This is a genomic window from Arthrobacter sp. 01N442, assembly GCF_056399345.1.
In genome coordinates this window covers 111730-169400 of record NZ_JBFTRD010000003.1, presented here as the reverse complement: position 1 = coordinate 169400, position 57671 = coordinate 111730, and the positions used below count along the sequence as shown (strand labels likewise).

General features: G+C 69.3%; 41 protein-coding genes (2 of these 41 only partly in view). 30 read left to right on the top strand and 11 right to left on the bottom strand.

Annotated elements, in window-relative coordinates; all coding sequences use genetic code 11:
- The 3 genes in view from AC1DNC_RS06460 to AC1DNC_RS06450 are tightly spaced (at most 38 nt apart) and all read right to left on the bottom strand, a layout consistent with a single transcriptional unit that may run on beyond the window.
- Positions 1-2388, bottom strand: partial view of an MMPL family transporter gene (locus AC1DNC_RS06460; RefSeq protein WP_476861736.1) — the 5' portion only. 159 nt of this gene lie to the left of the window's left edge; only the first 2388 of its 2547 coding nucleotides appear in the window; its start codon is at positions 2386-2388; its stop codon lies off the left edge, out of view.
- Between the two features lies 1 nt (position 2389).
- The gene (locus tag AC1DNC_RS06455) at positions 2390-3094 is read right to left on the bottom strand and encodes a TetR/AcrR family transcriptional regulator (RefSeq protein ID WP_476861735.1); all 705 of its coding nucleotides are present in this window, start codon (positions 3092-3094) and stop codon (positions 2390-2392) included.
- A 38-nt stretch (positions 3095-3132) separates the two neighbouring features.
- Complete coding sequence (locus tag AC1DNC_RS06450) at positions 3133-3531, bottom strand: YbjQ family protein (RefSeq protein ID WP_476861734.1); 399 nt, start codon at positions 3529-3531, stop codon at positions 3133-3135.
- Between the two features lie 188 nt (positions 3532-3719).
- Between AC1DNC_RS06450 and AC1DNC_RS06445 the strand changes: the two genes are divergently transcribed.
- On the top strand, positions 3720-4298 hold the full coding sequence (locus AC1DNC_RS06445; RefSeq protein ID WP_476861733.1) for a hypothetical protein: 579 nt from the start codon (positions 3720-3722) through the stop codon (positions 4296-4298).
- Positions 4299-4376: 78 nt separating this feature from the next.
- Here AC1DNC_RS06445 and AC1DNC_RS06440 read toward each other — a convergent pair whose 3' ends face one another.
- The 4 genes from AC1DNC_RS06440 to AC1DNC_RS06425 all read right to left on the bottom strand — a co-directional run bounded on the left by AC1DNC_RS06440 (position 4377) and on the right by AC1DNC_RS06425 (position 9777).
- A complete protein-coding gene (locus tag AC1DNC_RS06440; RefSeq protein WP_476861732.1) occupies positions 4377-5843 on the bottom strand; it encodes a dicarboxylate/amino acid:cation symporter in 1467 nt (488 codons plus the stop codon).
- A gap of 366 nt (positions 5844-6209) precedes the next feature.
- Complete coding sequence (locus AC1DNC_RS06435) at positions 6210-7919, bottom strand: DUF885 domain-containing protein (RefSeq protein ID WP_476861731.1); 1710 nt, start codon at positions 7917-7919, stop codon at positions 6210-6212.
- Between the two features lie 53 nt (positions 7920-7972).
- Positions 7973-8197 (bottom strand): acyl-CoA carboxylase subunit epsilon, encoded by a 225-nt coding sequence (locus AC1DNC_RS06430; RefSeq protein WP_476861730.1) that lies wholly within the window; start codon positions 8195-8197, stop codon positions 7973-7975.
- Entirely contained in the window at positions 8194-9777 is a 1584-nt protein-coding gene (locus tag AC1DNC_RS06425) for an acyl-CoA carboxylase subunit beta (RefSeq protein ID WP_476861729.1), read from the bottom strand. The genes AC1DNC_RS06430 and AC1DNC_RS06425 overlap by 4 nt, the downstream gene beginning before the upstream one ends.
- Before the next feature lie 344 nt (positions 9778-10121).
- On the opposite strand from AC1DNC_RS06425, the gene AC1DNC_RS06420 reads away from it, so the two are divergent.
- The 18 genes from AC1DNC_RS06420 to AC1DNC_RS06335 all read left to right on the top strand — a co-directional run bounded on the left by AC1DNC_RS06420 (position 10122) and on the right by AC1DNC_RS06335 (position 40716).
- Positions 10122-11027, top strand: coding sequence for an SDR family oxidoreductase (locus AC1DNC_RS06420; protein ID WP_476861728.1), 906 nt, complete (start codon positions 10122-10124; stop codon positions 11025-11027).
- A gap of 184 nt (positions 11028-11211) precedes the next feature.
- Complete coding sequence (locus AC1DNC_RS06415; protein ID WP_476861727.1) at positions 11212-12129, top strand: biotin--[acetyl-CoA-carboxylase] ligase; 918 nt, start codon at positions 11212-11214, stop codon at positions 12127-12129.
- Positions 12122-12718, top strand: coding sequence for a PH domain-containing protein (locus tag AC1DNC_RS06410; protein WP_476861726.1), 597 nt, complete (start codon positions 12122-12124; stop codon positions 12716-12718). Before AC1DNC_RS06415 ends, AC1DNC_RS06410 begins: the two co-directional genes overlap by 8 nt.
- Positions 12708-14021: an adenylate/guanylate cyclase domain-containing protein gene (locus AC1DNC_RS06405; protein ID WP_476861725.1), complete on the top strand. Its 1314-nt coding sequence runs from the start codon at positions 12708-12710 to the stop codon at positions 14019-14021. The genes AC1DNC_RS06410 and AC1DNC_RS06405 overlap by 11 nt, the downstream gene beginning before the upstream one ends.
- Before the next feature lie 142 nt (positions 14022-14163).
- The gene (locus AC1DNC_RS06400) at positions 14164-20271 is read left to right on the top strand and encodes an Ig-like domain-containing protein (protein ID WP_476861724.1); all 6108 of its coding nucleotides are present in this window, start codon (positions 14164-14166) and stop codon (positions 20269-20271) included.
- Between the two features lie 91 nt (positions 20272-20362).
- A complete protein-coding gene (locus AC1DNC_RS06395; RefSeq protein WP_476861723.1) occupies positions 20363-21334 on the top strand; it encodes an AAA family ATPase in 972 nt (323 codons plus the stop codon).
- An 88-nt stretch (positions 21335-21422) separates the two neighbouring features.
- On the top strand, positions 21423-22754 hold the full coding sequence (locus tag AC1DNC_RS06390) for a DUF58 domain-containing protein (RefSeq protein WP_476861722.1): 1332 nt from the start codon (positions 21423-21425) through the stop codon (positions 22752-22754).
- Complete coding sequence (locus tag AC1DNC_RS06385; protein ID WP_476861721.1) at positions 22751-25318, top strand: transglutaminase-like domain-containing protein; 2568 nt, start codon at positions 22751-22753, stop codon at positions 25316-25318. Before AC1DNC_RS06390 ends, AC1DNC_RS06385 begins: the two co-directional genes overlap by 4 nt.
- The gene (locus AC1DNC_RS06380) at positions 25315-26817 is read left to right on the top strand and encodes an RDD family protein (protein WP_476861720.1); all 1503 of its coding nucleotides are present in this window, start codon (positions 25315-25317) and stop codon (positions 26815-26817) included. Before AC1DNC_RS06385 ends, AC1DNC_RS06380 begins: the two co-directional genes overlap by 4 nt.
- Complete coding sequence (locus tag AC1DNC_RS06375) at positions 26814-27758, top strand: PP2C family protein-serine/threonine phosphatase (protein ID WP_476861719.1); 945 nt, start codon at positions 26814-26816, stop codon at positions 27756-27758. Before AC1DNC_RS06380 ends, AC1DNC_RS06375 begins: the two co-directional genes overlap by 4 nt.
- On the top strand, positions 27745-29388 hold the full coding sequence (locus AC1DNC_RS06370; protein WP_476861718.1) for an FHA domain-containing protein: 1644 nt from the start codon (positions 27745-27747) through the stop codon (positions 29386-29388). The genes AC1DNC_RS06375 and AC1DNC_RS06370 overlap by 14 nt, the downstream gene beginning before the upstream one ends.
- On the top strand, positions 29385-31058 hold the full coding sequence (locus AC1DNC_RS06365; protein WP_476861717.1) for a serine/threonine-protein kinase: 1674 nt from the start codon (positions 29385-29387) through the stop codon (positions 31056-31058). The genes AC1DNC_RS06370 and AC1DNC_RS06365 overlap by 4 nt, the downstream gene beginning before the upstream one ends.
- Positions 31059-31127: 69 nt before the next feature.
- Positions 31128-31832, top strand: a complete 705-nt coding sequence (locus AC1DNC_RS06360; RefSeq protein ID WP_476861716.1) for a hypothetical protein — start codon at positions 31128-31130, stop codon at positions 31830-31832.
- On the top strand, positions 31829-36274 hold the full coding sequence (locus AC1DNC_RS06355; protein WP_476861715.1) for an FtsK/SpoIIIE domain-containing protein: 4446 nt from the start codon (positions 31829-31831) through the stop codon (positions 36272-36274). The genes AC1DNC_RS06360 and AC1DNC_RS06355 overlap by 4 nt, the downstream gene beginning before the upstream one ends.
- 100 nt (positions 36275-36374) lie before the next feature.
- Complete coding sequence (gene ligA / locus AC1DNC_RS06350) at positions 36375-38678, top strand: NAD-dependent DNA ligase LigA (RefSeq protein ID WP_476861714.1); 2304 nt, start codon at positions 36375-36377, stop codon at positions 38676-38678.
- Positions 38675-39505: an inositol monophosphatase family protein gene (locus AC1DNC_RS06345; protein WP_476861713.1), complete on the top strand. Its 831-nt coding sequence runs from the start codon at positions 38675-38677 to the stop codon at positions 39503-39505. The genes ligA and AC1DNC_RS06345 overlap by 4 nt, the downstream gene beginning before the upstream one ends.
- An 87-nt stretch (positions 39506-39592) precedes the next feature.
- A complete protein-coding gene (locus AC1DNC_RS06340; protein WP_476861712.1) occupies positions 39593-40096 on the top strand; it encodes a GNAT family N-acetyltransferase in 504 nt (167 codons plus the stop codon).
- A 98-nt stretch (positions 40097-40194) separates the two neighbouring features.
- Positions 40195-40716, top strand: coding sequence for a hypothetical protein (locus AC1DNC_RS06335; protein ID WP_476861711.1), 522 nt, complete (start codon positions 40195-40197; stop codon positions 40714-40716).
- A 92-nt stretch (positions 40717-40808) separates the two neighbouring features.
- Here the strand turns inward: AC1DNC_RS06335 and AC1DNC_RS06330 are convergent, their stop codons facing one another.
- Together AC1DNC_RS06330 and AC1DNC_RS06325 are read right to left on the bottom strand one after the other, a co-directional pair.
- A complete protein-coding gene (locus AC1DNC_RS06330; RefSeq protein WP_476861710.1) occupies positions 40809-41480 on the bottom strand; it encodes a response regulator in 672 nt (223 codons plus the stop codon).
- Positions 41473-43242 (bottom strand): sensor histidine kinase, encoded by a 1770-nt coding sequence (locus AC1DNC_RS06325; protein WP_476861709.1) that lies wholly within the window; start codon positions 43240-43242, stop codon positions 41473-41475. The genes AC1DNC_RS06330 and AC1DNC_RS06325 overlap by 8 nt, the downstream gene beginning before the upstream one ends.
- 180 nt (positions 43243-43422) lie before the next feature.
- Between AC1DNC_RS06325 and AC1DNC_RS06320 the strand changes: the two genes are divergently transcribed.
- The 4 genes from AC1DNC_RS06320 (at position 43423) to gatB (ending at position 48422) form a co-directional block, all read left to right on the top strand.
- Positions 43423-44913, top strand: coding sequence for a CitMHS family transporter (locus AC1DNC_RS06320; RefSeq protein WP_476861708.1), 1491 nt, complete (start codon positions 43423-43425; stop codon positions 44911-44913).
- A gap of 149 nt (positions 44914-45062) precedes the next feature.
- On the top strand, positions 45063-45359 hold the full coding sequence (gene gatC / locus AC1DNC_RS06315; RefSeq protein ID WP_138769869.1) for an Asp-tRNA(Asn)/Glu-tRNA(Gln) amidotransferase subunit GatC: 297 nt from the start codon (positions 45063-45065) through the stop codon (positions 45357-45359).
- A 4-nt stretch (positions 45360-45363) separates the two neighbouring features.
- Positions 45364-46917 carry an Asp-tRNA(Asn)/Glu-tRNA(Gln) amidotransferase subunit GatA gene (gene gatA, locus AC1DNC_RS06310; protein ID WP_476861707.1) on the top strand — a complete coding sequence of 518 codons (1554 nt, stop codon included), beginning with the start codon at positions 45364-45366 and terminating at the stop codon, positions 46915-46917.
- On the top strand, positions 46917-48422 hold the full coding sequence (gene gatB, locus AC1DNC_RS06305) for an Asp-tRNA(Asn)/Glu-tRNA(Gln) amidotransferase subunit GatB (protein ID WP_476861706.1): 1506 nt from the start codon (positions 46917-46919) through the stop codon (positions 48420-48422). Before gatA ends, gatB begins: the two co-directional genes overlap by 1 nt.
- Before the next feature lie 89 nt (positions 48423-48511).
- Here gatB and AC1DNC_RS06300 read toward each other — a convergent pair whose 3' ends face one another.
- The gene (locus tag AC1DNC_RS06300; RefSeq protein ID WP_476861705.1) at positions 48512-49417 is read right to left on the bottom strand and encodes a LysR family transcriptional regulator; all 906 of its coding nucleotides are present in this window, start codon (positions 49415-49417) and stop codon (positions 48512-48514) included.
- 147 nt (positions 49418-49564) lie between these two features.
- Between AC1DNC_RS06300 and tdh the strand changes: the two genes are divergently transcribed.
- The 5 genes from tdh (at position 49565) to AC1DNC_RS06275 (ending at position 55744) form a co-directional block, all read left to right on the top strand.
- On the top strand, positions 49565-50611 hold the full coding sequence (gene tdh / locus AC1DNC_RS06295; protein ID WP_476861704.1) for an L-threonine 3-dehydrogenase: 1047 nt from the start codon (positions 49565-49567) through the stop codon (positions 50609-50611).
- Positions 50612-50667: 56 nt separating this feature from the next.
- Complete coding sequence (locus AC1DNC_RS06290; protein ID WP_476861703.1) at positions 50668-51882, top strand: glycine C-acetyltransferase; 1215 nt, start codon at positions 50668-50670, stop codon at positions 51880-51882.
- A 71-nt stretch (positions 51883-51953) separates the two neighbouring features.
- Complete coding sequence (locus tag AC1DNC_RS06285) at positions 51954-53069, top strand: NAD(P)/FAD-dependent oxidoreductase (RefSeq protein WP_476861702.1); 1116 nt, start codon at positions 51954-51956, stop codon at positions 53067-53069.
- Positions 53070-53080: 11 nt separating this feature from the next.
- The gene (hutI, locus tag AC1DNC_RS06280; protein WP_476861701.1) at positions 53081-54292 is read left to right on the top strand and encodes an imidazolonepropionase; all 1212 of its coding nucleotides are present in this window, start codon (positions 53081-53083) and stop codon (positions 54290-54292) included.
- A 69-nt stretch (positions 54293-54361) separates the two neighbouring features.
- The gene (locus AC1DNC_RS06275) at positions 54362-55744 is read left to right on the top strand and encodes a phenylacetate--CoA ligase family protein (RefSeq protein WP_476861700.1); all 1383 of its coding nucleotides are present in this window, start codon (positions 54362-54364) and stop codon (positions 55742-55744) included.
- Positions 55745-55759: 15 nt separating this feature from the next.
- On the opposite strand, the gene AC1DNC_RS06270 is transcribed toward AC1DNC_RS06275, so the two are convergent.
- Positions 55760-56416 carry a histidine phosphatase family protein gene (locus tag AC1DNC_RS06270; protein WP_476861897.1) on the bottom strand — a complete coding sequence of 219 codons (657 nt, stop codon included), beginning with the start codon at positions 56414-56416 and terminating at the stop codon, positions 55760-55762.
- A gap of 80 nt (positions 56417-56496) precedes the next feature.
- Here AC1DNC_RS06270 and AC1DNC_RS06265 point away from each other — a divergent pair, with 80 nt between their 5' ends.
- Both AC1DNC_RS06265 and AC1DNC_RS06260 read left to right on the top strand, forming a co-directional pair.
- Positions 56497-57273, top strand: a complete 777-nt coding sequence (locus AC1DNC_RS06265) for a CPBP family intramembrane glutamic endopeptidase (protein ID WP_476861699.1) — start codon at positions 56497-56499, stop codon at positions 57271-57273.
- Between the two features lie 136 nt (positions 57274-57409).
- A protein-coding gene (locus tag AC1DNC_RS06260) for an isopenicillin N synthase family dioxygenase (RefSeq protein ID WP_476861698.1) crosses the window boundary here: on the top strand, positions 57410-57671 show its 5' portion. 752 nt of this gene lie beyond the right edge of the window; only the first 262 of its 1014 coding nucleotides appear in the window; it begins with the start codon at positions 57410-57412; its stop codon lies off the right edge, out of view.

Sequence of the window (57671 nt, the reverse complement as noted above, 5' to 3'; positions counted from 1 at the left end):
GGCCGGAACGATCGTCATGCGCACCACGAACGCGTCCACCAGCACGCCGAACGCCATGGCGAAGCCCATCGGCCGGACCATGTTCAGGTGCGAGAACACGAAGCCGGAGAACACGCTGACCATGATGATCGCGGCCGCGGTGACCACAGCCGCCGCGTGGCTGAAGCCGGAGCGGACCGCGTGCTTGGCCGTTTCGCCGTGCATGTACGCCTCGCGCATGCCGGAGGCGATGAAGACCTGGTAGTCCATGGCCAGGCCGAACAGCACACCGATCAGGATGATGGGCAGGAAGCTCAGCACGGCCCCGGGGTTCTCCACACCGAAGACGGTGCCCAGCCAGCCCCACTGGTACACCGCGACCACCCCGCCGAACGCGGCGGCGAGGGAGAGCAGGAAGCCGCCTGTCGCCAGCAGCGGAACCACGATCGAGCGGAAGACGAGCAGCAGCAGGATCAGGGAGAGTCCGACGACGATCGCCAGGTACGGCGGCAGGGCGTCGCCTAGCTTGGTGGATACGTCGACGTTGCCGGCGGTCTGGCCGGTGAGGCCGATCCCGACGCCGGTGGAGTCCTGGATCCGGCTCTTTTCGGCACGCAGATCGGAGACCACCTGGACGGTGCTGGCGCTGGCCGGCCCCTCCTTCGGGATGACCTGGAATACGGCGGTCCGGCGGTCGTCGCTGAGCGCCAGCGGCACGGCGGCCGCAACGTTGTCCGTCTTGCGCAGGATGTCCGCGACGTCCAGCTGCTTGGCCTGGGCGTCGGCGGTGCTGAGGCCGGCGGGGAAGTCGCCGACCACGATGATCGGGCCGGTCATGCCCTCGCCGAAGCTGCGCTTGGTGACGTCGTAGGCCTTGAAAGCCGTGGAGGCGACAGGCTCGGAACTGGCATCCGGCAGCGCAAGCCGGAGCTGGCTGGCGGGCAGGGCCACCACGCCCAGCAGCACCACGCCGGCCACCAGCGAGAGCCAGGGGTGCCGGGTGACGACGCCGCCCCAGCCGTGGCTGCTGCGGTATTCGTCCCGGGCACGGTCCTCGGCGTCGTGGCCGGGAGCGGCGTTGTGCCGCTCCGCCTTGGCCCAGGCCCGCTTCGACACCAGCTTGCGGCCCACCAGGGACAGCACGGCCGGCGTCAGGGTCAGGGCCACGACGACGGCGACGGCCACCGTGGCGGCGGCGGAGAGGCCCATCACGGCCAGGAAGGGCAGCCCCGGAACCACCAGGGCGGCGAGGGCAATGATCACCGTGAGGCCGGCGAAGAGCACCGCGTTGCCGGAGGTGCCCGTGGCGAGGGCCACGGATTCCTCGGGATCCATGCCGGCGAGCAGCTGGCCGCGGTGCCGGTTGACGATGAACAGGGAGTAGTCGATGCCGACGGCCAGGCCCAGCATGAGGGCCAGCATCGGGGAGATCGAGCTCATGTCGACGGCGCCGCTCAGCGCGAAGGTACCGCCGACGCCGACCGCCACGCCGACGATCGCCATCAGCAGCGGGAGCCCAGCGGCCACGAGGGTACCGAGCATGATGATCAGCACCAGCGCGGCGACGGCGATGCCGATGATCTCAGCGGTGCCGAAGATCTCGGAGATGTCTTCGCTGATTTCCTTGCTGGGCAGGGCCGTCACGTTGGCGGCGGAAACCTCTTTGACGATGTCCTGGACCTGCTGCCGCACCTCCGGCTTGAGGCCGTTGATCGAGGTCTTGAACTGCACCTGGGCGATGGCGGCCTTGCCGTCCTCGGAGACAAAGCGCAGCCCCTTCGAAGCATCGAGCTGGCGCTTGCCGAGGGCCAGCTTGGCATCGCCGGCCTTGAGTTCCTTTGTCCCGGCGTCGAGCTTTGCCTGCCCGGCAGCCAAAGCCGCCTTCTGCTGGCCCAACTGGGCCTCGATCGCCGCGGGGGGCAGGCCGGCGGCCGCCATCTGCTTCTCGGCATCGGCCAATTGGGCCTTGCCGTCGGCGAGCTGCGCCGCGGCCTTGTCCAGCTGGGCCTTGCCGGCGGCGGCCTTCTGCTCTCCGGCCGCCAGGTCGGTGACGGCCTTGTCCAGCTGCGCCTGGGTGGCGAAGGGGTCCACGGTGCCCTGCACGTCGGGGAGGGTCTTCAGCTTGGCCAGGGAAGCGGACACCGCGTCCTTGCCGGCCTGGCTGAACTGGGCATCGTTGGCTTCAAAGACGATGCTCGCGGAACCACCCGAGGAGGACGGGAGCTCCTGCTTGAGCTTGTCCGCCATCTGCTGGGTCTCGGTGCCCGGGATCTGGAAATTGTTGGACAGGGTGCCGTGGAATGCCGCTGCGGCACCGCCCACGGCCACCATCACGGCAAGCCAGAGCGAGATGACGAGCCAGCGGTGGCGGTAGGAGAACTTGCCGAGTCGATAGAGCAAAAGAGCCATGTCAGGACCGATCTGGGGAAGGGGCGGCGGTTGGGTTGGCGGCCGGGGCGGCTGCGGGAGTGGCAAATCCTGAGCCCAGCAGGCTCATGGAATCAATCAGTAGCTGGCGCAAAGTCGAAAGCGATTCCGCGGAGAGGGAGCCTGAGCATCGGGCAAACCAGACATCCATGGCTGCTTTGCCGCAGTAGATGACGGAGCCGGCAAGGGCACGCAGATACAGTTCGTCGATTTCGACGTCGGAGCCCCGGGCGAAGCGCTCGCGGGCGGCGTCGATGATCTCGATAGTGCAGTGGTCCCACGCTTCGAGCTCGGAGCGGTTGAGCTGCGGGTTCGACTGGCCAAGGCTGTAGAGCTCGGCCAGCGGCGCCACCGTCATCGGATCGGCGAGTTCGACCAGGGCGGCCCGGGCGGATTCCAGGATGGGCTCGCCGGCCGGGCGGAGGCGGAATTGCTGGAGCGCCTTGTCCAGGAAGCCGTGCGTTACCGAGGCGATGGCCGCTTCGGTGCTGCCGAAGTAGTTGAAGAAGGTCCTCCGTGAGATTCCGGCGGATTCGGCGATGTCCTCGACGGTGAAGTTGCCCGGCCCCTTGGCGCGGAGCAGGCCAAGCGCGGCGTCGGTGATCGCTTGCCGGGTGGCGGCCTTGTTCAGCTCGCGCCGCGAAGGCGCCGTGCCGCCGTCGTCGGGGCCGGTAAGTGGAGTGGGCATGGCCTTACACTATGTGCATCTTTGCACTCCGGGCAAGTTTATGGCCCTCCAGCGGCACCCTCCCTGCGCGTGCCCGTCAATTGGATCGATTGGCCCGTCGCGCCGGGTTCGCCGTCGCCCAGCGGGATCGCAAACACCGCCGTGCCGTAGGCGCAGATTTCCGTCCAGTTATTGGCCATGTGGGCCGTGTCGAACCGCATCGCGACGATCGCGTTGGCACCGCGCTGCGCTGCCTCGGCGACCATCCGCGCCATCACCTCCTGGCGGCTCTCGTAAAGCACCTCGGTGAGTTCGCGCAGCTCGCCTCCGGCTATGGAACGAAATCCGGCCACGAGCTGGGCGCCGACATCCCGCGACCGGACGGTCAGTCCCATGACCTCGCCGAAGACGGCGTCGATCCGATGGCCGGGAATGTCGTTCGACGTGACGATCAGCATGACCCGAGCCTAGCCACTTTGCGCCCGCGGACAACGGAAAATCGGCCCGGAATCTTTCACAGCAAGATGAAAGGTTGCGAACAGGCCCTGCCGAGCCTGTCGCTGCAGACTGAAGGCACGTCTTGAAAAGACAGCGCAGCAAGTACAGAACCGAGCCGTCGCCGCACGGCAGATCCAGGAGGCAACACATGTCACGTACCAAGAGAATCACGCTCGGCGTTTCCGCCACGGCCCTCGCCCTGGGCGCCGGCATCGGGCTGGCCGGCATGGCTTCCGCCACCACGACGCCGACCCCCACCCCCAGCGCCAGCTCCAGCGCTAGCGCCTCACCGGACGGCAGCAACGCACCGGGCGACGACATGGGCATGCGCGGCGGGCACGGCCACGGCGGCGAACGCGGCTTCGGCGGTGCGAGGGCCTCCGAGCTGGCCACCAAGCTGGGCGTCGACGAAGCCAAGCTCACCGAGGCACTCAAAGCCTTCCGCGACGCCCACAAGCCGACCACGCCGCCGGCGGAAGGCACCCGGCCGGACCGAACGGCCATGGAGGCGGAGCTGGCCAAGTCCCTCGCCTCATCGCTCGGCATCGACGAGGCCAAGGTCACCGCGGCCCTGACCGAGCTCCGCACGGCCGAACAGAGCGAACGCGCCGCGGCGCTGAAGACCAGGCTGGACAAGGCCGTCAGCGACGGCACCCTGACCCAAGCCGAGGCCGACGCGGTGACCAAGGCCGTTGAGAAGGGCGTCATCGGCGGAGGCGGCCGCTAGGGCGCGCAGCAGTACTAAGGCCAAAAAAGTAGTCCCCGGGAGGTGAATCCCGGGGACTACTTTTGCGACGCGTGGTGCTCAGGCCTTCGTGCCGGCCAGTTCGCGTCCGGCGGCAGCCGGGGCATCGTCGGCGTGAGCGCCGGCGTCGGCGTCGTGAGCGCCGGTCAGGGCGTCGTCGGCGGCTACGAGGTCGTCGCTGAACGGGTCACCGTTGCGCGGGGCGTTGTAGAGCGATTCGTCCAGGATGCCCTGGCGCTTGGCCACGATCGTGGGGACCAGGGCCTGCCCGGCCACGTTGACGGCGGTGCGGCCCATGTCGAGGATCGGGTCGATCGCCAGCAGGAGGCCGACGCCGGCCAGCGGCAGTCCCAGCGTGGAGAGCGTCAGGGTCAGCATCACGACGGCGCCGGTGGTGCCTGCGGTCGCGGCGGAACCCAGCACGGAGACGAGGGCGATCAGCAGGTACTGGCTGAAGTCCAGCTGGATGCCGAAGAACTGGGCCACGAAGATGGCGGACACGGCCGGGTAGATCGCTGCACAGCCGTCCATCTTGGTGGTGGCGCCCAGCGGCACCGCGAAGGAGGCGTAAGCGCGGGGCACGCCCAGGGAACGTTCGGTCACGCGCTGGGTCAGCGGCAGGGTGCCCACCGAGGAACGGGACACGAATGCCAGCTGCACCGCCGGCCAGACGCCGGAGAAGTACTGCTTGATGGACAGGCCGTGGGTGCGGACCAGGATCGGGTAGACGACGAACAGTACGAGGGCCAGGCCGACGTAGATGGCGACGGCGAACTTGCCGAGCGAGCCGATGGTGTCCCAGCCGTAGACGGCCACAGCGTTGCCGATCAGGCCCACGGTGCCCAGCGGGGCGATCCGGATGATCCACCAGAGGACCTTCTGGATCACGGCGAGGGCGGAGGCGTTGAGGGCCAGGAACGGCTCGGCGGCCTTGCCCACCTTCAGCGCGGCGATGCCGACGGCGATCGCGATCACGAGGATCTGCAGCACGTTGAAGCTCACGGCGGTGGTCGCTACGCCGTCGGTGACAGTGGTGCTGGCACCGAGGCCCAGGAAGTTCTTCGGGAAGAGGCCCACCAGGAAGGCCCACCAGTCACCGGACTTGCCGGTGTACTCGGCCTGCTTGGTGATGCCGGTGCCGGCTCCGGGCTGCAGCAGGACGCCCAGGCCGATGCCGATCAGCACCGCGATCAGCGAGGTGATCGCAAACCAGAGCAGCGTGTTCCAGGCCAGCCGGGCCGCGTTGGACACGGCGCGCAGGTTGGAGATGGAGCTGACGACGGCGGTGAAGATGAGGGGCACGACGGCGGTCTGCAGCAGCGAGACGTAGCTCGAGCCGATGGTCTGCAGCGTGGCGCCGAGGGCGTTGGGGTTCGCCTTGGTGCTGCCCGTGTACTTCGCGAGCAGGCCGAGGCCCAGGCCCACGATCAGGGCGGCGATGATCTGGAAGCCGAACGAGCCGGCCCATTTGGGCAGCTGGAAACCGGGCTTTCCTGCGGTTGCGGGGGTGCTTGTCTGAGTGGTCACCCGAATACGCTAGGACCGCCCCGGATATCACGGCGAACGAACATTGAGAAATGTTACGCGCTCGGGATTTACCGGCGCGCGCAAGAACCCCGCAAAGACGCCGAAAGACTGCCCGTTTGTGAAGTTATTCCAGCCCCAGATGTGGCGATTGTCTCGCCCGGGGCCTGGGGGAGCAGGCATCCTGCGCCGAGATGACAGTTCGCGGCAGTTTTTCCGAGGAACACTGCCGCGAACTGTCATTTCGCGAATGGCCCATGCAGTCAGCGGCGCGGCGGTCTTCCGGAAGCGTGCGTCTAAGCGAGGGACGAGCGAGCACGCGGAGGGAGGCGGCCGTGCCGCTGCACGGCCGCCCCCGCGTGTGGCCGCCTACCCCAGCAGCGCCCGCTTCAGGGTGTCCAACCCCACGGAGCCCATGTTGAGCGCCTTGGTGTGGAAGGCCTTGAGGTCGAAGCCCGGCCGGGTTTCGAGCTCGGCACGGATCTGCTCCCAGAGCCGCTGACCCACCTTGTACGACGGCGCCTGCCCCGGCCAGCCGAGGTAACGGGTAAACTCGAACTTCAGCTGGCCCTCGCTGATCGCAAGGTTCTGCTTCAGGAACTCGTACCCCAGGTCCGGAGTCCAGGTGCCCGACCCCCAACGCTCGGGCACCTCCAACTCCAGGTGCACGCCGATGTCGAACACCACCCGGGCCGCCCGCATGCGCTGCATGTCCAGCATGCCCATGTGGTCGCCCGGATCCTTCAAATAGCCGAGCTCCTGCATCAGCTTCTCGGCGTACAGCGCCCAGCCCTCGCCGTGGCCGGAGGTCCAGCAGACGTTGCGGCGCCACTTGTTCAGCAGCTCCCGGCGGTAGGTGGCGGTGGCGACCTGCAGGTGGTGGCCCGGCACACCCTCGTGGTAGACCGTGGTGGTCTCCGCCCAGGTGGTGAACGTGTCCTCGCCCGGCGGAACGGACCACCACATGCGGCCCGGCCGGCTGAAGTCGTCAGAGGGGCCGGTGTAGTAGATGCCGCCTTCCTGGGTAGGGGCGATCTTGCACTCGAGCGTCTTCATGGCCTCCGGGATGTCGAAGTGCACGCCGGCGAGGTCGGCCACAGCCTTGTCCGAGAGCTCCTGCATCCAAGCCCGGAGGGCGTCGGTGCCCTTGAGCTGGCGGGACGGGTCGTTGTTCAGGATTTCCTTGGCCTCTTCGATCGAGGCGCCGGGCTTGATCTCGTTGGCCACACGCTCCTGTTCGGCGATCAGGCGGTCGAGTTCCTGGACGCCCCAGGCGTAGGTCTCCTCAAGGTCCACGGTGGCGCCGAGGAAGGAGCGGGAGGCCAGGGCATAGCGCTCGCGGCCCACGGCGTCCTTCTCCGGGGCGGCCGGCAGCAGCTCGGACTCCAGGAAGCCGGCCAGCCGGGCGTAGGCCGCGCGGGCGGCGGCAGCCCCGGCGTCGAGCTTGGCCTGTACCTCTTCGGGCAGCGGACCCTCGGCGGTCTTGGCCTCGGCGGCCAGCTTGGCGAAGAAGCCGTCGTCCGCGGCGTGCTTGGTGGTCTGTTCGATCACGATCCGCACCTGGCGGGCGGCGGAGACCCGGCCGGCGTCCCGCGCGCTGCGCAGCGACTCGATGTAGCCGTCCAGGGCGGCCGGGACGTTGTGCGCGCGGCCCGCGATGTGGTCCCACTGGGCGGCGGTGTCGGACGGCATCAGGTCGAAGATCGCGCGGATCTCCTGGGCCGGGGAGGCGATGTTGTTCAGCTCCGCGAGGTCCCAGCCGGACTCGTGGATTTCCAGTTGCAGGCCGAGGCGTTCGCGCATCGCGTCGAGGGTGACGGCGTCGACGTCGTCGGCGGGCTCCAGTCCCTCCAGCGCGGCGAGGGCTTCGCGCGCCGCGGCGGCGAATTCCTCGTGTCCGGCGGGGGAGAAGTCCTGGTATTCCGTTTCGTGGCCGGGCAGGCCGAGTTCGGTGGCGAAGCTCGGGTTAAGCCGGATCAGGGTGTCCGTGAAGGCGTCGGCTACGGCGTCGATGGCGGTCTGCGGGCGCGCCGGAACCGGGGTGTCGGGCGTGCTGTTCTGAGTTGTTTCGGTAGTCACCCGAACGAGACTAGCCCGGCCGCGCCAGTTATGAAAGGGTTACTGAACTTTTCTTAGCCCCGGCTGCGTTTCCACGATCCAGGGCCCGGCTTCGGCGCGAGCTGCAGTTGCTGCCGCCGGATCCAGTGCCGCACGCCCGTCTTCTCCGGCGCCGCGGTCTCGCCGCTGCCGAGGGAGAGGACGACGGCGGTCAGCGCGGCGAGTTCCTCCGCCGTCGGTTCGCCCTTGACCACCGAGAGCAGCGGCTGCTCCGCCGGTGCCGGCTCCGAGCCGGTCACAGTGGGATGTTCCCGTGCTTCTTGGCGGGCAGGCTGGCGCGCTTGTCACGCAGGGCGCGCAGGCCCTTGACGATCTGCAGCCGCGTCTCGGACGGGGCAATGACAGCGTCCACGTAACCCAGTTGGGCGGCTTGGTACGGGTTCAGCAGCTCTTCCTCGTACTGCCGGATGACCTCGGCGCGCTTGGCCTCGACGTCGCCGCCAGCCTCCGCGACCGCGGCGAGTTCGCGGCGGTACAGGATGTTCACGGCGCCCTGGGCTCCCATCACGCCGATCTGCGCGGTGGGCCAGGCCAGGTTGAGGTCGGCGCCGAGCTTCTTGGAGCCCATCACGATGTAGGCGCCGCCGTAGGCCTTGCGGGTGATCACGGTCAGCTTCGGCACGGTGGCCTCGGCGTAGGCATAGAGCAGCTTGGCGCCGCGCCGGATGATGCCCTGGAACTCCTGGTCCTTGCCCGGCAGGAAGCCCGGCACGTCCACGAGGGTGATGATGGGGATGTTGAAGGCGTCGCAGTGCCGGACGAAGCGGGCGGCCTTTTCCGAGGCGGCGATGTCCAGGGTGCCGGCGAACTGCATCGGCTGGTTGGCCACGATGCCAACGGTGTGGCCCTCCACGCGGCCGTAGCCGATGATCACGTTCGGCGCGTAGAGCGACTGCATCTCGAGGAAGTGCGCGTCGTCGACGATCTGTTCGATCACTTTGCGCATGTCGTACGGCTGGTTGGCCGAGTCCGGGATGAGCACGTCGAGGGCGAGATCGTCCTCGTCGAGCTCGGGCTCCTGGCTGTGCTCCAGCACCGGGGCTTCGGCGAGGTTGTTCGACGGCAGGAAGTCCAGCAGTTCGCGGACGAATTCGACGGCGTCGGCCTCGTCGGCGGCCAGGTAGGTGGAGGTGCCGGTGTTGGCGTTGTGCTGCCGCGCGCCGCCGAGGGTCTCCATGTCCACGTCCTCGCCGGTGACGGTCTTGATCACGTCGGGGCCGGTGATGAACATGTGCGAGGTCTTGTCCACCATGACCACATAGTCAGTCAGGGCCGGGGAGTACGCCGCGCCGCCGGCGGAGGGGCCCATGATGAGCGAGATCTGCGGGACGACGCCGGAGGCGTGGACGTTGTTGCGGAAGATATCCGCGAACATGGCCAGGGAGGCGACGCCTTCCTGGATGCGGGCGCCGCCGCCGTCGAGGATGCCGACGACGGGGCAGCCGTTGCGGAGCGCGAACTCCTGGACCTTGACGATCTTCTCGCCGTTGACCTGGCTGAGGGAGCCGCCGTAGACGGAGAAATCCTGGCTGTAGACAGCGACGGGCCGGCCGTCGACGGTGCCGTAGCCGGAGACCAGGCCGTCGCCGAGCGGCTTCTTCTTCTCCATGCCGAACGCGGTGGAGCGGTGCACGGCAAGGGCGTCGAACTCCACGAAGGAACCGGCGTCGAGCAGCAGGTCGATGCGCTCGCGGGCGGTGTTCTTGCCGCGGGCGTGTTGCTTCTCGATTGCTTCCGGGCCGGAGGGCTGCTCGGCACGGGCCTGGCGGTCGCGGAAATCGGCAATCTTTCCCGCGGTCGTGGTCAGATCGTGGCTCATCAAGTGTCTCCGGCTCTGTCGTTCGCTGCTGTTCTTCGTGACGGCTGTCGCGGGCCCTTGTGGTGGCACTTAAGTGGATTCCACACAAAAACATGGCCGTGCTGGCAAGTCTAGTGACGGTATTCGCCCATGCCGCTGTAGAAACCCTACAATTTTCGGCCCGATCCCCGGCGGGGCCCGTACCTTCCCGCCCAGTTACCCGCGGCCTGATCCGGCGCGGCCCCCGGAAATCCGCGGCGGCGCGTCGCCGGAGGGTGGTCCGGCCCGGAGTAACCGGGGAGGAACGCACGCAAAGGTTGAAAGAAGGGATGTTACTCGTCAGTAACATCGGCTAAGGTGGGCCTATGACTTCAAGCAATGACGCTTCGGCTGCCTCACCGCAATCCCGCCCGGCCGGGCCGTACCAGGCCTCGGCATCCCTGGCGGGCCGCACCATCCTGATGTCCGGCGGCAGCCGCGGCATCGGCCTGGCGATTGCCCTGCGCGCCGCCCGGGACGGCGCCAACATCGTGCTGCTGGCCAAGACGGGCCAGCCGCACGCCAAACTCGAGGGCACGGTCTACTCCGCCGCCGAGCAGATCGAAGCCGCCGGGGGACAGGCGCTGCCGCTGGTTGGCGATGTGCGCAACGACGCCGACGTCGCCAGCGCGGTTGCCGCCGCGGTCGAACGCTTCGGCGGGATCGACATCGTGATCAACAACGCCTCCGCGATCGACCTTTCCAAGACCGACGCCGTGGACATGAAGCGCTACGACCTGATGCAGGACATCAACGTCCGCGGCACCTTCCTGCTGAGCAAGCTCGCCCTGCCCGCGCTGCGTGAATCCGCGGCCGGGCAGATCCTCACGCTCTCCCCGCCGCTGAACCTGGACCCGAAATGGGCGGGCATGCACCTGGCCTACACCATGGCCAAGTACGGGATGAGCCTGACCACCCTGGGCCTGGCCGAGGAACTCAAGGTGGACGGCATCAGCGTGAACTCACTCTGGCCCTGCACGCTGATCGACACCGCGGCGATCCGCAACATGCCCGGCGGCGAGCAGATTGTCCGCGGCGCGCGCGGCCCCGAAATCATGGCCGATGCCGCCCACGCCGTGCTGACCGCTAGCAACGCGATCCCGGCCTCGGGCAGTTGGAGCGGCAATTTCTACACCGACGAAGAGGTGCTGGCCGCGGCCGGCGTCACGGACTTCGCGCCGTACAGCCTGGGCGCGTCGGAAGACCAGCTGGTACCTGACATTTTCCTCTGAGTTTCCGGCGGCTTCCGGTGGTCCAGGAGCCGGCCGCGCCGCCGAAACTCCCCACCTTTGCCGGTTCGACGCCGGAATTCCGCGGCGATTCGCCCCGGCACGCCGACGTCGCGGTTCAAAGGTGGGGTGGTTCCGCGGTGGCCGGTCCGGCGCCGCGGAGGCGGTTACTCGGTAGGATTCAAGCATGGAAGCCGCGCAGGAGACACCGGACCGTCCACCCCTGGACCAGAGCGCCCTTGGTGACGCCGCGTTCCTCTCGGCCAACGGCATCCCGCAACTGACCGTAGTGGAGTCCACGGGCTCCACGAACGCGGACCTGCTGCGCGGCGTGAGCGTGGATCCCGGCGCCTGGCCCGACCTGTCCGTGCTCACGGCCGAGTACCAGAGCGCCGCCCGCGGCCGCCTGGACCGGCAGTGGGAGGCCCCGGCCCTCAGCTCCGTCTCCGTCTCGATCGTGCTCCGGCCGGTCAACGCGGAGGGCCGGCCGCTGCCCACCCAGAGCTTTTCCTGGCTCTCGCTGCTTGCCGCGCTCGCGCTGCGGGAGGCCCTGCTGGAAACCGCCGGGATCCCCGCCGAGCTCAAATGGCCCAACGATGTACTGGTCCGCGGCAAGAAGATTGCCGGCATCCTCGCCCAGCTGGGACCGATGGGCGACGGCGCCGTCCCGCCCGTGGTACTCGGTACCGGCCTCAACGTCACCCTCACTGAGGCCGAGCTTCCGGTACCCACGGCCACTTCGGTGCTGCTGGAGCACCCGGCAACAGTGGACCGGACCGCACTGCTGAAGAGCTACCTGTCCCGCTTCGCCACGCTCTACCGCAGCTTCTGCAACGCCGACGGCGACCCGGCCGCGGGAATGGCTGGCGGCCCGTCGCTGCACAAGAGGGTGGAGCATGTGCTGACCACCCTCGGCAAGCAGGTCCGGGCCCAGCTCCCCGGCGACCACGAGATCATCGGCCACGCCAGCCGGCTGGACGAGTACGGATCCCTGCTGGTGGTCGACGCCACCGGGCACGAGCACGTGGTGACCGCCGGTGACGTCGTCCACCTGCGTCCCTGGACCCCACCCGGCGAGGCCGGCGGCGAAAGCGGCTATGCGTAAGGAGCTCCTCCCGGGCGAGCAAGTGATTGTGATTACCCGCCCCCAGCCGCGGACACTGATCGCCCCGGCCCTGCTGTTCATCCTGGTTTCCGCCCTCACCGCCTTTGCCTGCGCCTGGATTGTGAAGGGCGGCCCGGCCAAACTCGTCCCGCTCGTCACCCCGGACTGGACGCCCTGGCTGATCGGCACCTGCCTGGCTCTCGCGGCCTGGCTGCTGCTTGCCTACTGCCTGCCTAAAGTGGTGACCTGGCACGCCAGCCGCTACACGCTGACCAGCCGGCGTTTTGTGGCCCGTTACGGCATGTTGCGGCGTCGTGACCAGCAGGTTCCACTGGCCGCGGTCCGTAATGTGTTCATCGAACAGACCCTGATCCAACGGGCCCTGCGCTCGGGGAATATATCCTTGGATACCGGGTACCCCTCCAGCACGGTGATTCCGGACGTCCCCGAGGTCATGACGTTCCGGAACTTCATCCTCGACGCGATAGACGAACTTCCGGAGGGTGAACTGCTTGAGGCCGACGACACGATGCACGGTTCCGGCGAATGGCCCTTGGACATGAGAGAAGGTGGAAGAGATGAACGCTGAGAACGTGCACCCCGACACCGGACTCCTGGCCGCGGAGCCTTCGTACGTGCCTGAGGCGGTCCTCGACGCTTCCTCCCTCGAAGCCGCGGTGCTGGATTCCCTCGCCACGTCCGAGCCGGAAGACCCGAACGACGCCGGCGCTGCCGCTTCCGACGCCGACGCCGACCCTTCCGACGACGACGCCGACCCCTCCAACGACGCCGACCCCTCCGGCCCGGACCTCGTCGACGAGCCCTCGGCTGCCCCTCCCACCGGCACCATGTCCGCGGAACGCCTCGCCGCCAAGGCCCTCGAGCAGCGGCTGCTCGGCGGCGAGCGAAAGCTGCGCCGCCGCGAGGTGGCCGCCGGTGCAGGGCTGTCCCTGCTGTCCGCGCGGAAACTCTGGCGCGCCCTCGGCTTCCCCAACCTCGGCGATGAGGACGTGGCCTTCACCGAACGGGACCAGACCGCGCTGAACACGATTGTGGACCTGGTCCGCAGCCGCAAACTCACCGAGGAAGCCGCCATCTCCGTCACCCGTGCCATCGGCCAGATGACCGACCGCATGGTGGTCTGGCAGATCGAGGCCCTGGTCGAGGACATGGTGCACCAGCAGGGAGTCACGGACGCCGTGGCCCGCAAGCGGCTGGTCAGCGAACTGCCCTCCCTGGTGGACGCGCTCGAGGAAATGCTGGTCTACTCCTGGCGCCGGCAGCTCAACGCCGGGGTGCAGCGCCTCGCGGTGCGGGCCGAGGCCGGCCTGGCCTCCAGCGAGGAAGGCCGCGAAGGTGACGAGGACGACGCCCCGCTGCCGCTTGCCCGCGCCGTCGGCTTCGCGGATCTGGTCTCCTACACCAGCCTGTCCCGCCGGATGAACGAAAAGACGCTCGCGCAGCTGGTGCAGCGCTTTGAAAACAAGTGTGCCGAGATCATTTCGGTCGGCGGCGGCCGGCTCGTGAAGACGGTCGGCGATGAAGTCCTCTACATCGCCGAAACCCCTGCTGCCGGGGCGGAGATCTCGCTGGCGCTCTCGCAGGCCTTCAATGAGGACGAGATCCTGCCCCAGGCCCGCGTCGCGATGGTGTGGGGCCGCATCCTCTCGCGGCTTGGAGACATTTACGGGCCCACCGTGAACCTGGCCGCCCGCCTCACGGCACTGGCCGATCCGGGCACCGTGCTGGTGGACTCGATGACGGCCGCCGCCCTGGAGCACGACGAACGCTTCGTGCTGCTTCCCCGCGACGCGGAGAACGTGCGCGGCTTCGGCGAAATCCACCCCGTGGAACTGCAGCGGGGCAGCGGAAAGGGCCTGGTCCTGGACTAAGGACCACGGAAGCGGCACTCTCCGCCGGGCAGTCCTCCCCATCGCGCTGCCGGAGATCGTTAGGTAGGCTGTCGCGGGAAGTGGGGGGCCGGTCTGGGGTCCGCCGGGGAATCCACCAAACTCTTGAAGGAAATCTGACGCTGTGCCACGACTTTTCGCCATGCTGGGTGCCAGGAAGCCGGGCTCCAAGAATCCGGGATCGCGCACGCGCCGCAAGTTCGTCACCGCCACCTCCTTCGCGGCTGTCGCTGCGGTGCTGGTAACCGGGGCCATCATCTACCCAGGGTTCAAGACCACCGAGGTGGAGTTGAACGACGGCGGCGTCTGGGTGGTGTCGAAGGCAAAGAACGCGGTGGGACGGCTGAACTACCCCTCCCGCGTGTTGGACGGTGCGGTGACGCCGGCATCGACGTCGTTTGACGTGCTGCAGGATGCCGGGACGGTGTTCGTTGACGACGCCTCGGGCTCGACGCTGAACCAGGTGTCCGCGGCGCAGATGCGCTTGGGCGGGGACAAGAAACTGCCGGGTTCCGCCGAGGTGAGCTTCGGATCGAAGGTCATCGCAGTGACGGACGAGGCGCGCGGCCGGGTCTGGGCGTTGTCGCCGTCGACGTTGAACGGTTTCGACGAGGAGAACTCCGAACCGGTGCTCGCGGGAGCGCGGGGCACGGTCTCGGCGGTGGGGTCCGACGACCGGATTTACAGCGCGGATCCCAAATCCGGGCAAGTGACGGTAACGAGTGTGGACGCCGACGGTCGGGCGACGGATTCGCAGGCCAGCACCTGGGACGGTTTGAAGGGTGCCGGCAGCATCCAGCTGACCGTGGTGGGTGACCAGCCGGTGGTGCTGGACGCGGACCGCGGGAAGTTGTTCTTGCCGGGCGGGCGTGAGCTGTCGCTGGCGGATGCCCGGGAGGCCCGGCTCCAGCAGTCGGGCCCGGGAGCAGACGCGGTGGCCGTGGCGACGCCGAAGGCCTTGTTGGAACAGCCGCTGGACGGTTCGACGGCGAAGACCGTGACCTTCGGCGGCCAAGGGGTGCCCGCGGCGCCGGTGCAGCTGGGCGGCTGCGTCCACGCGGCCTGGTCCGGCGCGAACAAGTATGTCCGGGACTGCGCGAAAGATGCCGACGACAAGACCGTGGATGTGCCGAAAGCGTCCGCATCGCCGAGCTACGTGTTCCGGGTGAACCGGGACGTGGTGGTGCTCAACGATGTGAACTCCGGCAATGTGTGGCTGGTCAACCAGAACATGCTGCTGGTGGACAACTGGGACGACGTCATCCCGCCCAAGAACCAGTCGGATGACCAGGACCAGGAGTCCGCGGACAACAACACCGTCAACATCCTCCCGGACCGCACCAAACCCAACCGGCCGCCGGAAACCAAGCCCGACGCCGTCGGCGTCCGACCAGGCCGCACCACGGTGCTCAGCGTGCTGGACAACGACTCCGACCCCGACGGCGACGTCCTGACCGCCGCCGTGGCCGGCAACGGCCCCAAGGCAGGCAGCCTGGAAAGCATCTACGGCGGCACGGCCTTCCAGATCACCGTCCCGCCCGACGCGAAACCCGGCACCGAAACCTTTGGCTACAACGCCTCGGACGGCCGCGGCCTCTCCGCCGGCGGCAGCATCACGCTCAGCGTCGTGGGCCCGGACGAGAACAAGCCGCCCCTCTTCAAGCGCGGCGAGCCCACCACCATGCTGGTGGAGCAGGGCAAATCGGTCAGCCAGAACATTCTCACCGACTGGACCGACCCCGACGGCGACGACCTCGTGCTCCTCGATGCCAAGGCGGACAACGACCAGGACCAGGTCAAAGTCCGCCGCGACGGCCTGCTCAGCTATCAGGATTCCGGCGCCGCGCCCGGCAAGAAGACCGTCACGGTCACCGTCTGGGACGGCCGCGCCACCACCACCGGCAAAGTGATTGTCAATGTCCAGCCGCCCGGGGCACTCCAGCCCGTGGTCAACGCGGACCACGTCACCGCCGTCGTCGGCCAGGACCTGGTGATCGCGCCGCTGAAGAACGACGTCGACCCCAACGGCGGCGCGCTGCGCCTGGCCCAGGTCGAAGCTGCGGGAACCGCCGAGCTCGGCCCGGTGACCGACGGCGGAACGTTCACCTTCCGTAGCAACACCCCTGGCCCCGTCTACCTGACCTACATCGCCAGCAACGGACCGCAGAGCACCCAGGGCCTGATCCGCGTGGACGTCGAATCCGGCAAGGACACCGGCAACCCCGTTGCCGTGCACGACGTCGCCCTGATGCCGGTGGGCGGCAGCGTGCTGGTGGACCCGCTCGCGAACGACTCCGACCCGGCGGGCGGGGTCCTGGTGCTGCAGTCCGTGCAGATGCCGGAGAACTCCACCGCCTCGGTCAGCGTGATCGACCACAGCGTGCTGCGGATTACCGACGTCGTCGGCACCCGCGAACCGTTCACCTTCCGCTACACCATGTCCAACGGCAGCAAGTCGGCCACCGGCAGTGTCGCCGTGGTCCCCGTCCCGGCACCCGCCGTCGTCGAGGCCCCGCAGCCCAAGCCGGACGAGGTGAACGTGCGCGCGGGCGACGTCGTCACCATCCCGGTGCTGGCCAACGACACGCACCCGCAGGGCCAGAAGCTGACCGTGGACCCGGTGCTGCCGCAGCCGGTCCCGGAAAGCGACGGCAAGAGCTTCGTCTCGGAGAACACGCTGCGCTTCATCGCAGGCTCCGTGCCCAAGACCGTGCGTGCCATCTACAACGCCGTGGACCCGCAGGGCCAGAAGAGCGCGGCCGCGGTCACCATCCACATCCTGCCGCTGGAAGGCGCGGAGAACTCCCGCCCGCAGCCCAAGAACCTCACCGCCCGGGTGGTGGCGGCCGGCACCGTGCGGATCCCGGTGGAACTGGACGGCATCGACCCGGACGGCGACTCCGTCCAGCTGACCGGCATCGACAGCTCGCCGTCGATGGGTACCGCTACGGTGGGCAGCAACTTCATCGACTTCACCGCCGCCGGCGACGGCGCCGGGACGGACACTTTCCGCTACAAGGTGGTGGACCGGCAGGGCGCCGTCAATACCGGCACCGTCACCGTCGGCATCGCCCCGCGCGGTGACGTCAACCAGAAGCCGACCCCGGTGGACGACGAGGTCAAGGTCCGGCCCGGCCGCCAGATCGCCGTCGACGCCCTGGGCAACGACACCGATCCCGACGGCGACCCGATCCGGATCCAGACCAACGACATCGAGGCGCCGCGGGAGCTGCAAGCCACGGTCAGCAAGCAAAGCGGCCGGATCATCCTGTTGGCACCGTCCCAGGAGGGCACCACCAACGTCCGCTACACGGTGGCCGACGACCGTGGCGCCACCGCCCAGGCCGCGATCGCGGTCAAGGTGCAAAAGGACGTGCCGCTGCAGGCACCGATCGCCCGGGACGACCGGGTGACTTCCGCGCAGACGCTCGGCAAGACCGCCGTCGACGTCCCGGTCCTCAAAAACGACGAGGACCCCGACGGCGTCGGCGAAAACCTCAAGGTCAGCACCGAGGCCAAGACCGCCCGGCCCGGCACCGAGGGCAACATGATCGTGCAGCTGACCGAGAAGCCGCAGCTGATCCCTTACACCGTGGAAGACGTCGACGGGCAGAAGTCAACGGCCATCATCTGGGTGCCCGGCGTCGGCCAGCAGGTCCCCACCCTGGCCAAGAACGACGTCGTGGAGGTGGTCGCCGGGCAGTCCGTCACGGTGGACCTCAAGGAATGGGTCAAGGTCCGGGATGGCCGCTCGCCGCGGCTGACGCAGACGGACCGGATCAAGCTGATCGGCGCCAACGGTTCGGACCCCGTGGCAAACGGCGGCACGGCCCTGAAGTACACAGCCGGAACTGACTACGCCGGCCCCGGATCGCTCAGCTTTGAGGTCACCGACGGCACCGGCCCGGACGACCCGGCCGGCCTGAAATCCACCCTCAGCATCCGCACCAAGGTGCTCCCGGACCCTAACCGCAACAACCCGCCGGTGCTGCTGGGCAGCCAGGTGGACGTGCCCAAGGGCGACGCCGCCAGCACCGACCTCGCCAAGCTCACCACCGACCCGGACGACGGCGACGTGGACGCCATGAAGTACGAACTCGCCGGAAACGCCCCGGCAGGCTTCGACGCCTCCATCGACGGCAAGACGCTCAAGGTCTCGGCCAAGGACGGCACCGACGCCGGGGCAACCGGCGCGGTCCAGGTCAAGGCCAAGGACCGCCGCGGGCTGGAATCGACGGCGACCTACCAGCTGACGGTCACGGCCTCCAACCGGCCCAAGCCGGTGGCCAACGACGACGTCGAGGACAACGCCGCCGTCGGCAAGCCGGTCACGGTCAACGTCCTGGCCAACGACGCGAACCCGTTCCCGGAGACGCCGCTGAAGATCCTCTCGGCCACCGCCGAGACCGGCTCCGGCGGCGTCCGGGTGGCCGGCGACAGCGTAGAGGTCACACCGTCCGCCTCGGGCACCATGGTGGTCTCCTACACCGTGGCGGACAAGACCGGTGACCCGAGCCGCAACGCGACCGCCCGGATCCGGCTCAACGTCAAGGACAAGCCGCTGGCCCCGGGCACGCCGCAGGCCCAGAGCGTGGGGGACCGGACGGCGCTGCTGACCTGGACGCCGCCGGCGGACCGCGGCTCGCCGATCACCAAGTACACGGTGACCGGAGAGGGTGGCTTCAGCCAGGACTGCCCGGCCAACTCGTGCACCCTGAACGGGCTGACCAACAACACCAAGTACCACTTCCAGGTCACGGCCACCAACGCCATCGATAAGTCCGAGCCCTCCCCGCCCTCGGCGGAGGTGCGCCCGGACGTCAAACCGGACACCCCGGCCGCGCCCACGCTGAAGTTCGGCGACAAACAGTTGGCCGTGGCGTGGACCGCGCCTGCCTCCAAGGGCTCCGCGATCAAGTCCTACGACCTGGAAATCTCGCCGGCACCCGCGGGCCAGAACGCCCAGATCCAGAACCTGACCTCCACCAGCTATGTCTGGAAGGGCCTGCAGAACGGCGTGGCCTACACGGTGCGCGTGCTGGCCCGGAACGATGCCAAGGACCCCTCGGAGTGGAGCGCCTACTCCGCGGCGGAGACGCCCGCCGGCGCGCCGGTCACCCCGGCGCCGCCGAACGCCAGCCAGGCCGGTTCGGTCGGCCCGCAGAGCCAGCTTAAGGTCACCTGGGCGGCGCCAAACAACAACGGCGACGCGATCTCCGCCTACACGCTGACCACCCTGCGCGGCGGGGCCGTGGTGGGCAGCCAACGGGTCCAGGGCACCTCACAAAACATCACGGTGGACAACTCCGAGGCCGACTACACCTTCACCGTGGCTGCCACCAACAAGGCCGGAACCTCGGGCACCAGCCCGGCCTCCGCACCGGTGCGGGCCGCCGGGAAGCCGGGCATGGTCAACGGCGGGACCGTGGCCGCGCCGGGCAACAGTGGACAGCTGAAGGTGACCTTCACCCCGCTGACCCAGGCGCAGCGGAACGGTTCCACCGCCTCGGAGATCAGCTACCGCTGGTCCACGGCTTACGGCTCCGGACCGATCAATGCCCCTGGCGGCACCATCACCGGCCAGCCCAACGGCAAGAACGTCATCGTCAACATCATTGCCTTCTCCACGAAGAACAATGTCTCCGGGGACGCCAAAGCCATCGGCTCGGCCGTTCCCTACGGACCCCCGGGTACGCCCAGCGTCAGCGGCGGCACCTCGAACAAGGGTGACGGGCAGGTGCACTGGAACTGGACCCAGCCCAACGACAACGGACGGGTGATCAACCGCTACGAGGTCAGCTACGACGGAGGCGGCTGGACCAGCGTGGGGCTGAACCGCAGCTATGACCACAACGCCGGCGGCTGGAGCAAGAGCCACAGCCTGAAGGTCAGGGCCTGCAATGGCACCGACGGCAATAAGGACTGCGGCGGCTATGACACCGCAACGGCCACGTCCGGGGCGGACCCCACCCCCACCCCCACCTCGCAGATCCAGGCGCACAACAGCACCTGCCCGGGCAAGCCCGGGCAGGCGGACACCTACGATCCGAGCGGGCCCAGCTGCGGCGCCGGCTGGGTCAGGAGCTCCGAGGGCAGGCTCACCATCGACTGCACCAAGGACATCTATGGCAACGGAACGCCGTGGTACCGCATGACGGAGGGAAGCCACCCGCAGTGGTACGCCAAGTCGACCACCGTGAACCTGTACGGCCCCAAACCCGGCGGCTGCTGATGCCCGCTACTACACTGAACGCCGGACCATGCGGGGACTCCCTGCCGGCAGCACCCGTATCGATCGACCAGACACAGAAGAGGACCACGTCATGACGATGACCACCGAACAGGCCGAATGGTTTGCCGGCACTTTCGAGAAGCTCGTTGCCAACGTGGGGCAGGCAGTACTGGGCAAGTCCCATGTCATTCGGCTGACCTTCACGGCGATGCTGGCCGAGGGGCATGTCCTCTTCGAGGACGCCCCCGGGACCGGCAAGACCTCGCTGGCCCGTGCCCTCGCCGCCACCGTCCAGGGCTCCAACAACCGCATCCAGTTCACCCCGGACCTGCTGCCCTCCGACGTCACCGGCGTGACCATCTATGACCAGAAGACGCAGAAGTTCGAGTTCCACAAGGGCCCGATCTTCAACAACATCGTCCTCGCCGACGAGATCAACCGCGCCTCGCCGAAGACCCAGTCGGCCCTGCTGGAGGTCATGGAGGAATCCCGCGTCACCGTGGACGGCGCCACCTACCAGGCCGGCCGGCCCTTCATGGTCATGGCCACGCAGAACCCGATCGAGCAGGCCGGCACCTACCGCCTGCCCGAGGCCCAGCTGGACCGCTTCCTGATCAAGACCTCCATCGGCTACCCGGACCACGCCTCCACCGTGCAGCTGCTCGGCGGCGCGAACCTCAAGGACCGCTCGAAGGAAATCACCGCCGTGATCACCACCCAGGCAGTCGCGGACATGGCCGACCTCGCCGCCACAACGCACGTGGACACCGCCGTGCTGGAATACATCTCCAGGCTCTGCGAAGAAACCCGCAGCGCCCCGGAGACCCGCCTGGGCGTGTCGGTCCGCGGCGCCCTCGCGATGGTCCGCGCCGCCAAGGTCTGGGCGGCCAGCCAGGGCCGGAACTTCGTCCTGCCCGACGACGTCAAGGACCTCGCCGCCGTCGTCTGGACGCACCGGCTCGTGATGGACCCGGAAGCGGAATTCTCCGGTGCCACCGCCGAGGCCGTCCTGGCCCGCGTCCTGGCCGACGTCGCCGCCCCACAGCAGCGGGCCGCCGTCTAAGCGGCCCGTCCCGCCGATCCCGCACCCGGGGTGGCCCCAGGCCACCCCGGCACCATGCACGAACACCTGCACGAACAAAGGCACCGATATGTCCACCAGCACTCCGTTGACCCGGCTTGCTGAACGCCTGAAGCGGCCCCTGTCCCGGGCCGCAGCGCCAGCCCGGCTGCACCCCTCCGCCGTCTGGGCCGAGGCCCGCAGCACCGCCGCCCTGGCGCTGGGTCCGGCGGCGCGCGCCGTCCGGGAGCGCTACCGCCGGCACCTTTGGCCCGTCCTCTCCGTCGTGAGCGTGCTGGGCTGGTCCGTGCTGGCGGCCTCGGTGCTGCTGTGGAGCGTCGGCCAGGCCTACGGGTGGCAGGAAGCCAAGGCCGCCGCGATCGCCGCCTTCGTCCTGCTGGTGTTGGCGGTCGGCTTCATCCTGGGCCGCTCCTCCTACGGCGTGCTGCTGGACCTCGCCCGGACCCGGGTGGCCGTGGGGGACAGCGCCGTCGGCAGCATCGACGTGTCCAACACCTCCGCCCGTCCGCTGCTGCCCGCGTCCCTGGAACTTCCGGTCGGCGCCGCCACCGCCGTGTTCCACCTGCCCCGGATGAAACCCGGGCAGGTCCACGAGGATCTCTTCACCATCCCCACCGCCCGCCGCGCCGTGATTGTGGTGGGCCCGGTCCGCTCCGTGCGCGCCGACCCGCTGCACCTGCTCCGCCGGCAGGTGCTCTGGACCGAGCCCGTTGACCTCTTTGTCCACCCCAGGACCGTGGCCCTGGCAGGCTCGGCCGCCGGCTTCATCCGCGACCTCGAGGGCATGCCCACCACCGATCTCTCCAGCGCCGACGTCTCGTTCCACGCGCTGCGCGATTACGTGCCCGGGGACGACCGGCGGCACATCCACTGGAAGACCACGGCCCGGACCAACAAGCTCATGGTGCGCCAGTTCGAGGAAACCCGCCGGGCGCACCTGGCCATCTCGCTCTCCACCAACACGGACGAATACGCCTCCGAGGAGGAATTCGAACTGGCCGTCTCCGCCGCCGCCTCGATCGGGCTGCAGGCCATCCGGGAGCAGCGCGACCTCGACGTCCTCACCCAGCAGGGGCCGCTGCGCTGCCAGACCGGCCGGAACATGCTCGACGACATGACCCGGATCGTCGGCGCCCCGCAGCGCAAGACCGCCGTCGACCTGGCAAGGACCCTGGCCGACACGGTGCCCAACGCCTCCGTGGTGTTCTTCGTGGTGGGCAGCAACGTCACCCCCACCCAGCTGCGCTCCGCCGCCGCCTCGGTGCCGCCCGGGGTGCGCAGCCTCGCGGTCCGCATCCAGGCCGGCGCCGCGCCGGCCCGGGCCAACATCGCGGACCTGACCGTGCTCACCCTGGGCGATCTCAGCGAGCTGGCCATCGTGCTCAGGAAGGCGGCAGCATGAGCGGCGCCACGGGCCTCCGGCCCCGGAAGAACGCGCCGGCAGCCCGCCGCTCCGGCTTCGCCGACGGGCAGCCGGGCTGGCACTACGCGCTCGACGCCGGCGCCCTCACCGTGCTGCTGGGGCTCGGCGTGCTCGGCTTCAGCCTCAGCTTCGGCGGCGACCCCTATTACCTGGCCGCCGGTTTCGGCGGCATCCTGCTGGGCCTTGGCGTCGCGGCCGCCCAGGTCCACTTCCGGCTTGGCGTGCTGATCACCACCGCGCTGGCCGTGGGCGCCTACCTGGTCTTCGGCACAGCCCTGGCCGTCCCCGAAGCCTCGATCGCCGGTGTGCTGCCCACGCTGGAATCGTTGCGGACGCTGCTGGTGGGGGTGGTCTTCGCCTGGAAGGACATGCTGACCGTCGGCGTGCCCGTCGGGACCGCCGGCGGGACCCTGATCGTGCCGTTCCTGAGCTCGCTGCTGACCGCCCTGGCCGCCGGGCTGCTGATCTGGCGGCTCAAGAGCCCCTATTGGCCGCTGCTCCCGGTGCTGCTGCTGTTCATCACCGGCATCGCGTTCAGCACCAACGCCGGCTTCCTCACCGTGGAACGCGGCATCTCACTCACTGTGGTGGCAATCGCCTGGGCCACGTTCCGCCGCGATGCCCTGCGCCGCAGCGACACCCGCGCGGTGTCGGTAAACCGGCCGGAGACAGACCAGGGCGCCGCCCGCACCGCGCGGCTGCGCCGGGTGGGCACCGCCGCAGCGGTGATCGCCGTCGCCGTCGGGATCACCGCCGTCGCGTCCCCGCTGGTGACCGCCGACGACGACCGGAAGGTGCTGCGCAACGCGATCGTGCCCCCGTTCGACCCGAAGGACTACGTCACCCCGCTGGCGAGCTTCCGCAACTTCGTCAAAGACAAGAAGGATGACAACCTCTTCCTGGTCAAGGGCCTGCCCAAGGATGGCCGGGTACGCCTCGCCGCCCTGGACGCCTTCAACGGCACCAACTACAACATGGATCCCAACGGCTCGGGCAGCTTCAGCAAGGTGGGCGATGCGAAGTCGCTGAACACGCTCGCGGACTCCACCGGCGTCGTGCCCACGAACAACTACACCCTGGGCATCACGATCGAGGACTACCAGGGCTACTTCCTGCCGGGCGGCCGCAAGACCACCGGCATCAGCTTCGACCGGGACGGCTCGGGCGCCGCCTCCGGTCTCTACTTCAACTCCGGCACGGACACCGCGGTGACCACCCGCGGGCTCGCCAAGGGAGATTCCTACAGCGTCCAGGTGTCCGACCCCGCGATGCTCGAACACGGTCAGCTGACCCAGTACGACTTCGCCAAAATGACGCTGCCGGATCCGGCCGAGGTCCCGCCGGTGGTCGGCTCACAGGCGAACGACCTCGCCGCCGACGCGCCCACCGCGATCGACCGGGTCCGGCAGATTGAGGCGCACTTCCAGAAGAAGGGCGCCTTCAGCAACGGCCTGATCGCCGACGGGCAGCTGCCCAGCGTCTCCGGCCACAGTGCCAACCGCATCCGCAGCCTGCTCACGGCCAAGCAGATGCTTGGCGACGACGAGCAGTACGCCGTGGCGATGTCCCTCATGCTGCGCCACCTGGGCATCCCCTCCCGCGTGGTGATGGGCTTCTACCCGGACCCCAAGGGCCCGGAAAACGGCGCCGGCGAAGTGCAGATCACCGGCAAGGACGTCCACGCCTGGGTTGAGGTCGCCTTCGACCGGGTGGGCTGGGTGTCGTTCGATCCCACGCCGCCCAAGGACAACGTGCCGATCCCGCCGGATCCGGAGAACAAGTCCAAGCCCAAGCCGCAGGTCCTGCAGCCCCCGCCCCCGCCACAGGAACCGGCCGAACTGCCGCCGGACTCCACACCGGACGCGCTCGACGCGGACCAGAAGAAGAACAATCCCTGGCTGTTCTGGGGACCCCTGCTGGCCGCGATCGGTACGGCACTGATACCGGTGGCGGTCCTCGCGCTGCCGCTGCTGCTTATCGCGCTGCTGAAATCCCGCCGCCGGAAGGCCCGCTTCACCGACGGGCACCCCGCGCAGCGCGTCGGCGGCGGCTGGAGCGAAGTGCTGAGTCTCGCGACCGACCTCGGCGCCGGGGTGGACAACCGCGCCACCCGCCGGGAGTCCGCCGTCGTGCTCGGCGAGGCGTTCCCGGCAAGCCAGGGCACCACCACGCTGCTCGCGCACCGGGCGGACGCCGCCATCTTCGGGGCGGGGGAACCGAGTGAGGAGCAGGTGCGTGAATACTGGGAGATCGTGGACGGCTCACTCAAGGAGATGACCGGAACGGTGGGCTTCTGGCGCCGCCAGCAGGCCCGCTTTTCGCCACGTTCCCTGCTGGCCGACGGCCGGGCCGCGCTCAAGCTGCGTGGACCCCGTCCGGTCCTGCCCGGCCGACGCCCCGCCGCCGGCGGCCCCGGCAGCGCGGCTACGGCATCCGGTCCGGCAGCCGTTGACCCGGCCGCCTTCGGTCCAGCTAGTACAGTGGAGCCCGGTCCGCACCCGGAACCACAGGGAACAGCCAGGAAGAACCGCAACGAGCCATGAGCGACGACGTCGAGCGCTGCCCGCGCTGCCACCAGCCGATCCGGCCCGGCGCCGCCTTCTGCACAAGCTGTGCGGCGCCGCTGAGCAACCGCTCGGCGCGCAACGCCGCGCGTGCGGAGCCAGCACCGGGTACTATCCCGGTAGCGCCTTCCGGTCACGGCGGTTCGTTCACCGCCGGCCCGGCGCCTGCCGGAGTGCAGCCGAACAGCCAGGGTGTCCGCGGACAAGGGGGAGGTACCGTTTTGCCGAACAAGCTTGAGCTGGTTCCCGCAACTGCAGCAAAGCGGCTCGGCGCGGCAGTGCTGGACTGGATTGGCCCCGCAGCGCTCCTTGTGGTGCTCTTCACCGTCGGCTTCGCCGGTGTCACGCAAACGCGCAGCGGCGGCTCCATCATCTACAACACCTCTTCGCTGGTGCTCTTCGGCGGCATCGGGCTCGGGGCCACCCTCGTCTACACGCTGGTCCAGGCCATGATCGAAGCCCGCTCCGGCACCACCCTCGGCAACCGCCTCGTGGGGATCCGCAGCGCCGACGCCGACGGTTACGCACCCGGCGGCGGAGCTGTCTTCCTCCGCGGACTCATCACCGGGGCCGGACTCTTGCTGGCTGCCCTGGCCGCCGTGCTGGTGGTGGTGTTCCAGTGGTTCGGCGCCGCGCTGGTGATCCTTGGACCGCTCGCCCTGGTGGGAGTCGGATGGGCCGTGCTCGTGGTGGTTTCCAATACCTGGGATCCGAACAGCGGCTTGCGCGGCTGGCACGACACCGCCGCCAAGACCCTGGTCTTCGACATCAAGGCCGGCCGCAACCCGATCACCACCGGCGGCATCCAAGGCCCCTACAGCTTTGCCCCGCTGGACCTGCCGCCGGTGCAGCAGGTCGCCTCGCCGGTGGCCGGAGCGGCCCGGCTCCAGCCGCAGCCGCAGCCGGCGCCCGCGCCCGCGGTCGCGTCCGCCCCCGCGCCGGCTGCGCCCGCGCCGGTTGCGGTGGCTGCTAAGCCGTCTACTCCCGCGGAGTTCCAGCCGGTGTCCTTCCGCCCGCCGGCCGCCGCCCCCGCACCGATCGAGGCCGCCCGCAGCCAGTCCGTCAACAGCCGCGCGTTCAGCCCGCACCCGGACGATGACCACGACCGCACCCAGGTCCGGGGCGACAGCTCCGTCCCGGTCACCGTGGCCATCCCGCGCATCAGGATCGACGACGGCCGGGAAGTGGAACTGGACCGGAGCGCGCTGATCGGGCGCAACCCGGCCGGCCACCCCGGCGAGGAAAACGTGCAGCTGCTGCCCGTGGCCGATCCGGGACGCTCCATCTCCAAGACCCACCTCCATGTGCTGGCCGGAAACGGCGGCATCTGGGTGACGGACCGCAACTCCACCAACGGGAGTGCGGTCACGACGCCGGACGGTATCCGCACCGCACTGGCACCCGGGGAACCCACCCACGTACGCCCCGGATCCACCGTGCACTTCGGTGACCGCTCCTTCTACCTAGGACAGGCATGACATCCCAGCCGGCATCCGTTCCTCCTGCCGAGGCACCCGCAGCCTCACTCGGAAACACCCCCAGCAGTGCCGCCAGCAGTGCTCCCACCAGTGCCCCCAGCCTGCGGCTGAATTGCGGCTACGGCACGGACCGCGGCCTGCGCCGGGAGATGAACGAGGACTCCTTCATCGCCGCGGATCCGGTGTTCGCGGTCGCGGACGGCATGGGCGGCCATGAGGCCGGCGAGATCGCCAGCGGCATTTGCGTGCGCACCCTCTCCGAGATCCCCCAGCTCGCCACGGGGGAGCGGGACGCCACGGCCGCCGTCGTCCAGCAGTACCTGCTCGAAGCCGACGCCGGCATCCGCGAAGCCACCGGCTCCCGGGCCGGCACCACCCTGTCCGGCGTCGTCGTGGTGGAGCAGTCAGGCGTTCCGTACTGGCTGGTCCTGAACATTGGCGACTCCCGCACCTACCGGCTCAGCCAGGGCAAACTCAGCCAGGTGAGCGTGGACCACTCCGAGGTGCAGGAACTGGTGGACGCCGGCGAGATCACTAAGGCCGAGGCCGCGGTCCACCCACGCCGCCACGTGGTGACCCGCGCGCTCGGCACCGGAGACGAGACCGAAGCCGACTACTGGCTGCTGCCCGTCGAGGAAGGCGATCGGATCCTGGTCTGCTCGGACGGTCTCAACGGCGAGCTCGACGACGAGCAGATTTCCCGCATCCTCGTGGCCGAGACCGACCCCCAGGCAGCGGTGGACGAACTCATCCAGGCCGCCCTGCGCTCCGGCGGCCGCGACAACGTGACCTGCATCGTGGTGGACGCCAGCAACGTGGCCCACGACAACGTCGCGCAGACCGCCCCGCGCACTTCGGCCGAAGCCGAAGACGAGAACACCCTGCCGCGCACCGAGGTCCTGGACATGGGCGCCGGCGAGGAGCCCCGTGGCGCCCGCTAACCGCCCGGCGGAACTTAGCTACACGCCGGGGACCTGGCTTGGCGTGGTCCGGTCCGGAACGGCGGTGCTGTTGCGCCCGGACACCGACCGCGGGCTGCTCGACTCGCTTTGGGCGCTGCTGGCCCGAAACCCGGAGATCCATGAGGTGCTGGATGCCGTGACCGCGGCCTCGGGCGGTTCCCTCGCGCGGCTGCCGTGGTTCGGGATCGTAGGGTTCCACGGAGCGCTGCAGGTCTTCCTGCGCGGCGAGATCGATCTGGACGTCCGGCTCGACGGCGGGGAATCCGTGGCGCTCAGCGGCAGGGACGTCAGCACCTGGACCGAACGGCGCTTCATGACCGCCGAGGAGTTCAGCCTTGCCATCCCCGGCGCTGCAGCACCCCAGGACGCTGGTGTCCTGACGCGCCGGCTGCCCCTGGGCGACGGCGTGGTCCTGCTGGAGGGCCTGCGCTGGGGCCGGACCGGCGACGTCACCGCCCTGCCGGAGGCAGCCGTCGTAGATGACCAGTTGCTGGCCGCCGCCGAGGCCGACGTCGCCGCCGATCAGGGCGAGCTCGGCAGCTCTACCGACACGGTGCTCGAGTTCCCGGAAGAGGAACCGGACGCCGGTTCTGGCGCGGAACCCGAGGCGGAACCCGACGCCGGCTCGGACGCCGGCTCCGACGCGGAAGCCGCCGCGGTGTTTGATCCGGAACCGGCAGAACAGGAGCCCACCGGCAGCTACGACCACCTCTGGGAACAAACGGTGATGCGGAACATTGAGGACGCCGCGGTGCGCGAGGATCCCGAGGCGGGCGAGGAACCAGCGCCGAGCGCCGCCGCGCCGGAACCGTCCGTTGCCGGGGAACCCGAAGCGCCCGCAGCGGCTGTCGCTCCGGCGGAGGAACCCGCGGCGGCCCCGGCGCCGGCACCAGCGAGCGGACCGGGTATCCCCGCCGGGCTCATCGACTCGGTGCCTTGGCGCACCGGCGGCGAGCAGGCGGACCCCGCCACGCCGCCGACGCCGCGCGGCCCCGGCCCCGTGGCCCCGCCGTCGCTGTTTACCCCACCGGCCCCGCAGCGGCAGGCCGGCGATGCCGACCACGACGGCCAGACCATCATGAAGAGCGAGCTCGCCGGGCGCGCGGCCGGAAGGTCCGAACAGCCCCCAACCATCAAGGATCCGGGCACCGGCCCCATGGTGCTGGCCCGGGTGTGCCCGCAGGGCCACGCGAACCCGCCCACCAACGGCCAGTGCGCCTACTGCGGCGAGGCGCTGCCCGGCGACGGAGTCCAGATCCGCCGGCCGCGGCTGGGCCGGGTGCGCCTGTCCACCGGCGAATTGATCGACCTCGACCAGTCACTGATCGTGGGCCGGCAGCCCTCCGTGTCCCGCGTCCAAGGCGCCGTGATGCCCAAACTCGTCCAGGTGGCCAGCCCCGGCGGCGACATCTCCCGCTCGCATGTGGAGGTCCGGCTGGAGGGCTGGCATGTGATGCTGTGCGACCTCAAAGCCACCAACGGCACGGTCCTGCTGCGCGAGGGCCAGGCCCCGCGCCGGCTCGCCCAGGGCGAGATGGCGATCCTGTTCGACGGCGACATCGCCGAACTGGGCGACGGCGTCCAGTTGCGCTTCGAGGAGCTCCTGTGAACGCCAAGCGTCCGGCGGCTCCGCCGCCCACCATCCCGGGATTCACGTACCTCAGCCCGCTCGGCTCCGGCGGGTTCTCGGACGTCTACCTGTACGAACAGGACCGGCCGCGCCGCAAGGTCGCCGTCAAGGTGCTGCTCTCAGACCTCAAAACCGAGGGCGCCCGCCGCCGCTTCGAGTCCGAAGCGAACCTGATGGCCCAGCTGTCCTCGCACCCGTACATCGTGACGATCTTCGAAGCGGAGATCACCGACGCCGGGCACTCCTACCTGGCCATGGAGTATTGCTCCCGGCCAAGCCTCGACGTGCGCTACCGCCGCCAGCGGTTCAGCGTGGACGAGGTCCTGGCGGTGGGGATCCAGGTGGCCTCCGCCGTCGAGACCGCGCACCGCGCAGGCATCGCGCACCGGGACATCAAACCGGCGAACATCCTCGTCACGGACTACAACCGGCCCGCCCTCACCGACTTCGGCATCTCCGGCACCCTCGCGGGGGACCAGGACGAAGACGCGGGCATGTCCATCCCGTGGTCCCCGCCGGAACAGTTCAGCGACCGGCAGGTCGACGGCGTGCTGGTGGACGTCTGGGCGCTCGGCGCCACGCTCTACACGCTGCTGGCCGGGCGGTCCCCGTTCGTGCTGCCGGGTGCGGACAACTCCCAGCGTGAACTGATCTCGCGCATCACCAACCTCCCGCTGCCGAAGCTGGGCCGCGCAGACGTACCCGAGTCCCTTGAGCTTGCCCTGGCCACGGCAATGGCCAAGTCGCCCGCCTCCCGGTACTCCTCCGCCCACGCCTTCGCGCTAGCGCTGCAACGCATCCAGGCCGAGCTGAACCTGTCCGTGACGCCGTTCGAGGTCCTCGAAGAACCCCGCCCCGACGAGCCGCACCCGGACGACACCTTCGAGGAAACCCGCGTCCGCAGCGTCGCGGCGATCGACCCGGACGCCACCGGCCACGGCCCCACCTTCCCGGCCCGGGTGCAATCCGCGACGTCGCCGGACAACGCGACGACCTCCGCCAATCCGGGCACCTGGGACACCAACCGCGTTACCGACCCGGATACGATCCAGCGGCCGGCCGCCGGCCAGCGCTTCGCGGTGCCGCCGGCTTTTCCAACCGCTCCGCGTCCGGCGCACGACGACGACGTCGCGGCCACGATCAACCGCTCCAGCGTCGCGGCGCCGGACGAAGCCGACGGGACAGCCGGCGGACCCGGCGAGCCGGCCGCAGCCGGCCACGGCCGCCGGAACCTCGTGCTCTCGATCGTCGGCGGGGTGGTCCTGGCCACTGCCGCCGTCGTCGGCATCATCGCGGGGTCCACCCGGCCCGCGCCGGCGCCCCAGGCGTCGGAGCAGCCCAGCAAGCCGCCTGCCGACGCCTTGGACAACGGCACCGTCCCGGACGTGGCAGGGCTCTCCGGCCGGGCTGACGGTTCCGGCAAACTCACCTTCACCTGGAAGAACCCGCAGCCCAAGCCCAAGGACAGCTACAAATGGCGGACCTACTCGCCGACGGGCAACGGGGACTTCCAAGCCACCACCACTCCCAAGGTCCAGGTGGCGCCCAACCCGGCGGGGGAGACCTGCATCCAGGTGATGATCGTGCGCTCCGACGGCGCGTCCTCGCCGATGGAACAAGACTCCATCGCCTGCGCCAGGAAATCCTGAGCGCGGCACCCCGGCCCGCGGCACACCCGAGAACACTCAGGCATATTGCCCACTAAGGAGACATCGACAATGGCGGACCTAGCGATAGATTTCTGCGGCGAATGGCACGAGCCGTCCGACGAGGACATCTTCAGCATCGGCCGCGAGGGCGACCTCGAAGTGGACGACAACCCCTACCTGCACCGCCAGTTCCTGCAGATTGCCCGCTACGACGGCATCTGGTGGCTCAGCAACGTCGGCAGCATGCTCTCCGCCACCGTCGCCGACGCCTCCGGTGGCATGCAGGCGTGGCTCGCGCCGGGGGCCCGCCTTCCGCTGGTCTTCAGCCACACCAACGTGATCTTCACCGCCGGCCCCACCACCTATGAGTTTGCCGTCCACCTCCGAACCCCGGCGTTCCGGCAGGAGGCGCGCAGCGAGGACAGCGGCGGAGACACCACGATTGGACCCGTGGTGTTCACCGACTCGCAGAAGGCCCTGATCGTGGCCCTGGCCGAACCGATGCTCCGCCGCGACGGAACCGGTTTCAGCGCCATCCCCTCCTCCGCCGAAGCGGCCAAGACCCTGGGCTGGGCCCTGACCCGGTTCAACAGAAAGCTGGACAACGTGTGCGACAAACTTGACCGGGTGGGTGTCGCCGGGCTGCGCGGCGGCGCCGGCAGGCTCGCCACGAACCGCCGCGCGCGACTCGTGGAACACGCCGTGACCTCCCACCTCGTCACTCCCGCCGACCTGGTGCTGCTCGAAACCCAGCGCGGAGCGGACAACGCATGAGGATCCGGCTGACCCTGCGCCGCGACCCCGCCGAAGCCAAGGACCTCGCCGTCACGGTCGACGGCCTGGCCACCGTGGCGGACATCGCCACCGAGCTCTGGGCCGCGGACCCCGCCCGCCGCGGAACCGTGCCGCCGTCGAACCTCACGCTCAGCATCGAGGAGGCCTTCGCCGCCGGCGGCACCAAGGGCAGCGTCCTGAACCGGGAGGACAACCTGCTGGAGTCCGGGCTGCGGCCCGGGTCAATCGTCTCGCTGACCCAGGTGAGCGAACAGTTCACGGTGCCCGGGGCGAACCGGGGACCCGCGGCGGCGACCCTGCGCGTCCTCTCCGGACCCGACGTCGGCCGGGAATTTTCGCTGCCCTCCGGCACCAGCTACATCGGCCGGGACCGCGACGTGGACGTCCGGCTGACCGACCCGCTGACCTCCAAACGGCACGCCCGCATCACGGTAGGCGAAACCGTCGAGATCGTGGACACGAATTCCGCCAACGGCCTGCTGATGGACGGCCTGCCGGTCAGCCGCGCCACGCTGAACTCCTCGGACACCGTCACGCTGGGGGACACCACCGTTTCCGTGGTGTCCCTGGGCGGCAGCCAGGGCGCGGCGCCAAGCTCGCCGCTGATCAATTTCAACCGCTCGCCCCGCGTGGTGCCGCGCTTCGAACCGCACAAACGCACGCTGCCGGCCGGCCCGAAGCGCCAGGAGCACCACCCGTTCCCGTACATCATGCTGGTGGCCCCGCTGATGATGGGCGCCGTCCTCTTTGCCGTCACGCAGAACATGATGTCCGTGATCTTCATGCTGATGATGCCGCTGTTCATCGTCGGTCATTACGTGGACCAGAAGATGCAGGGCAAGCGCGAGCGCAAGGAACAACTCAAGTCCTTCCGCGCCGCCATGGCGGCATTCCGCGCCGACATCACCGCGCTGCAAAAGGTGGAACGCTCGGTCAGGTTGCAGGAAGCGCCGTCCGTCAGCGACACCGTGGACTCCATCTACAAGCTCGGCCCGCTGCTCTGGACCCATCGGCCCGAGCATGCCGGCTTCCTGGGGCTGCGGTTCGGCCTCGGCACTGCGCCGTCCCGGATCGAGTTCGAGGAGCCGCACAGCAACGAGACCGAACCCGAGTACATGGCGGAGATCCAACAGTGCATGTCCCAGTTCGGCAGCATCGAGGGCGTGCCGATCGTCTCGCAGCTGCGCACCGCAGGCTCGTTCGGCCTGGCCGGCGCCCGCGGCCTGGTCGACGACGTGGCCCGCGGCATGGTGCTGCAACTGGTGGGCCTGCACTCGCCGGCCGAAGTGGTGCTCACCGCGATCACCTCGGCGCAGTCCAAGGAACGCTGGGAATGGTTGCAGTGGCTGCCGCACGCCGGTTCCGGCCACAGCCCGCTCAGCGGCGACCACCTCGCCGCGGGCCCGGCCGGCGGCTCCGCGCTGCTGTCCAAGCTCGAGGACCTGATCGACCAGCGTGAGGCCGTGGCCCAGTCGCCGCGCCCGGAACTGCGCCCCGGCCTCGCGGGCGAGGACGCGGACACCCCGGCCCCGCAGCTGCCAACCGTGCTCCTGGTGGTCGAGGACGACGCCCCGGTGGACCGCGGGCGGCTCACCCGGGTCCTGGAGCGCGGGCCGGACTCCGGCGTGCACGTCATGTGGGTGGCCGGGTCCGTCCAGCAGCTCCCGGCAGCCTGCCGAGACTTCATGGCGGTCGACGGCGAACACGGCACCACCACCGGGCAGGTCCGGCTGGGCCGGCACACCTTCCCGGTCAGCTGCGAGAGCCTCGACGCCGGGCTCGCGGCCCAGCTGGCCCGCATGCTCGCCCCGGTGGTTGACGTCGGCAAGCCGCTCGAGGACGAATCGGACCTGCCCCGCGCGGTGTCCTACGCGACCCTGATCGGCAAGGACTTCCTCGACAACCCGCAGGCCGTCGCGGACCGCTGGAGCGAGAACAACTCCGTGCACGCCACCGCCAAGCCCAACCGCAAGGACAACGGCACGCTCCGTGCCCTGGTGGGTTCCAAGGGCATCGAGCCGCTCTACCTTGACCTGAAGAACGAGGGCCCGCACGCCCTGGTCGGCGGCACCACCGGCGCCGGCAAGTCCGAGTTCCTGCAGTCCTGGGTGATGGGCATGGCCGCGGCCTACAGCCCGGACCGGGTGAGCTTCCTGTTCGTGGACTACAAGGGCGGCGCCGCGTTCGCTGACTGTCTGCACCTGCCGCACACCGTGGGCCTGGTCACGGACCTCTCCCCGCACCTGGTCCGCCGCGCCCTCACCTCGCTCCGGGCCGAGCTGCACCACCGCGAGAGGCTGCTCAACCGCAAGAAGGCCAAGGACCTGCTGGAACTCCAGCGCCAGGCCGATCCGGAGGCCCCGCCCTACTTGATCATCATCGTGGACGAGTTCGCGGCCCTCGCCACCGAGGTTCCCGAGTTCGTCGACGGTGTCGTGGATGTCGCCGCCCGCGGCCGCTCGCTGGGACTGCACCTGATCCTCGCCACCCAGCGGCCTGCCGGCGTCATCAAGGACAGCCTGCGTGCCAACACCAACCTGCGCGTGGCCCTGCGCATGGCCGACGAGGACGACGCCGTCGACATCCTCGGCGTCCCCACCGCGGCGTACTTCGACCCGTCCATCCCCGGCCGCGGCGCAGCCAAGACCGGACCGGGCCGGATCCAGGGCTTCCAGACCGGCTATGCCGGCGGCTGGACCACGGAGAAACCGCAGCGGCCGCAGATCGACGTCGTCGAGATGGCCTTCGGTTCCGGCGCCGCCTGGGCCGCCCCCGCGGCCGAAACCCCGGTGCGGGAAGAACCCGCCGGGCCCAACGACATCGCCCGGATGACCGCCAATATCATCAAGGCCGCGGACGTGCTCGCGATCGAGCCTCCCCGCAAGCCCTGGCTGGACGAACTCGCCACCACCTACGACTTTTCCCGGCTGCCGAACCCGCGCACCGACGAACGGCTGCTTTTGGGCGTGGCGGACGACCCCGCGCACCAGGACCAGCCGACGGTCTTCTACGAGCCCGACCGCGACGGAAACATGGCCATCTACGGCACCGGCGGCTCGGGCAAGTCGGCCGCCCTGCGCAGCATCGCGATCGCCGCAGCCGTGACCCCGCGCGGCGGTCCGGTCAACGTCTACGGCATCGACTGCGGTTCCTCGGGACTCAAAATGCTCGACGCGCTGCCACACGTCGGCGAGATCATCAACGGCGACGACGTCGAACGCGTCGGCCGGCTGCTGCGCTGGCTGCGCGACCTTGCCGACGACCGTTCGGCCCGCTACGCCGAGGTGCGGGCCGCGACCATCGTGGAGTACCGCCAGCTGGCCAACATGCCGGGCGAGAAGCGCATCTTCGTCCTGGTGGACGGCATGTCCGCGTTCCGCGAAGCCTACGAATACAGCAAGCTCTCGGCGCTCTGGGACATCTTCCTGCAGCTGGCCACCGACGGGCGCCCGCTCGGCATCCACCTTGTGGTCAGCGGCGACCGGCCGAACGCGGTCCCGGCATCGTTGCTCGCCTCCATCCAGCGCCGGCTGGTGCTGCGGCTCTCCTCAGAGGACGACTACCTGTCCATGGACGTGCCCAAGGATGTGCTCGGGGCCGGCACCCCGCCGGGCCGCGGCCTGCTGGACAACCTCGAGGTCCAGCTGGCGGTCCTCGGCGGGAACTCCAACCTGGCCGTACAGGCCCGTGAGGTGCACAAACTCCGCGAAGCCATGCTGCGCCAGGGCGTGGAACGCGCGCCGCAGATCGAACGCCTGCCGGACACGGTGGACCTGGACGTGCTCCCCGCGGGAAGCCCGGACCTGCCGGTGATCGGCGTCGACGACGAGACGCTGCAGCCGGCCGAGATCCTGGCCAAGGGCCCGCTGCTGCTGGCCGGGCCGCCGGGCTCCGGCCGCACCGTGGCGCTGGTGACCCTTGCCTACGCGCTGCGTCGTTCCAACCCGGGCGTGGAACTGATCTACCTCGGCTCGCGGCGCTCCGCCGCGGCGTCGCTGAAGCTCTGGGACCGATCCGTGGTGGGCTCGGACGACGTCGAAGAGGCCATCGACGAACTCGTGGACTACTCCACCGGCACGCCGGGCAAGCTCGCGATCTTCATCGAGGGCCTGACCGACTTCACCGACACCCTGGCCGAATCCGGCATCGGCCGGCTGGTCACGGCGTCCATCAAGGCCGAGCAGTGGGTGGTGGGCGAATCCGAAACGTCCACCTGGTCCTCCGCCTGGTCCCTCGCCCAACCGTTCAAGTCCGGCCGCCGGGGACTGCTGCTCAACCCGGGCGAAATCGACGGCGACAGCCTGCTCAGCACCTCGCTGGGCCGGATCAGCGGCGACTTCATCCCGGGCCGCGGCTACATCGTGGGCCGCGGCAAGGTCCGCAAGCTCCAGATCGCCCTGCCGCCGGAGAACCGCAACTAGCCGCCGGGCATCAGACAGCCAATGGAGGGCGCTCCTTGTGCTGGGCGGCAGTACCCGCTCCTGACCGGACAATGTCCGGGATCTAGGGCAGGATAGGTCTGTGAGCACAGGGAAGACAGCAGCAGAGACCGAAACCCCCAGCCCGGCCGGGGAACTGGTTCCCTCGGAGGCCATCCGCGCCGAGTACGAGGAACTGGTCGAAGAGGTCCGCAAGCACCGCTTCGCGTACTACCAGGAGGACGCCCCGATCATCTCCGACGCGGAGTTCGACGAGCTCTTCCGGCGGCTGGAGACCATCGAGGCGATGCACCCCGAGCTGGTCGCCAACGATTCGCCCACCCAGGAGGTGGGCGGCGAGGTTTCAGCCGCCTTCGCCGCCGTCGAACACCTGACCCGGATGTATAGCCTCGAGGACGTGTTCTCGCTCGAGGAGCTGGAGGCCTGGATCGCCAAGGCCGAGGCCGGCGTCGCCAAGCTCGGCAACGGCGGCAACCCGCCGTCGTGGCTCACCGAACTCAAGATCGACGGCCTCGCCGTCAACCTGCTTTACCGCGACGGCGTGCTCGTCCGTGCGGCCACCCGCGGCGACGGCTTCACGGGGGAGGACATCACCCACAACGTCCTGACCATCAAGGAAATCCCGCAGCAGCTCAAAGGCGGGAACTTCCCGGCCGAGATGGAGATCCGCGGCGAGGTCTTCATCCCGTCCAAGGCCTTTGCGGAATTCAACGAGGCGCTGATCGAGGCCGGGAAGGCGCCGCTGGCCAACCCGCGCAACGCCGCCGCCGGTTCGCTGCGCCAAAAGGACCCGGCGGAGACCGCCAAACGGCCGCTGAAGATGTACGTGCACGGCATTGGCGCCCGTGAAGGCCTGGCGACCGCCAGCCAGTCCGACACCTACCGCCAGCTCGCCGAGTGGGGCCTGCCCACCAGCCCGTACTTCGAGGTGCTGCCCGGCCTGAAGGAAGTCCTGGACTTTATCCGGCGCTACGGCGACAAACGGCACAGCCTCAGCCACGAGATCGACGGCATCGTGGTCAAGGTGGACGACCTCGCCACCCAGCGGGCCCTGGGCTACACCTCCCGCGTGCCGCGCTGGGCCGTGGCCTACAAGTACCCGCCGGAAGAGGTCAACACCAAGCTGCTGGATATCGCCGTGAACGTGGGCCGGACCGGCCGCGTGACCCCCTACGGCGTGATGGAACCGGTCAAGGTGGCCGGCTCCACGGTGGAGATGGCCACGCTGCACAACCAGGAGGTCGTCAAGGCCAAGGGCGTGAAGATCGGCGACATCGTGGTGTTGCGCAAGGCCGGGGACGTCATTCCGGAAATCGTCGGCCCGGTGCTGGCCCTGCGCGATCAGCAGGATCCGCCGGTCCGGGACTTCGTCATGCCCACCGAATGCCCCTCCTGCGGCACGCCGCTCGCGCCGGCCAAGGAAGGCGACGTGGACATCCGCTGCCCCAACGCCCGGTCCTGCCCGGCGCAGTTGCGCGAACGCGTCTTCCATCTGGCCGGCCGCGGCGCCTTCGACATCGAGGCCCTAGGCTGGGAGGCGGCTATTGCCCTGACCCAGCCGACCGAGCCCGAGGTTCCGCCGCTGACCACCGAGGCGAACCTGTTCCGGCTCAAGCCCGAGGACCTCGCCGGGGTCCGGATCCGCCGCGAAAAGCGCTCCAAGGGTGTGGCAACGGGCGAGTTCGAGCTGGTGCCGTACTTCTACACCAAGGGCACGGCCAAGGTCCCGTCCAAGCCGACCGCCAGCACAGAGAAGCTCTTCACCGAGCTCGAAAAGGCCAAGGCCCAGCCGCTCTGGCGCGTCCTCGTGGCGCTCTCCATCCGGCACGTGGGTCCGCGCGCCTCGCGTGCCCTGGCCACCGCCTTCGGAACCATGGACGCCATCCGGCAGGCCTCCGAAGAGGAACTGGCCCACGTCGACGGCGTGGGACCGGTGATTGCCGTGGCGCTCAAGGAATGGTTCGCCGAGGACTGGCACCGCGAGATCGTGGACAGCTGGGCGGCCGACGGCGTCCGGATGGAGGACGAGGTCGACGAGTCGACCCCGCGCACCCTGGAAGGCCTGACCGTCGTGGTCACCGGAAGCCTGGAAGGTTTCAGCCGGGATGAGGCGAAGGAAGCGATCCTGATCCGCGGCGGCAAGGCGGCGGGCTCGGTCTCCAAGAACACCAGCTACGTGGTGGCCGGCGAGAACGCGGGAACCAAGCTGGACAAGGCGGAACAGCTGGGCCTGCCGGTCCTGGACGAGGACGGCTTTCGTGCGCTGCTCGCCAACGGTCCGGCCGGGCTCGGCGACGCCGCCGAAGGAACAGACGACGCCGGAACAGACGACGGAGCCGACGAAGCGGCGGCCCAAGACGGAGACGACGAGGAAGCCGCCGAATGACCTCAGGCACGGAGCAATTCCCCGCGCCTGACGCGTTCCTGGCACTCGCGCGCGAGGCCGCGGCTGCCGGCGCCGCTGTGCTGGCGGCCCGGAACGCGGGAGCGCTGGACGTGAGCAACAAGGGCGACTCGGGGGACTGGGTGACGTCCTTCGACCTCGCGTCCGAGGCCGCCGTCCGCGAGGTCATCACCCGGGCCCGTCCGGAGGATGCGATCACGGGCGAGGAAGGCGGCACGGTGCTTCCCGGGCGCTCCAGCGGCTTCCGTTGGTCGATCGACCCGCTCGACGGCACCACCAACTTCATCCGCAACATCGTCTACTACGGAACCTCGGTGGCGGTTGCCGGCCCCGACGGCGCCTGGCTGGCCGGCGTCGTGCACGCCCCCGCGCTGGGGCGGGTCTACTACGCCTCCCGCGGCCACGGCGCATGGCTCGAGGAGAACGGGCAACGCACGCCCCTGAACGGCCCGGTGCCCGGCCGCGCGGGCCAGATCCTGGCCACGGGCTTTAGCTACGACCCGGCGGTCCGGGCCGAGCAGGCTTCCGCGCTCGGCGGACTGATGGACGGCTTCGCCGACGTCCGGCGGCTGGGATCCGCGGCGCTGGATCTGTGCCTGGTAGCCGACGGCACGCACGATGCCTACGGCGAACGCGGCCTCAATGAACACGACTTCGCCGCCGGCGCCCTGATCGCCGAGGAAGCCGGCTGCTGGGTGCGCCGCCCCCGGCTCACCAGCGTGCTCGACGGCGGACCCTCCGACGACGAGCGGCTTGCGGCGTGGACCTGCGCGGGACCCCTGGAGCTCTCCGGCAAGTTCCCGCTCTGACACGGCGCTCTGGGCGGAACTGATAGTTCAATCACGGAAACTTGCGTTTGGCGGCCCGGCCGCCGTGCAGCGCCGTAGCATGGACAGGTGAATTCGCAGATCCTCGTCCGTCCCGCCGTCCCGGCCGATTACGACGCCGTCGCCCGCATCACCCGCGACGCCTACCTCGCCGCGGGCCACTTCGAGGACGCGGACCACCCGTACATGCGCCAGATCCAGCAGGTCGCGCAGCGGCACGAGAACGCAACGATCTGGGTGGCGGAGCGCGCCGGCCGGATCGTGGGGTCGGTGACGCTCGCCGTTGCGGGGGAGCCCTACGCGGACATCGCCCGGGCGGATGAGCTGGAGTTCCGGATGCTGGTGGTGGACCCCGCGGTGCAGCGCAGCGGCGCCGGCAAGGCCATGGTGGAAGCCATCATCGAGCATGCCCGGGCGCTTCCCGGTATCACCGGCGTGGCACTGACCACCGGCCTGACCTGGGAGAGCGCCCACGGCCTGTACCGGAAAACCGGCTTCCAGCGCGTCCCCGAACGCGACTGGTTCGTCCCGGACACGGACATCAAACTTCTCGTCTACCGCCTGGACCTTTAGCCGGAGCTGCCGGCCCGGCGCGCTCCGGGTAGGGTATTCAGCCAAGGCACCATCCCCTGACGCACGCTGGCAACAGCACGAGTACAGCTGGAGGATCCATGGCACCGCGCATCCCCGACACTCTCGACAAGAAACTGCTTGGCCTCTACCTGTCGGACCACCTGACCGGCGCCACCGCCGGGCTGGGCAGGATCGAGCGAATGGCCAAGGACTTTACCGACACCCCTGTGCACGCCGAACTTGCCGGCTTGGCCGGGGAGATCCGGCGCGAGCGCGAGCTGCTCAAAGGGCTGATCCGGGACCTGGGCATTCGCCGTCGGCCGCACCGCCAGGCCGCGGCCTGGCTTGGGGAACACGCCGGCCGCCTGAAGCTCAACGGCCGGCTGCTGAGCCGGTCGCCCATGACCTTGGTGCTGGAATCCGAACTGATGCGCGCCGCCGTGCTTGCCAAGATCGGCGGCTGGCAGACGCTGGAGGAGCTTGCGCCGGAACTCGGGCTCCTGCCAGCCAGATTCGCCGACCTGACAGCCGAGGGCCGGTCGCAGATCGAAGCCCTGGGCCGCGTCCACGAACACGCCCGCAGCAACGCCTTCCACAAGCACCGGGATATCGCGGCCTGACCCCGCCCGTGCCTCCCGCGAGATGACAGTTCGCGGCAGTGTTACCGCAGAACACTGCCGCGAACTGTCATCTCGGCGTCCGGCGGCAACCCCTAGCGTCCCGCGCCCGCCGGCACGCCGTAACGGTGTTCGGGCCGGCCCGTCGTGCCGTAGCGCAGCTGGATGTCGACGGCGCCGTCGTCCGCCAGCGAGGACAGGTACCGCTGTGCCGTGGCCCGGGATACACCCACCCGGGCGGCTACCTCGGCCGCCGAATACTGTTCCCCCGGTTCCAGCGACTCGAGCACCGCCGCCTCCGTGGCGGACCGGGGCCGCGAGGAAGCCGTGACATCGCCCGGGATGAGGGCACGCTTGGCCCGCTCCACGGTCTCCTGCGTGAGGTTCCCCGGCTGGGCCAGGATCCGGCGGTAACGCGCATACGAGCGCATCTGCTGGGAGAGCGACTCGGCCGTGAACGGTTTGAGCAGGTAGCCCAGGGCCCCGCGCCGGAAGGCGACACGGATTGACGCCGCATCCGAGGCGGCGCTGAGGATCATGGTGTCCACATCCAGCTGGTGCAAAAGGTCCAGCCCGGAGGCGTCCGGCAGGTAGACATCCAGCAGCACCAGGTCAGGGCGGAGGCTGTGGATGGACTGCAGGGCCTGCGATGCCGAGCCGGCAGGCGGCAGCGCCAGGAAACCCGCCACGGAATCCACGTAGGCCGCATGCAGCTTGGCGACGTGGAAGTCGTCGTCCACAATCAGGACCCGGAAATCGTCAGACATCGTTGTCTCCTTCGGTCATATCTCGTTCTGCCGGCTCCTCGTGGACGGTTCCGGCGATGGTCCCCGGGAGGGTGGCCATGAACACGGCTCCCGGTCCGCCCGGCCTGCCCGGGTCCAGCACCGTCACGTCCCCGCCGCGGCGCCGGGCCAGTTGCCGGGCCAGGGCGAGCCCCAAGCCCTGGCCTGCGCCCGCGCGGGCCGGCTGCCCCGAGGTGGTGAATCCCTCGGCAAAGACGTCCTCTGCGCCGTCCGCGCCGCCGCCGTCCGCGCCGCCGCCGGTAGCGCGTCCGCCGGGCAGGCCGTCGCCGGAGTCGCCCACGATGATGTGCAGGGTGCCGGCGGCAGCGCCGTCGCCGGGGGCGTCGAGTACCTCGACCTCCACCCAGCGCTCGGCCGCGGAGCCGGCGACGGCGGCGTTCACGGCGTTGTCGATAAGGTTGCCGAGCACGGTGGTGACCTCCTGCGGCTCGATCACGTGGCCGCGCACCAGGGTCTCGGGGCCGAGCCGGAGGCCGACGCCGCGCTCGTCGGCTTCCACCCCTTTGGCGCCCAGGAACGCCTGCAGGTAGGGGTCCTGCAGCAGCTCGGCCTGCTCCACCGGGAACTTCAATGGCCCGGTGGCCGCCAGCCGGGCCAGGTAGTCGCGGGCCTGCTGGTGCTGCCCGATGCTCATGAAACCGGCAATCGTGTGCAGCTGGTTGGCGAACTCGTGGCGCTGGGCTCGCAGGGCGGTGGACAAGGTGCCGACGGCGTCGAGCTGGCGGGTGAGCTGCTGGAGCTCGGTCCGGTCCCGGAGCATGACCACCCAGCCGAGGTCCTCCCGGCCGTGCAGGGCCTTGCGGGCGCTCGCCACCAGCACGCGGCCGCCGGCCAGGAACTCCACGGCGTCCCCTTCGGCGGCGTCGTCCCTGGTCAGGGCCTTGAGCGGGACGGGCACAGGGGCCGCCGCCCACGCAGAGCCGGCGAGATCGGGCTGGTCCAGCATCCGCCGCGCCGCCGCGTTGAACACGCTGATCCGGCCGTCGGCGGAAACACCGATCACGCCGTCGTCCACGCCCTGCAGCACGGCCACCTGGTCGTGGACCAGGGTGCTGATTTCCTCCGGCTCCAAGCCCAGGGTCAGCCGCCGGAGCCGGTGCCGCAGCAGGAAGGAGACCAGGACACCGGCCAGCAGGGCACCGGCCGCGGTCAGCGCGATCGGGACGATGTCGCGGGCCAGGCTTTGGGCGATGGACTCGGTGGAGTAGCCCACACTGACCTCGCCCACCACGGTGCTGGAGCCCGGCGCGAAGACCGGAACCTTGGCGCCGGCCGAGGGGCCCAGCGTGCCGGTGTTCCGGGTGGTGACCTCCCTGCCGGAGAGGGCCTCGGACGGGTCGGTGCTCACGCGCTGGCCCAGCCGGTCGGCGTCGGGGTGCGCCAGGCGCAGGCCGGTCTCGTCGGTGACGACGACGAACAGCGCGCCGGTGCGGGCCCGGGCACCCTCCGCGGCGGCCATCAGCGGGCCGGCGAGCAGTTCGGCCGCCGGAGGGGTGCCGGGACGGGCGCTGATTTGCTGCACCTCGGCCCGGACCGCCGGGTCCGACGCCACCGTCCGGGCCAGGGTCAGTGCCTGGTTCTCCGCCTCCCGGCCCAGCCGGTCGTAGGTCAGCCACGCGTGGACGGTGCTGCTGAGCAGCACCACGAGTGCCACCACGCCGAGCTGCAGCAGCAGGGTCTGGGTGGTGAACCGCAGGGGAGTGCGGGCTTTGAGGGCTTGCACGGCGGCCCTCCTTTGGTGTTCCGGCGGCGTCAACAGCCTGTGAGCAAAATGCGCAAAATGCGTCCAACAAGCAGTATGCCAATCAATTGAGGCAAAGGCACCTCCGTGACGCACGCCACCCTAACGTCTGTAGTGCGCATCACAGCGGAGTGGTGCGGAACACAGAAGAAGGAGCCGGCCGTGCTGGTATTACTCGGATTCGCCATGATTGCGGTCTTCATGGTGCTGATCATGACGAAGAAGCTGACGCCGGTGCTGGCGCTCATCATCGTCCCCACCGTTTTTGGACTTTTCGCCGGCGCCGGCCTGGGCATCGGCCCCATGGTCCTCGACTCGATGAAGTCGATGACCTCCACGGCCGCGCTGCTGATGTTCGCCATCATCTACTTCGGCCTGATGATCGACGTCGGGCTCTTTGACCCGCTGGTCCGGTTCATCCTGCGCAAGCTCGGCAACGACCCGGCCAAGGTGGTCCTCGGCACCGCGATCCTCGCCGCCGCGGTTTCACTCGACGGCGACGGCTCCACCACCTTCATCCTCACCACCGCCGCCATGCTGCCGGTCTACCTGCGGCTGAAGATGAGCCCGGTGGTTCTCACCTGCGTGGCCGGCCTGGCCAACGGCACCATGAACATCCTGCCCTGGGGCGGCCCCACCGCCCGCGCCGCCTCCGCGCTGAAGATCAGCGTCTCCGACGTCTTCGTTCCGATGATCCCCTCGCTGGTCGCCGGCCTCGTCGTCGTGTTCGTCTTTGCCTGGCTGCTCGGCTTGCAGGAACGCAACCGCCTGCGCACCGTCGCCCCGGAGATCTGGGCCGAAGGCGCCGAGTTCGACGGCGGAGCTGCCGCCGGCTCAACCGGCGGCACCGGCACCGGCGGCGACGGCGGCACCGGCCGCTTCGGCTTCGCCCGCAAGGCCTCAGGCCCTGTCGGCGCCGGAGCCCCGGCCGCTGGCGGCACCGGCGTCGCAGTGCTGGAGCGCCCGGAAGACCTCGTCGACGACCGCGACTCCGCCATGGCGGACACCGCGCTGGATCCCAACCGCGCCACCCTGCGTCCCAAGCTGTTCTGGTTCAACCTCGGCCTGACCGTGGCCGTCATGGTGACCCTGGTTGCCAACATCATCCCGCTGCCGTTCGTCTTCATGGTCGGAGCTGCGATCGCCCTGCTGGTCAACTTCCCCAAGGTCAAGGACCAGAGCGCCCAGCTGATCGCGCACGCACCCTCCATCGTCGCCGTCGTCAGCATGGTCATGGCCGCCGCGGTCCTGACCGGCGTCCTCAACGGCACCGGCATGGTCAAGGCCATGTCCGAATGGCTCGTCCAGATCATCCCCGCAGACATGGGCCCCTTCATGGCGGTCATTACCGGCGTGCTGAGCATCCCGATGACGTTCTTCATGAGCAACGACGCCTTCTACTTCGGCGTCCTGCCGGTCCTGAGCGAAACGGCGGCGCACTACGGCGTCGGCGCCGCGGACATGGCCCGCGCCTCGATCACCGGCCAGCCCTTCCACCTGCAGAGCCCGCTGGTCCCGGCCATCCTGCTCCTGGTCTCGCTGGCCAAGGTGGAGCTGGGCGACCACCACAAGAAGGTCCTGTGGCGCACCGCCGTCATCTCCCTGGTCATGCTCGGCGTAGGAGTTTTCACCGGAGCCATCGGCATCGGCTAACCCCCGCTGAGATGACAGTTCGCGGCAGTGTTTTCGCAAAACATTGCCGCGAACTGTCATCTCGCCGTCCGGCCTGGCGCCGGACGGCAACAACACGCGGGGACACGTAGACTGGGACGGAAAATAATCCGAACTTGCAGGGGAGATCCATGGCTGCGATCAACCGCGACGACGTCGCGCATCTCGCGCGTCTCGCGCACATCGAGATGAGTGCTGAAGAGCTGGACAGGATGGCCGGCGAACTCGCGGTCATCGTCGAATCGGTTAAGTCCGTCAGTGAAGCCGCCGGTGATGACGTCCCGGCCACCTCCCACCCGATCCCGCTGACCAACGTGTTCCGCGAGGACGTCGTGGGCCACACCTTCACGGCCGAGCAGGCACTTTCCGGAGCCCCCGACGCGTATGAGGGCCGCTTCAAGGTCCCGGCAATCCTGGATGAGGACTAAGACCATGACTGAAACCACCCCCGAGCTGTTCCGCCTCTCCGCGGCCGCGCTCGCCGAGAAGCTCGCCGCCCGCGAAATCACCGCCGTCGAGGTCGTCCAGGCCCATCTGGACCGGATCGCCGCCGTCGACGGCCAGGTCCACGCCTTCCTGCACGTCAACGCCGAGGAAGCCCTCGCCGTCGCCGCCGAGGTGGACGCCATCCGCGCCGCCGGCGGTACCGCTGCCGAGGAACTGCACGAACTCGCCGGCGTCCCGATCGCGGTCAAGGACCTGATCGTCACGATCGGCCAGCCCACCACGGCCGGCTCCAAGATCCTCGAAGGCTGGCACAGCCCCTACGACGCCACCGTCGTGGAGCGCCTCCGCGCCGCCAAGATGCCCATCCTGGGCAAGACCAACCTGGATGAGTTCGCGATGGGCTCCTCCACCGAGCACTCCGCCTACGGCCCCACCCGCAACCCCTGGGACCTGGACCGGATCCCCGGCGGCTCCGGCGGCGGATCCGCTGCCGCCGTCGCGGCCTTCGAAGCCCCGCTGGCCCTCGGCACGGACACCGGCGGGTCCATCCGCCAGCCCGGCGCCGTCACCGGCACCGTCGGCGTCAAGCCCACCTACGGCGGCGTCTCGCGCTACGGTGCCATCGCGATGGCCTCGTCGCTGGACCAGATCGGCCCGGTCACCCGCACCGTGCTGGACTCGGCCCTGCTGCACCAGGTGATCGGCGGCCACGACCCGCGCGACTCCACCTCGCTGCCGGACCCGCTGGAGGACCTCGTGGCCGCGGCCCGGACCGGCAACGTCGAGGGCATGAAGATCGGCATCATCAAGGAGCTCCACGGCGAGGGCTACCAGGCCGGCGTCGAGAACCGCTTCAACGAGGCGCTGGAGCTGCTCAAGGGTGCCGGCGCCGAAATCGTCGAGGTCTCCTGCCCCAACTTCAAGTACGCCCTGGGTGCCTACTACCTGATCATGCCCTCCGAGGCCTCCTCCAACCTGGCCAAGTTCGACGGCGTCCGGTTCGGCCTGCGGGTACTGCCCGAAGAAGGCCCGATGACGATCGAACGCGTCATGGGAGCCACCCGCGCCGCCGGCTTCGGCGACGAGGTCAAGCGCCGCATCATCCTGGGCACCTACGCGCTCAGCGCCGGCTACTACGACGCCTACTACGGCTCGGCCCAGAAGGTGCGCACCCTGATCCAGCGCGACTTCGACGCCGCCTTCGCCCAGGCCGACGTGCTGATCTCCCCGACGGCGCCGACCACGGCGTTCAAGCTCGGCGAGAAGCTCAACGACCCGCTCGCGATGTACCTCAACGACGTCGCCACCATCCCGGCCAACATGGCCGGGGTCCCGGGCCTGTCCCTGCCCGGGGGCCTCGCCGACGAGGACGGCCTGCCGGTGGGCGTGCAGCTACTCGCCCCGGCCCGCCAGGACGCCCGCCTGTACCGGGTCGGCGCCGTGCTCGAGTCCCTGCTCGAGGCGCAGTGGGGCGGACCGCTGCTGGACCGTGCCCCCTCACTCACTGACGCCGCACTGAGCCACGGAGGTTCACACTAATGACTGACGCAACCCTCAGCTTCGAAGAGGCGATGGAGAAGTACGACCCCGTCCTGGGCTTCGAGGTGCACGTGGAGCTCAACACCAAGACCAAGATGTTCTCCTCCGCGCCGAACGTCTTCGGCGACGAGCCGAACACCAACGTCAACGAGGTGGACCTTGGCATGCCGGGCGTACTGCCCGTGGTGAACAAGACCGCGATCGAGTCCTCGATCAAGATCGGCCTGGCGCTGAACTGCAAGATCGCCGAGACCTGCCGCTTCGCCCGGAAGAACTACTTCTACCCGGACACCCCGAAGAACTTCCAGACCTCCCAGTACGACGAGCCCATCGCGTACGACGGCTACCTGGACATCGAGCTCTCCGACGGCACCGTGTTCCGCGTCGAGATCGAACGCGCCCACATGGAGGAGGACGCCGGCAAGCTCACCCACATGGGCGGCGCTGCCGGCCGCATCCAGGGCGCGGACTACTCCCTGGTGGACTACAACCGCTCCGGCGTGCCGCTGGTCGAGATCGTCACCAAGCCGATCGAGGGCGCCGGCAGCCGCGCGCCCGAGCTGGCCAAGGCCTACGTCGCCGCGGTCCGCGAGATCGTCAAGAACCTCGGCGTCTCCGACGCGAAGATGGAGCGCGGCAACGTCCGCTGCGACGCCAACGTATCGCTGCGTCCGCACGGCCGCGAACGCTTCGGCATCCGCTCCGAGACCAAGAACGTAAACTCGCTGCGCGCCGTCGAACACGCCGTCCGATACGAGATCCAGCGGCACGCCGCCGTGCTGGAGTCCGGTGCGCCGGTCATCCAGGAGACCCGGCACTGGCACGAGGACACCCGCTCCACCACCTCGGGCCGGCCGAAGTCCGACGCCGATGACTACCGCTACTTCCCGGAACCGGACCTGGTGCCGATCGTCGCCTCGCGCGAGTGGGTCGAGGAGCTCCGGGCCACCCTGCCCGAGCCGCCGGCCGCCCGCCGCAAGCGCCTGCAGGCCGACTGGGGCTACTCCGACCTGGAGTTCCGCGACGTCGTGAACGCCGGCGTGATGGACGAGATCGAGGAAACCATCGCCGCCGGCGCCACCGCCACGGTGGCCCGCAAGTGGTGGATGGGCGAGATCGTCGGCCGCGCCAAGAACGCCGACGTCGACCCCGGCCAGCTCGGCGTCGCACCGGCCACCATCGTGGAACTGAACCAGATGGTCGAGGACGGCAAGATCAACAACAAGATGGCCTCCGAGGTCCTGGACGGCGTCCTCGCCGGCGAGGGCACCCCGGCGGAGATCGTCGAACAGCGCGGCCTCGCCGTGGTCTCCGACGACGGCCCGCTGCTCGAAGCCATCGACGCGGTCCTGGCCGCGCAGCCCGGCGTCGCGGACAAGATCCGCGCCGGCAAGCTCCAGGCAATCGGCGCGATCGTCGGCGGCGTGATGAAGGCAACCCGCGGCCAGGCCGACGCCGGCCGCGTCAAGGAGCTGATCCTCGAGCGCCTCGGCGTCGAGGGCTAGCCCCTAGCCACCCAACTGACTCGCATTAGTTGTCGTTTTGAGCCCTCAAAACGACAACTAATGCGAGTCAGTTGGGTTAAGCGTGAAACTTATCCGACCAGCTCGGTCATGATGGCCTGCAGCGCTTCGCAGACCATCATGACCGATTTGCGTTTAAGGTTCTCCGGCCGCGCCAGGATGTCGATCCGGCGCCGCGTGCTGATGCCCTCCAGCGGCTTCAGGACGATCTCCGGGTTGAGGACGGGCCGCGCGGTGTGCCGCGGCAGCAGCCCGATCACGCTCCCCGTCGCCACCAGCGCCGCCACCGTCGAGTAGTCGTTGATCCGGTGCACGATGTTCAGCTCACGGCTGGAGACCGCGGCGACGGCGGAGAGCACGTCCGCGGGGGAGTACCCGGTGTGGCTGGTCACCCAGGGCTCGCCGACGACGTCGTCCGCCGTCACCGCGCGCTGCCCGGCGAGCCGGTGCCCGGCCGGCAGCGCCACGTCCAGCGGCTCGTGCGCGAGCGGAATCACCGCCACGCGTTCTTCCGGCCACCGCGGGCTGTGGTCCATCCGGTGCGCAAGGACCAGGTCGTACCGCGCGGTCAGCCCCGGAAAATCCTGCTGGGCAACGTCCTCGTCGGAGAGCTGGATCCTCGGCTGGCCGGGTTCGGCCAGCAGCCGGGCCAGCGGCGCGAACAAGGCCTGGCCGGCGCTGTGGAACCCGCTCAGGGTCACGGGCGCCACCGGCGAGCCGTGGTACGCGCCGATAGCCGTCCTGGCGTCCGCCATCGCGCTCACGACGGCGGCCCCGGCGTCCGCGAGCACCTGGCCGGCCTCGGTGAGGACCAGGTTCCGGCCCTCCTTCCGGGTCAGCGGCACCTCGACGGATTTCTGCAGGGCGGCCAACTGCTGGGATACCGCGGAGGGGGTGACCAGCAACGTCTCGGCCACCGCCTTGACGCTGCCAAGCGCGCCGAGTTCCCGGAGCATTTCAAGCTGGTGGATTTCCATGGGCACCATCTTAGAGGTAAGCAGAATCTAAATCGTCGATTGAGAAAAATCCGGTTGTGCTAACGCTTCCCGCCGGGTCTAATGAGGTGAGTTGTCCCACACCGCCGCTCCCTCTCCGCGGAGCGGCCACCACAGATAGGCAGGCCCATGAAGGCTCTCTACAAGTCCGGCGCCCACGCGGGATTCGAACTGGTTGACCGCCCGGAGCCGGAAACCGGAGCCGGCGACGTCAAGATCCGCGTCATGACCACCGGAATCTGCGGCACCGACTTGCACATCCAGTCGTGGGACGCCTGGGCACAGGGCATCATCAACGCGCCACTGATCGCCGGCCACGAGTTCTACGGCGAAGTGGTCGAGATCGGCGAGGACGTCATGGACGTTAAGGTCGGCGACCGGGTCTCCGGCGAAGGGCACATCGTCTGCGGCATCTGCCGCAACTGCCGCGCCGGTCGCAAGCAGATGTGCATCAACACCGTCAGCGTCGGCGTGCAGCGCGACGGCGCCTTCGCCGAGTACGTCGTCATCCCGGAAACCAACGTCTGGGTCCACCACGACCCGTCCGTGACCCCGGAACTCGGCGCGATCTTCGACCCGTTCGGCAATGCCGTCCACACCGCCCTGAGCTTCCCGCTGGTGGGCGAGGACGTGCTGATCACCGGCGCCGGGCCTATCGGGCTGATGGCGATCGCCGTCGCCCGCCATGCCGGTGCGCGCAAGATCGCCATCACCGACGTCTCCGCCCCGCGCCTCGAGCTGGCCCGGCAGCTCGGCGTCGACCTCGCGATCGACGTTTCCAAAATGCGCGTCAAGGACGCGCAGCGCGAACTGGGCATGCGCGAAGGCTTCGACATCGGCATGGAAATGTCCGGGCACCCCACGGCGCTGCCTGAAATGATCGACAACATGAACCACGGCGGCCGGATCGCGATGCTGGGCCTGCCCAGCCAGTCCATCGACATCGACTGGGGCAAGGTGGTTACGCACATGCTGACCATGAAGGGCATCTACGGCCGCGAAATGTTCGAAACCTGGTACGCCATGAGCGCCATGCTGTCCTCCAACCCGGTGCTGCACGCGAACATTTCCGCCGTCGTGACCGATACGCTGCCCGCCGCGGACTGGGAAAAAGGCTTCGAGATTGCCCGCGCCGGCGTCGGCGGCAAGGTCGTCCTCGACTGGACCGGCTTCTAGCCCCGGCCCGTTTCCGGTACCGTACAAAAATTCACCCCTGCACAGGAGCGCACCCCATGTATTCAGCCATCAAGGACCAGCTGCAGCACGAACTCGACGAAATCCGCGGCGCCGGGCTGTTCAAGACCGAACGCCACATCGATTCCCCGCAGGCCAGCCACATCAAGGCCGGCCAGCTGGGCCAGGGCAGCTCGGAAGTGCTGAACTTCTGCGCCAACAACTACCTCGGCCTCGCGGACCACCCCGAGATCATCGCGGCCGCCAAGGAAGCCATGGACGAGCGCGGCTTCGGCATGGCCAGCGTGCGCTTCATCTGCGGCACCCAGGACCTGCACCTGGCCCTCGAGGAGCGGGTGTCGAAGTTCCTCGGCACCGAGGACACCATCCTGTTCTCCAGCTGCTTCGACGCCAACGGCGGCGTCTTCGAATCGCTCTTCGGCCCAGAGGACGCGGTCATCTCCGACGCCCTGAACCACGCCTCGATCATCGACGGCATCCGGCTCTGCAAGGCCCAGCGCTTCCGCTACGCCAACCAGGACATGGCGGACCTGGAGGCCCGGCTGATCGAGGCCACGACGCAGGAGAACCCGGCCCGCCGCAAGATCATCGTCACCGACGGCGTCTTCTCGATGGACGGCTTCCTCGCACCGCTCGCAGCGATCTGCGACCTCGCCGAAAAGTATGACGCCATGGTCATGGTGGACGACTCGCACGCCGTCGGCTTCATGGGTGCGACCGGTGCCGGAACGCCGGAACACGCCGGCGTCTCGGACCGGGTGGACATCTACACCGGAACCTTCGGCAAGGCCCTGGGCGGGGCCTCCGGCGGCTACGTCTCCGGCCGGCGCGAGGTCATCGCCATGCTCCGGCAGAAGGCGCGCCCGTACCTGTTCTCCAACTCGCTGGCCCCGGCGATCGTCGCCGCCACGCTGAAGGCCCTGGACCTGGTGGAGAACTCCGGCGAACTGCGCGCCAAGCTCTTCAGCAACGCGGAGCTTTTCCGCCGCCGGATGGGCGAGGAAGGCTTCGAACTGCTCGACGGCGAACACGCCATTGTCCCGGTCATGTTCGGCGACGCCGTGATGGCCGCCAAGGTAGCGGACGCGATGCTCGCCCACGGCGTCTTCGTCACCGCCTTCAGCTACCCGGTGGTGCCGAAGGGGGCCGCCCGCATCCGCGTCCAGCTCTCCGCCGCACACAGCGCGGACGACGTCGAGAGCTGCGTCCAGGCATTCGTGGCCAGCCGCGAGGCGGTGGCCGCGGCCTCCTAGCGGCGGATCTGCCGTCGTCCGCCTAGCGGAAAGTACTGACGTGACCTCCTGCCGGGTGCAAGGATGGAGGCATGTCAGCTACATACGATGTCGTGATCGTGGGCGGCGGCATTGCCGGCCTGTCCCTGGCCTCCGCCCTTGCCGGAAAATGCAGGGTGGCCCTGGTCGAGGCCGAGCAGACGCTGGGGTACCACACCTCCGCCCGCTCGGCCCGGCAGCTGATCCCCAGCTACGGGCCGCCCGTGGTCCAGGAGCTCACCATGCGCACGCTGGAGCTCATCGGCACCAAGGAGGGCACGCGGCCCGAACCCGTGCTCTCGCCGCGCCGCTTCATGCTGATCGGTGACGAAGAGGCCGTCCAACAGCAGGCCAGCGGCTTCATGCACCGGATCAGCCACGCCGAGGCCCTCGAGATCTGCCCCGCGCTCAAACCGGACTCCTTCGAGGCGGCCGGGCTGGACTCCGGGTCCTTCGCCTGCAACGCGTCCCTGCTGCTGGAGGATCACAGGGAGCGGGCCGTCGAGGCCGGCGTGGACATCATCACCGGCGCCCGGGTCCATTCTGCCCAGCGCCTCGGCTCCGGCTGGGAGCTCGGCGCCGGGCAGGAAGGCTTCGAGGCCGCCGTCGTGGTCAACGCCGCCGGAGCCTGGGCGGACGAACTCGCGGTCCTCAGCGGCGTCGAGAAGCTCGGGCTCCAGCCCTACCGCCGCACCGCGGCGATTGTCGACGTCGAACATCCGCTCCCGCAGGGCTGCCCCATGGTGGCGGCCGCCGGCAGTTTCTACTTCCGCCCGGACGGGCGGCGGCAGGTGCTGATCTCGCCGTCCGAGACCGTGCCCAGCGCCCCCGAGGACGCCCGGCCGTACCCGGGCGACATCGAGGCGCTGATCACCCGGCTCAACACCGTCACCACGATGGGAATAGGCAACGTCAGCCGGGCCTGGACCGGGCTGCGGACCGAGGCCTCCGACGGTATTCCCGTGGTGGGGTTCGACGCCGAGGCCACCGGGTTCTTCTGGCTCGCCGGCCAAGGCGGCTACGGCTTCCAGACCTCCTCGGCCATCGCCGAACTGGCAGCGGAGCTGATCCTCGCCGGCCAGGGTTCGGCACAGCCGCTCCCGGCCGACAGTCCGGCATCCCGGACAGCCGCCGCACTGGCAGCGACGCGGATGTCCATCCGGGCCTGAAGAATGGACCCATGAGCACCCTCATTACCAACATCGCCGAACTGATGACCCAGGACACGGACCACCGGGTCCTGAAGGATGCGGCCATTGTGATCGAGGGCGAACGCATCGCCTGGCTCGGCACCGCCGCTGACGCACCGGCCGCGGACGACGCCGTCGACGCCGCCGGCCGCGCGCTGCTGCCAGGCTGGGTGGATTCCCACACGCACCTGATTTTCGCCGGCGACCGGACCGCGGAGTTCGAAGCACGAATGGCGGGGGAGAGCTACAGCGCCGGCGGCATCGCGGTCACCACCGGCGCCACCCGAAGCACGGGCGACTTCGACCTGACCCGGCTTGCGCTGGGCCGCGTGGCCGAGGCCGTCGCTCAGGGGACCACCTACCTCGAAACCAAGACCGGCTACGGCCTGGACGTGGAGAACGAGGCCCGCAGCGCCCGGATCGCCTCCACGATCGCGGACGAGGTCACCTACCTCGGCGCGCACCTGGTCCCGGAGGGCATGGACGCGGAGGAGTACACGGACCTCGTCTGCGGTCCGATGCTCGCCGCGGTCCGGCCCTACGCCCGCTGGGCCGATGTCTTTTGTGAACGCGGCGCGTTCAACGAGGAACAATCCCGCCGCGTGCTGACGGCCTGCCGGGACGCCGGCCTGGGCCTGCGCGTGCACGGCAACCAGCTGGGCGAGGGGCCTGGCGTGCGGCTGGCGGTGGAATTCGGGGCCGCGAGCGTGGACCACGTCAACTACCTCTCGCGGCGCGACGTCGAAGACCTTGCGGACAGCTGGTCAGGCTGGGAGGCGGCGGCCGGGGCAGGGGAGCGCGGCACGGTCGCGACCTGCCTGCCGGCCTGCGACCTGTCCACCCGGCAGCCGCTGGCACCGGGGCGTGAACTGCTCGACGCCGGCGTCCAGCTGGCGCTCGCGTCCAACTGCAACCCCGGTACTTCCTATACGAGCTCCATGGCGTTCTGCGTCACCACCGCCGTGCTGCAGATGCGGCTCAGCGTGCATGAGGCCGTCCGCGCGGCCACCTACGGGGGCGCGCTGGCGCTCGGCCGGGAGTCGGGGAACGACGTCGACGGCCAGCGGGCGGTCGGTTCAATCGCCGTCGGGCACCGGGCGGACCTGCAGCTGCTCAACGCCCCCTCGGCCACGCATCTGGCCTACCGGCCGGGTATGCCGCTCACGCACGCCGTCTGGCGCGCCGGGGTCCGCGCACGCTGACGGACCAGCCCACCGGAGCCAGGGCACCGACGAGGGCCAAGGCACCGACGAGGTCAAAGGGAGAACAGCATGGCCGGGTTAGCCAGGGAGCTAGGCATCCTCCTGGATCTGCTGTGGGCCAAGCGCGGCGGCCCGCGGACACTGTCGCGGCGCCGGGACGTCCGGCTGGCTGCCCTCGTGGCCCACGCCCGAACCAGCTCTCCCTTCTACCGGGAGCTCTACCGCGGCCTTCCGGAGAGCGTGCCGCTTAGCGTGCTGCCGCCGGTCTCCAAACCGGAGTTGATGGCCCGCTTCGACGACTGGGTCACCGACCCCGCCGTCACCCGGACTGACCTCGAGGCCTTCGTCGCCGATCCGACCCTGATCGGCAGCCGTTACCGCGGCCGGTACTTCGTCTGCACCAGCTCCGGAACCACGGGCCATCCGGGACTGTTCGTGCACGACGCCGCCGCCGTCGCATGCTACCGGGCCCTGGGCGCCCGCGCCGCCGGGACCACCCTCGACGCCGGCCGCCTGCTGGCCGTGCTGCGGCGCGGAGTCCGCACCGCCGTCGTGGTCGGCTCCGGCGGCCATTTCGCGGGCGTCGTATGGCTCGAGACCGAACGGCGCCGCAGCCGGGCCCGGCGCCGGGCCTACCGCCTGATCTCGGTGCAGCAGCCGCTGGAGTCGCTGGTGCAGGCGCTCAACGGCTTCGATCCGGCCCTCCTGGTCGCTTACCCGAGCGCGCTGGAACTCCTGGCCGCGGAGCAGGAGGCGGGCCGGCTGCACATCCGGCCGGTGCTGGTGGAATCCAGCGGCGAATCCCTCGGTGACGCGGCACGGCTGGCCGCCGCCCTGGGTGCCAAGGTCCACAACGTCTACGCGGCCTCGGAGTTCGTGCCCATCGCCCTGGACTGTCCCCGCGGCTGGCTCCACGTCAACAGCGACTGGGTCATCCTGGAACCGGTCGAGGCAGACTACCGGCCAACGCCCGAGGGGCAGCCGTCCCATACGGTGCTGCTGACCAACCTCGCCAACCGGGTCCAGCCGCTGATCCGCTACGACCTGGGGGACTCCGTGATCGCCAAAACCGGCCCCTGCGAATGCGGCAACCCGCTGCCAGCCGTCCGCGTGGCCGGCCGGCACGACGACATCCTGCATCTGCGGAACGCCGACGGCGGAACGGTGAGCGTCCTTCCGCTCGCCATCACCGCCCCGATCGACGACGCACTGGGTGTGGAGCGCTGCCAGCTGGTCCAGTCCGGCCCGGCGTCGCTGCGGGTCAGGCTCCAGCTGGAATCGGGCGCCCAGGCGGACGCGGTATGGCAGGACGTGACGAGCAAACTGGCCGCTTTCCTGGCCGGCCAAGGGCTGGCGAACGTGGAGCTGGTCCGGGCGGAGGAGGCGCCGGAGCAGACCGGCGCGAGCGGGAAGTTCCACCAGGTCATTGCCCTGAAGCATGACCCGCTCTAAAGCGCAGGCCAAGACCTAGAAGAACATCGGCGGGGCGTCCAGGACGGTCTCGTCCACCCGCCGCTGCTCCCACTGGCTGAACGGCTTGTCCAGCTCGTACTTGCCCTGCCGCGTGCGCAGGAGGGTGCGGATCTCGGCGTTGTCCGGATTGTTCAGGGACTCGAAGTACTCCACCGACCAGTGGAACCAGCGCATGCAGAACAGCCGCATGGTCAGCCCGTGCGTCACGAACAAGGCATTCGGGGCGTAGTTGGGCTTGGACCAGTGCCGGTAGAGCGTTTCCATGAACGAGGAGATCCGGTCGTACACGTCGGAGCCGGATTCGCCTTCCCGGAAGCGGTAGAAGAAGTGGCCGTAGGCGTTGCGGAGCTCCTTCTGGTCCTCGATGTCGCCCGCGATCTGGAAGTTCGCCCAGTCCTGCTCGCGCAGCCGCGGTTCTTCGATAACGCGTTCGGTGAGGGACCCCAGCCGGAGCGCCTCGAGGGTCTGGTAGGCCCGGAGGTAGGGGGAGACGTAGACGCAGACCTTTTGCCCGTCCAGCTGGCGTCGCAGCTGCTCGCCGGCGGCCGTGGCCTGCTCGACGCCGAGCGGGGTCAGCGGGATCCGGTAATCGGGCACCCGATTGTAGATCGAGGTGTCGGCGTTGGCGGCGGACTGGCCATGCCGGATCATGAAGATTCTCCCGGGCGCACTCACAGCCCAAGCATAGGCACTTGCAGTCAACTCCCGGCAACGGCAGGCAAGATAGAACCATGTTGGTTCCCTCCCGCCGTCGGCTGCGGCTAGAAGTCTGGATCGTCCTGGGCCTGTCCCTGGGGCAGTCGGCGGTTTATTCGGTGGTGCAGCTGCTGGACAAGCTGACCCGGGCGCCGCTGGCCCAGGGCACCTCGACGTTGAACCGCTCGCAGAGCAGCCGCGAATACTTCGACCTCACCTACCAGTTGCTGGACATCATCTTCGCATTGGTTCCGGTGGTGCTGGTGATCTACTTCCTGACCGAGCACCGGCCCGCAGGCATGGCCGGCGGCACCGGCACCTCGGCCTTCCGGAAGCTTGGCTTCAACTTTGCCCGCCCCGGCAAGGACCTGCTGCAGGGCCTGGGCCTCTTCGCCCTGATCGGCGTCCCGTCGCTTGGCCTCTACGCGGCCGGCCGGGCGCTGGGAATCACGACGGCGATCATCCCCAGCGCGCTGGACTCCTACTGGTGGACGGTGCCGGTGCTGATCCTCTCCGCGATCCGGCACGGGATCGTGGAGGAAGTGATCGTGGTGGGCTACCTGCTGGACCGGCTCGGCAAGTTCGGCTGGGGCATGCCGCTGGCGATCTTCGCCAGTTCGATGCTGCGCGGCAGCTACCACCTCTACCAGGGCTTCGGGCCCTTCATCGGCAACGCCATCATGGGCGTCATCTTCGCGCTCGTCTACACCCGGACGCGGCGGGTAATGCCGCTGGTGATCGCGCACGCGCTGCTGGACATTGTGGCGTTCGTCGGCTTCAGTCTCTTCGGCAAGGCCATCGGCCTGGGCTGACACCGGCGCCTGCCCGGGCGCCGCGAGCCGGATGACATATTTCGACACGAGACTCACCGTGGCCGCAGCCATGTCCGTAACATTGGAGCTATTCCAGGCTTCGGCTTGCCAGACTCGCTGTAAAGGACTATAGACGGTGACGCTCGAATCATTGCCCATTTTGGATATCTCGCTCCTGGCCGCGGGCCCGGAGGAGGCCTCCCGGTTCCGGGACGAGTTGCGCGATGCCATGCACGAGGTCGGATTCATCTACCTGGCCGGCCATGGCGTCCCGCAGGAACTCACGGACGCCATGCTGGACATCTCCCGACGCTTCTTTGAGTTACCCGAGAGCCAGAAGCTCGCGATCGAGAATGTCCATAGCCCGCAGTTCCGCGGCTACACCCGCGTCGGCGGCG

What these genes read in the sequence shown, in the direction of transcription:
- AC1DNC_RS06455 (WP_476861735.1), bottom strand. Translation starts at nt 3,094, where the DNA reads ATGCCCACTCCACTTACCGGCCCCGACGACGGCGGCACGGCGCCTTCG.
- AC1DNC_RS06450 (WP_476861734.1), bottom strand. Translation starts at nt 3,531, where the DNA reads ATGCTGATCGTCACGTCGAACGACATTCCCGGCCATCGGATCGACGCC.
- AC1DNC_RS06445 (WP_476861733.1), top strand. Translation starts at nt 3,720, where the DNA reads ATGTCACGTACCAAGAGAATCACGCTCGGCGTTTCCGCCACGGCCCTC.
- AC1DNC_RS06425 (WP_476861729.1), bottom strand. Translation starts at nt 9,777, where the DNA reads ATGAGCCACGATCTGACCACGACCGCGGGAAAGATTGCCGATTTCCGC.
- AC1DNC_RS06420 (WP_476861728.1), top strand. Translation starts at nt 10,122, where the DNA reads ATGACTTCAAGCAATGACGCTTCGGCTGCCTCACCGCAATCCCGCCCG.
- AC1DNC_RS06415 (WP_476861727.1), top strand. Translation starts at nt 11,212, where the DNA reads ATGGAAGCCGCGCAGGAGACACCGGACCGTCCACCCCTGGACCAGAGC.
- AC1DNC_RS06410 (WP_476861726.1), top strand. Translation starts at nt 12,122, where the DNA reads ATGCGTAAGGAGCTCCTCCCGGGCGAGCAAGTGATTGTGATTACCCGC.
- AC1DNC_RS06405 (WP_476861725.1), top strand. Translation starts at nt 12,708, where the DNA reads ATGAACGCTGAGAACGTGCACCCCGACACCGGACTCCTGGCCGCGGAG.
- AC1DNC_RS06395 (WP_476861723.1), top strand. Translation starts at nt 20,363, where the DNA reads ATGACGATGACCACCGAACAGGCCGAATGGTTTGCCGGCACTTTCGAG.
- AC1DNC_RS06390 (WP_476861722.1), top strand. Translation starts at nt 21,423, where the DNA reads ATGTCCACCAGCACTCCGTTGACCCGGCTTGCTGAACGCCTGAAGCGG.
- AC1DNC_RS06385 (WP_476861721.1), top strand. Translation starts at nt 22,751, where the DNA reads ATGAGCGGCGCCACGGGCCTCCGGCCCCGGAAGAACGCGCCGGCAGCC.
- AC1DNC_RS06380 (WP_476861720.1), top strand. Translation starts at nt 25,315, where the DNA reads ATGAGCGACGACGTCGAGCGCTGCCCGCGCTGCCACCAGCCGATCCGG.
- AC1DNC_RS06375 (WP_476861719.1), top strand. Translation starts at nt 26,814, where the DNA reads ATGACATCCCAGCCGGCATCCGTTCCTCCTGCCGAGGCACCCGCAGCC.
- AC1DNC_RS06360 (WP_476861716.1), top strand. Translation starts at nt 31,128, where the DNA reads ATGGCGGACCTAGCGATAGATTTCTGCGGCGAATGGCACGAGCCGTCC.
- AC1DNC_RS06355 (WP_476861715.1), top strand. Translation starts at nt 31,829, where the DNA reads ATGAGGATCCGGCTGACCCTGCGCCGCGACCCCGCCGAAGCCAAGGAC.
- AC1DNC_RS06345 (WP_476861713.1), top strand. Translation starts at nt 38,675, where the DNA reads ATGACCTCAGGCACGGAGCAATTCCCCGCGCCTGACGCGTTCCTGGCA.
- AC1DNC_RS06335 (WP_476861711.1), top strand. Translation starts at nt 40,195, where the DNA reads ATGGCACCGCGCATCCCCGACACTCTCGACAAGAAACTGCTTGGCCTC.
- AC1DNC_RS06330 (WP_476861710.1), bottom strand. Translation starts at nt 41,480, where the DNA reads ATGTCTGACGATTTCCGGGTCCTGATTGTGGACGACGACTTCCACGTC.
- gatC (WP_138769869.1), top strand. Translation starts at nt 45,063, where the DNA reads ATGGCTGCGATCAACCGCGACGACGTCGCGCATCTCGCGCGTCTCGCG.
- gatA (WP_476861707.1), top strand. Translation starts at nt 45,364, where the DNA reads ATGACTGAAACCACCCCCGAGCTGTTCCGCCTCTCCGCGGCCGCGCTC.
- gatB (WP_476861706.1), top strand. Translation starts at nt 46,917, where the DNA reads ATGACTGACGCAACCCTCAGCTTCGAAGAGGCGATGGAGAAGTACGAC.
- AC1DNC_RS06300 (WP_476861705.1), bottom strand. Translation starts at nt 49,417, where the DNA reads ATGGAAATCCACCAGCTTGAAATGCTCCGGGAACTCGGCGCGCTTGGC.
- tdh (WP_476861704.1), top strand. Translation starts at nt 49,565, where the DNA reads ATGAAGGCTCTCTACAAGTCCGGCGCCCACGCGGGATTCGAACTGGTT.
- AC1DNC_RS06290 (WP_476861703.1), top strand. Translation starts at nt 50,668, where the DNA reads ATGTATTCAGCCATCAAGGACCAGCTGCAGCACGAACTCGACGAAATC.
- AC1DNC_RS06285 (WP_476861702.1), top strand. Translation starts at nt 51,954, where the DNA reads ATGTCAGCTACATACGATGTCGTGATCGTGGGCGGCGGCATTGCCGGC.
- hutI (WP_476861701.1), top strand. Translation starts at nt 53,081, where the DNA reads ATGAGCACCCTCATTACCAACATCGCCGAACTGATGACCCAGGACACG.
- AC1DNC_RS06275 (WP_476861700.1), top strand. Translation starts at nt 54,362, where the DNA reads ATGGCCGGGTTAGCCAGGGAGCTAGGCATCCTCCTGGATCTGCTGTGG.
- AC1DNC_RS06270 (WP_476861897.1), bottom strand. Translation starts at nt 56,416, where the DNA reads ATGATCCGGCATGGCCAGTCCGCCGCCAACGCCGACACCTCGATCTAC.
- AC1DNC_RS06265 (WP_476861699.1), top strand. Translation starts at nt 56,497, where the DNA reads ATGTTGGTTCCCTCCCGCCGTCGGCTGCGGCTAGAAGTCTGGATCGTC.